Source organism: Kineococcus rhizosphaerae (assembly GCF_003002055.1).
Classification (GTDB): domain Bacteria; phylum Actinomycetota; class Actinomycetes; order Actinomycetales; family Kineococcaceae; genus Kineococcus; species Kineococcus rhizosphaerae.
This window is the reverse complement of the sequence record NZ_PVZF01000017.1, coordinates 1-54067: the sequence shown is the minus strand read 5'-3', so window position 1 is coordinate 54067 and position 54067 is coordinate 1. Positions and strand designations below refer to the sequence as shown.

General features: G+C 72.2%; 43 protein-coding genes, 1 rRNA gene and 2 pseudogenes. 25 read left to right on the top strand and 21 right to left on the bottom strand.

What is annotated here, in order from left to right:
* Positions 1-85 (top strand): 5S ribosomal RNA (gene rrf / locus CLV37_RS24490); the annotation flags it as partial.
* Between the two features lie 134 nt (positions 86-219).
* On the opposite strand, the gene CLV37_RS24485 is transcribed toward rrf, so the two are convergent.
* Positions 220-1269, bottom strand: a complete 1050-nt coding sequence (locus CLV37_RS24485; protein WP_146149569.1) for an LLM class flavin-dependent oxidoreductase — start codon at positions 1267-1269, stop codon at positions 220-222.
* Positions 1270-1405: 136 nt separating this feature from the next.
* On the opposite strand from CLV37_RS24485, the gene CLV37_RS24480 reads away from it, so the two are divergent.
* Both CLV37_RS24480 and CLV37_RS24475 read left to right on the top strand, forming a co-directional pair.
* Positions 1406-1684, top strand: a complete 279-nt coding sequence (locus CLV37_RS24480) for a hypothetical protein (protein ID WP_106215361.1) — start codon at positions 1406-1408, stop codon at positions 1682-1684.
* 143 nt (positions 1685-1827) lie between these two features.
* Positions 1828-2808, top strand: coding sequence for an ADP-ribosylglycohydrolase family protein (locus CLV37_RS24475; RefSeq protein WP_106215360.1), 981 nt, complete (start codon positions 1828-1830; stop codon positions 2806-2808).
* Positions 2809-2815: 7 nt separating this feature from the next.
* Here the strand turns inward: CLV37_RS24475 and CLV37_RS24470 are convergent, their stop codons facing one another.
* Together CLV37_RS24470 and CLV37_RS24465 are read right to left on the bottom strand one after the other, a co-directional pair.
* Positions 2816-4180: a 6-phospho-beta-glucosidase gene (locus tag CLV37_RS24470; protein ID WP_106215359.1), complete on the bottom strand. Its 1365-nt coding sequence runs from the start codon at positions 4178-4180 to the stop codon at positions 2816-2818.
* Positions 4177-4953 carry a DeoR/GlpR family DNA-binding transcription regulator gene (locus tag CLV37_RS24465; protein WP_106215358.1) on the bottom strand — a complete coding sequence of 259 codons (777 nt, stop codon included), beginning with the start codon at positions 4951-4953 and terminating at the stop codon, positions 4177-4179. Before CLV37_RS24465 ends, CLV37_RS24470 begins: the two co-directional genes overlap by 4 nt.
* A gap of 145 nt (positions 4954-5098) precedes the next feature.
* On the opposite strand from CLV37_RS24465, the gene CLV37_RS24460 reads away from it, so the two are divergent.
* The 5 genes from CLV37_RS24460 to CLV37_RS24440 are packed head-to-tail and all read left to right on the top strand — an operon-like array spanning position 5099 to position 10600.
* Complete coding sequence (locus tag CLV37_RS24460; RefSeq protein WP_170127481.1) at positions 5099-6070, top strand: carbohydrate kinase family protein; 972 nt, start codon at positions 5099-5101, stop codon at positions 6068-6070.
* Positions 6067-7425, top strand: coding sequence for an extracellular solute-binding protein (locus CLV37_RS24455; RefSeq protein ID WP_106215356.1), 1359 nt, complete (start codon positions 6067-6069; stop codon positions 7423-7425). The genes CLV37_RS24460 and CLV37_RS24455 overlap by 4 nt, the downstream gene beginning before the upstream one ends.
* A 4-nt stretch (positions 7426-7429) precedes the next feature.
* Positions 7430-8356: a carbohydrate ABC transporter permease gene (locus CLV37_RS24450; RefSeq protein ID WP_211298930.1), complete on the top strand. Its 927-nt coding sequence runs from the start codon at positions 7430-7432 to the stop codon at positions 8354-8356.
* Position 8357: 1 nt separating this feature from the next.
* On the top strand, positions 8358-9182 hold the full coding sequence (locus CLV37_RS24445; RefSeq protein ID WP_106215355.1) for a carbohydrate ABC transporter permease: 825 nt from the start codon (positions 8358-8360) through the stop codon (positions 9180-9182).
* The gene (locus tag CLV37_RS24440) at positions 9179-10600 is read left to right on the top strand and encodes a M81 family metallopeptidase (RefSeq protein ID WP_106215354.1); all 1422 of its coding nucleotides are present in this window, start codon (positions 9179-9181) and stop codon (positions 10598-10600) included. Before CLV37_RS24445 ends, CLV37_RS24440 begins: the two co-directional genes overlap by 4 nt.
* Positions 10601-10617: 17 nt before the next feature.
* Here the strand turns inward: CLV37_RS24440 and CLV37_RS24435 are convergent, their stop codons facing one another.
* The 4 genes from CLV37_RS24435 to CLV37_RS24420 all read right to left on the bottom strand — a co-directional run bounded on the left by CLV37_RS24435 (position 10618) and on the right by CLV37_RS24420 (position 15785).
* Positions 10618-12783, bottom strand: coding sequence for a glutamine synthetase III family protein (locus CLV37_RS24435; RefSeq protein WP_106215370.1), 2166 nt, complete (start codon positions 12781-12783; stop codon positions 10618-10620).
* Positions 12784-12940: 157 nt separating this feature from the next.
* Positions 12941-13966: an NAD(P)-dependent alcohol dehydrogenase gene (locus CLV37_RS24430; protein ID WP_106215369.1), complete on the bottom strand. Its 1026-nt coding sequence runs from the start codon at positions 13964-13966 to the stop codon at positions 12941-12943.
* Between the two features lie 5 nt (positions 13967-13971).
* Positions 13972-14760 (bottom strand): iron-sulfur cluster assembly protein, encoded by a 789-nt coding sequence (locus tag CLV37_RS24425; protein WP_106215353.1) that lies wholly within the window; start codon positions 14758-14760, stop codon positions 13972-13974.
* Complete coding sequence (locus CLV37_RS24420) at positions 14760-15785, bottom strand: amidohydrolase family protein (protein ID WP_106215368.1); 1026 nt, start codon at positions 15783-15785, stop codon at positions 14760-14762. The genes CLV37_RS24425 and CLV37_RS24420 overlap by 1 nt, the downstream gene beginning before the upstream one ends.
* A gap of 158 nt (positions 15786-15943) precedes the next feature.
* On the opposite strand from CLV37_RS24420, the gene CLV37_RS24415 reads away from it, so the two are divergent.
* Entirely contained in the window at positions 15944-17413 is a 1470-nt protein-coding gene (locus tag CLV37_RS24415) for an AAA-type ATPase lid domain-containing protein (RefSeq protein ID WP_211298928.1), read from the top strand.
* Here CLV37_RS24415 and CLV37_RS24410 read toward each other — a convergent pair.
* The gene (locus CLV37_RS24410; RefSeq protein ID WP_106215352.1) at positions 17410-18627 is read right to left on the bottom strand and encodes a type II toxin-antitoxin system HipA family toxin; all 1218 of its coding nucleotides are present in this window, start codon (positions 18625-18627) and stop codon (positions 17410-17412) included. The two genes, CLV37_RS24415 and CLV37_RS24410, sit on opposite strands and share 4 nt — an antisense overlap.
* Positions 18620-18868 carry a helix-turn-helix domain-containing protein gene (locus tag CLV37_RS24405; RefSeq protein ID WP_106215351.1) on the bottom strand — a complete coding sequence of 83 codons (249 nt, stop codon included), beginning with the start codon at positions 18866-18868 and terminating at the stop codon, positions 18620-18622. Before CLV37_RS24405 ends, CLV37_RS24410 begins: the two co-directional genes overlap by 8 nt.
* 144 nt (positions 18869-19012) lie before the next feature.
* Between CLV37_RS24405 and CLV37_RS24400 the strand changes: the two genes are divergently transcribed.
* From CLV37_RS24400 to CLV37_RS24375, 6 genes are all read left to right on the top strand, one after another.
* Positions 19013-19921 carry a DUF808 domain-containing protein gene (locus tag CLV37_RS24400; RefSeq protein ID WP_106215350.1) on the top strand — a complete coding sequence of 303 codons (909 nt, stop codon included), beginning with the start codon at positions 19013-19015 and terminating at the stop codon, positions 19919-19921.
* A 135-nt stretch (positions 19922-20056) separates the two neighbouring features.
* Positions 20057-20545: a hypothetical protein gene (locus CLV37_RS24395; protein ID WP_106215349.1), complete on the top strand. Its 489-nt coding sequence runs from the start codon at positions 20057-20059 to the stop codon at positions 20543-20545.
* Positions 20546-20575: 30 nt separating this feature from the next.
* Positions 20576-22435 (top strand): glycogen debranching N-terminal domain-containing protein, encoded by a 1860-nt coding sequence (locus CLV37_RS24390; protein ID WP_106215348.1) that lies wholly within the window; start codon positions 20576-20578, stop codon positions 22433-22435.
* A 456-nt stretch (positions 22436-22891) separates the two neighbouring features.
* The gene (locus tag CLV37_RS24385) at positions 22892-23716 is read left to right on the top strand and encodes an FAD binding domain-containing protein (protein ID WP_106215347.1); all 825 of its coding nucleotides are present in this window, start codon (positions 22892-22894) and stop codon (positions 23714-23716) included.
* Positions 23713-26454 (top strand): molybdopterin-dependent oxidoreductase, encoded by a 2742-nt coding sequence (locus CLV37_RS24380; RefSeq protein WP_106215346.1) that lies wholly within the window; start codon positions 23713-23715, stop codon positions 26452-26454. The genes CLV37_RS24385 and CLV37_RS24380 overlap by 4 nt, the downstream gene beginning before the upstream one ends.
* The gene (locus CLV37_RS24375) at positions 26451-27620 is read left to right on the top strand and encodes an XdhC family protein (RefSeq protein ID WP_245885810.1); all 1170 of its coding nucleotides are present in this window, start codon (positions 26451-26453) and stop codon (positions 27618-27620) included. The genes CLV37_RS24380 and CLV37_RS24375 overlap by 4 nt, the downstream gene beginning before the upstream one ends.
* Here the strand turns inward: CLV37_RS24375 and CLV37_RS24370 are convergent.
* A complete protein-coding gene (locus CLV37_RS24370) occupies positions 27556-28215 on the bottom strand; it encodes a nucleotidyltransferase family protein (protein WP_170127480.1) in 660 nt (219 codons plus the stop codon). The two genes, CLV37_RS24375 and CLV37_RS24370, sit on opposite strands and share 65 nt — an antisense overlap.
* 167 nt (positions 28216-28382) lie before the next feature.
* Between CLV37_RS24370 and CLV37_RS24365 the strand changes: the two genes are divergently transcribed.
* Complete coding sequence (locus tag CLV37_RS24365; protein WP_106215344.1) at positions 28383-29039, top strand: exonuclease domain-containing protein; 657 nt, start codon at positions 28383-28385, stop codon at positions 29037-29039.
* On the opposite strand, the gene CLV37_RS24360 is transcribed toward CLV37_RS24365, so the two are convergent.
* The 3 genes from CLV37_RS24360 to CLV37_RS24350 form a co-directional block, all read right to left on the bottom strand.
* The gene (locus CLV37_RS24360; protein ID WP_106215343.1) at positions 29014-29769 is read right to left on the bottom strand and encodes a nuclease-related domain-containing protein; all 756 of its coding nucleotides are present in this window, start codon (positions 29767-29769) and stop codon (positions 29014-29016) included. The two genes, CLV37_RS24365 and CLV37_RS24360, sit on opposite strands and share 26 nt — an antisense overlap.
* 86 nt (positions 29770-29855) lie before the next feature.
* Entirely contained in the window at positions 29856-31337 is a 1482-nt protein-coding gene (locus CLV37_RS24355) for an ATP-binding protein (protein ID WP_106215342.1), read from the bottom strand.
* A 39-nt stretch (positions 31338-31376) separates the two neighbouring features.
* On the bottom strand, positions 31377-32822 hold the full coding sequence (locus CLV37_RS24350; protein ID WP_106215341.1) for an ADP-ribosylglycohydrolase family protein: 1446 nt from the start codon (positions 32820-32822) through the stop codon (positions 31377-31379).
* A gap of 70 nt (positions 32823-32892) precedes the next feature.
* On the opposite strand from CLV37_RS24350, the gene CLV37_RS24345 reads away from it, so the two are divergent.
* From CLV37_RS24345 to CLV37_RS24325, 5 genes and pseudogenes are all read left to right on the top strand, one after another.
* Entirely contained in the window at positions 32893-33513 is a 621-nt protein-coding gene (locus CLV37_RS24345) for an NUDIX hydrolase (protein ID WP_211298927.1), read from the top strand.
* A gap of 366 nt (positions 33514-33879) precedes the next feature.
* Positions 33880-34260 carry a very short patch repair endonuclease gene (locus CLV37_RS24340; protein ID WP_425433633.1) on the top strand — a complete coding sequence of 127 codons (381 nt, stop codon included), beginning with the start codon at positions 33880-33882 and terminating at the stop codon, positions 34258-34260.
* Between the two features lie 485 nt (positions 34261-34745).
* On the top strand, positions 34746-35987 hold the full coding sequence (locus CLV37_RS24335; protein ID WP_170127479.1) for a DNA cytosine methyltransferase: 1242 nt from the start codon (positions 34746-34748) through the stop codon (positions 35985-35987).
* Between the two features lie 111 nt (positions 35988-36098).
* Positions 36099-37025 carry an ApaLI family restriction endonuclease gene (locus tag CLV37_RS24330; RefSeq protein WP_146149568.1) on the top strand — a complete coding sequence of 309 codons (927 nt, stop codon included), beginning with the start codon at positions 36099-36101 and terminating at the stop codon, positions 37023-37025.
* Positions 37026-37442: 417 nt separating this feature from the next.
* Positions 37443-38369: pseudogene (locus CLV37_RS24325) on the top strand (IS481 family transposase).
* A 42-nt stretch (positions 38370-38411) separates the two neighbouring features.
* On the opposite strand, the pseudogene CLV37_RS24320 reads toward CLV37_RS24325, so the two are convergent.
* Positions 38412-38597 (bottom strand): annotated as a pseudogene (locus tag CLV37_RS24320) (aldolase); the annotation flags it as partial.
* Between the two features lie 210 nt (positions 38598-38807).
* Between CLV37_RS24320 and CLV37_RS24315 the strand changes: the two are divergent.
* From CLV37_RS24315 to CLV37_RS24300, 4 genes are all read left to right on the top strand, one after another.
* Positions 38808-39950: a four-carbon acid sugar kinase family protein gene (locus CLV37_RS24315; protein ID WP_211298925.1), complete on the top strand. Its 1143-nt coding sequence runs from the start codon at positions 38808-38810 to the stop codon at positions 39948-39950.
* Complete coding sequence (gene pdxA, locus CLV37_RS24310; protein WP_106215336.1) at positions 39947-40945, top strand: 4-hydroxythreonine-4-phosphate dehydrogenase PdxA; 999 nt, start codon at positions 39947-39949, stop codon at positions 40943-40945. Before CLV37_RS24315 ends, pdxA begins: the two co-directional genes overlap by 4 nt.
* 11 nt (positions 40946-40956) lie before the next feature.
* Positions 40957-41721 (top strand): DeoR/GlpR family DNA-binding transcription regulator, encoded by a 765-nt coding sequence (locus tag CLV37_RS24305; RefSeq protein ID WP_106215335.1) that lies wholly within the window; start codon positions 40957-40959, stop codon positions 41719-41721.
* Between the two features lie 74 nt (positions 41722-41795).
* Positions 41796-42626 carry a hypothetical protein gene (locus CLV37_RS24300; RefSeq protein WP_106215334.1) on the top strand — a complete coding sequence of 277 codons (831 nt, stop codon included), beginning with the start codon at positions 41796-41798 and terminating at the stop codon, positions 42624-42626.
* On the opposite strand, the gene CLV37_RS24295 is transcribed toward CLV37_RS24300, so the two are convergent.
* The 7 genes from CLV37_RS24295 to CLV37_RS24270 form a co-directional block, all read right to left on the bottom strand.
* Positions 42583-43836, bottom strand: a complete 1254-nt coding sequence (locus CLV37_RS24295; RefSeq protein ID WP_170127478.1) for a TIGR02679 family protein — start codon at positions 43834-43836, stop codon at positions 42583-42585. The two genes, CLV37_RS24300 and CLV37_RS24295, sit on opposite strands and share 44 nt — an antisense overlap.
* Positions 43833-44279: an SbcC/MukB-like Walker B domain-containing protein gene (locus CLV37_RS28215; RefSeq protein WP_211298924.1), complete on the bottom strand. Its 447-nt coding sequence runs from the start codon at positions 44277-44279 to the stop codon at positions 43833-43835. The genes CLV37_RS24295 and CLV37_RS28215 overlap by 4 nt, the downstream gene beginning before the upstream one ends.
* A complete protein-coding gene (locus CLV37_RS24290) occupies positions 44221-47859 on the bottom strand; it encodes a TIGR02680 family protein (RefSeq protein WP_211298923.1) in 3639 nt (1212 codons plus the stop codon). The genes CLV37_RS28215 and CLV37_RS24290 overlap by 59 nt, the downstream gene beginning before the upstream one ends.
* A 53-nt stretch (positions 47860-47912) precedes the next feature.
* On the bottom strand, positions 47913-49106 hold the full coding sequence (locus CLV37_RS24285; RefSeq protein ID WP_211298922.1) for a TIGR02678 family protein: 1194 nt from the start codon (positions 49104-49106) through the stop codon (positions 47913-47915).
* Positions 49103-50650, bottom strand: a complete 1548-nt coding sequence (locus CLV37_RS24280) for a TIGR02677 family protein (RefSeq protein WP_106215332.1) — start codon at positions 50648-50650, stop codon at positions 49103-49105. The genes CLV37_RS24285 and CLV37_RS24280 overlap by 4 nt, the downstream gene beginning before the upstream one ends.
* A 96-nt stretch (positions 50651-50746) precedes the next feature.
* Positions 50747-52477, bottom strand: coding sequence for a sensor domain-containing protein (locus CLV37_RS24275; protein ID WP_245885803.1), 1731 nt, complete (start codon positions 52475-52477; stop codon positions 50747-50749).
* Entirely contained in the window at positions 52474-53322 is an 849-nt protein-coding gene (locus CLV37_RS24270; protein ID WP_245885788.1) for an alpha/beta fold hydrolase, read from the bottom strand. Before CLV37_RS24270 ends, CLV37_RS24275 begins: the two co-directional genes overlap by 4 nt.
* Positions 53323-54067 lie beyond the last annotated feature (745 nt).

Genomic DNA, 54067 nt, shown 5'->3' with positions numbered 1-54067 from the left:
TCTCATTCCGAACCCGGAAGCTAAGCCCACCAGCGCCGATGGTACTGCTCGGGAGACTGGGTGGGAGAGTAGGTCACCGCCGGCCACTCACTCTTTGGTGAGAGCGTGTGGGGCGCACCCTGTTCGGGGTGCGCCCCACACGTGTTTACGGCGTACAACGCCACACGGGAAGGGCCGGCCCCCGCACGGGGACCGGCCCTTTCGTCGTCCCGGCCGGGTTCAGCCGGCCGGGCTCCAGCCCAGGTGCGGGGCGACGTGTTCCGCGACGGCGCTCAGCACGCGGCGGTGCACGTCGAGGGATCCTTCGGCCGGCAGCACGATGACCAGTCCGTCGGTCTCCGGCAGGGCCTCGTCGGCCAGGAGGCGTTCGACAATCGCGTCGGGGTCCCCGCTGAACACGGGGCTGAAGCGGACCGGGAACGGTGAGTCCCCCGTGGGCCGCCCGTCGGCGGTCATGCCGGACGTGTACCCCTCGATGAACTCCTGGTGGGCCTCGGCGTCGCGGGAGTCCAGGAACGGCAGCACGATGCGCCCTGCCGAGACGCGCGAGCTTCGACGACCGGAGTGCCCGGCGTCCGCGAAGGCCTTGCGGTAGCTGCGGATCTGGCGCGCCTGCACGACGTCGAAGGTTTCGCCGGTCTCCTCGGTGTTCAAGGTGGAGACCTGCAGGTCGAAACCCTGCTGACCGGCGCGGACGGCCGTCCCCTCGCTCCCGGCGCCGTACCAGAGGCGGTCGGCGAGGCCGGGGGCGTGCGGCGTCATCGTCAGGTCCCCACCGGCGGGGATGCCCATGTACTGCGCGGCGGCCTGGGCGACGGGTTCCCCTGCGATGGCTCGACGCAGGATCGCGATGCGGTGCTGGGCCTCGCCGGCGAAGCCGCGGTCGGAGGCGCCGTGGATCGGGTCCAACGTGGCGGCCAGCGGGGGGATCCCGTTGCTGAGACCCAGCTCCAGGCGGCCGCCGCTGAGGAGGTCGACGGTGGCTGCGTCCTCGGCCAGCCGCAGGGGGTCCTCGTACCGCATGGGGATCACACCGGTCCCGAGGGCGATCCGCCGCGTGACCTGGGAGGCCGCGGCGAAGAACGTCATGGGGGAGGACAGGAAGGGTTCGTGGTGCCGCACGCGGACCCAGGCCGAGTCGTAGCCGAGGTCCTCGGCGTGCTGGACGAGCGTGAGCCCGTCCCGCAGCGCCCCACCCGGCCCGTCGGAACCACCCTCGGCCACGAAGGTCAGGAACCCGAGCTCGAGCCGTCGGTCAGCCCCGTGCATCACGCCTCCAAAGTGTTTGTACCTTAAACTATAACCGACGTGACCTCACCTTGCGACCGGTGCTGGTGGGACACCCTGGCGCCAGGCTGTGGACGACAGCCGACGACCTCCGCGCGCTGCGGCTAGCCTCTGGCCCGTGGCGTTCGCAGTGACGACGGAGGAGCTGGGTGAGTCGGCGCGCTCCCTGCGCACGGACGGGGAGCACCAGCAGCGGTCCGAGCGCGCGCTGCGGGACGGTGCGAACCAGGCTCCGTCCTGGGCGGTCGGTCGTGCGTGTCGAGCCGTTCAGGCCTTCTTCGACACGATCGGGGACGCCTCCCAGCGGTCCGGGACGGGGCTCACCGGGCTCGGCGACCGACTGGGAGTCGCGGCCGGTGAGTACGACGACGTCGAGTACCGCCTGACACCCGGGTAGGCGGTGACGGCCATCCGGGTGCATTCCGGATCGACTCCCTTGATGGGTCCGACGTGCCGGCCGACATCCTCTCCGTGAGTGAAGGAGGCCCGGTGGGCCACGGTTCCCCGTCGGTGGCGCGAGTTCCCGTCCGCGGATCGCGCGTGCGCGGTCTGATGCACGGTCTGGCGGTCGGCGAAGTCCTCGGTGCAGGCGTCCTGCCGGTGGGCACGCTCCCGCACGGGGTCGCCACCCAGCTCGCCTGCTTCACGGCTGCCGCCAGCATCCGCACGTCGTTGCGCCGTTCCGTCAACGGCACGGCCGACGCCCGGGCGGACCTCCTCGAGGCCTACCTGCGCTGGGCCCGGACCTGGACCGCCGGCGCCAGCCGGGCCGCGTCCACCGCCTGGCTCGACGAGGTCCCGTTGCTGGCCCACGCGTCCGGCGACGCAGCGGACACCGTCCGCGGACTCGCGGTCACCGGAGCCGGGACGCGGAGGGACCCGGTGACGACGTCGGCCGGTTGGCACGCCCTGGCCCGTGCGCTGCCCCTGGCTGCGCAGGTCGGTCGCGACACGACGGCGGCCGTCGAGTTCGCCGTCGACTCCGCTGCCCTGACCCACGGCCCCCGCACCTTCGCCCCGACCGCACTGGCGGTCCTGGTCGCCGGCGCCGCGCTCGCGACGGGGGACGTGGGGCGCGCCGTCGCCGACGGGATCACCGAGGCGATCCTGCGGGGCGTCGACTTCGCGGCGGTCTCCGTCGTCGACGACGCCGTCCGGGCTGCGCGGGAGACCCCCGCCTCGCCCGTCGTCCTGCGGGCCGGTGCGCCGGACGACAGCGCGGCGGCGACGCTGTGGGGTGCGACCTACTGCGCCCTCAGCCACCCGCAGGGGACCGCGGCCGCGTTGGCGCTGGCGTCCGCCGCCCCGCACCCCACCGCGGTCTCCTGCGTGACCGGTGCCCTGCTCGGGGCGGCGAACGGCGACGACTCCCTCCCCCAGGCGGTGTTGACCCGGATCGATCTCGCCTACGTCGTCGAGCGGTTGTCCCGCGACCTGGCCCGGGACAACCGCGCCAACCCCGACGGCAGTTGGGGAGCGTCGGACGACCCCACCTGGCGCGTCCGCTACGGGGTCGACTGACCCGTCGTCACCGCTGCGGGGTGAAGACCGCCGCCACCTCGGGGATCGCCGCCACGTAGCCGTCGAGCAGTGCGCGCGCCACGGCGACGGAGTCGACCAGCGGGTGCAGCGCGAACGCGCGCAACGCCTCCGTGCGGTCGCCGTGCACGGCGGCGGCGATCGTGTGGCGTTCGACGGCCTTCACCTGCTGCATGAGCCCGAGCTGGTGCAGGTCCGGCGCCGGCGTCGACAGCGGGTGCACGCCGTTGGCGTCCACCGTGGTCGGGACCTCCACGACGGCGTCGTCCGGCAGGCCCGCGATCGTCCCGCCGTTGCGGACGTTGAGGATCATCGTGGAGCGTTCGTTGCGGCTGATCGCGGCCATGACCCCGAGCGCCACCCCCGCGTACCCCTGGTGTGCGGGGTCGAGCTCGGGCTGGTCGTGGTGCGCGGGCGCGCCCTGCTCACCGCCCTTGGCCTCGGCCATGTAGCTGGCGCTGCGGGCGGTGACGGTCTCGCGCCACAACCGCGCACCTCCGGACCCGGCGACGGCGAGCTTCTCCCAGAACTCGCCCTGGGTGGCCAGCAGGAACTCCCCGCGGGTCTGCTTCGCGGCCTTGATCGAGGCCACGGCCTCGCGGTGGGAGTAGTAGTAGTAGAGGTACTCGTTGGGTACGGTCCCCAGGGTCCGCAGCCAGTCGCGGCCGAACACCAGACCCTCCTCCAGGACGTCGAGGGCCGCGTCGTCGGCGAGCAGGCGGGGCAGGACGTCGGTCCCGTCGAACAGCAGCCGGCGCATCCAGCCGAGGTGGTTCAGCCCGACGTAGTCCATCTGCACGCGCGTGTGGTCCAGACCCAGCAGCCCGGCGATCCGGCGCCCGAGCCCGGAGGGGGTGTCGCAGATCCCCAGGACCCGGTCCCCGAGGACAGACTGCATCGCCTCCGTGATGATGCCGGCCGGGTTCGTGAAGTTCAGGAAGTACGCGTCGGGGGCGAGGTCGCGCACCTGGCGGGCGACGTCCACCATGAACGGCACGGTCCGCAACGCGTAGGCCAGGCCGCCGGGACCGGTCGTCTCCTGGCCCAGGACGTCGAGGTCCAAGGCGACGCGCTCGTCGCAGCACCGCCCGCGCAGACCCCCGATCCGGACGGCGGCGAAGACGAAGTGGCTGCCCTGCAACGCCTCCGGCAGCACCGTGGTCGGGACGAGCCGTGGTGCGTCGGGGAACTCGGCGGCGAGCTCGCGCAGGATGCCCACCATGCCCTCGAGCTTGGTGGAGTCCGTGTCGTAGAGGGCGACCTCCTCCACGCGGGGACTGCCCGTGTCGCGCAGCAGCGCCTGGTAGACGTAGGGGGTGCGGAAACCTCCGCCGCCGAGGATGCACAGCTTCATGCCCTGATCACCTTCCCGCCGGCTTCGCGGCAGAGGTCCGTCGTGGATTCCGGGGCACCGGCCGTCGTGACGAGGACGTCCACGTCGGACAGCGAGCACAACCGGTGGGAACCCTGGCCGGGGAACTTCGCCTCGGTGGCCAGGACGACGACCCGTTCGGCCGCCTCGATCATCGCCTGCTTCAGGGGGGTCTCGACCGCCATGTTGTCGACGACGCGACCGCCCGGTCTGACGCCCGTGCAGGACAGGAGCACCAGGTCGGCGTGCACCTGCTTCAGCGCCTGCTCGACCAGCGACCCGACGAGCGTCTGGTAGTTGCGTCGCAGGACGCCGCCCAGCAGCACGAGCCGGACGGTGTCGTCGTCGCGCAGCTCGTCGAGCACCGCCAGGTTGGAGGTGACGACGGTGACGTCGCGACCGCGCAGCCCGCGGGCCACGAGCGGGGTGGTGGTCCCGATGTCGAGCACCACGACGTCCCCGTCGGCGACGAGGTCGACGGCTTTCGCCGCCACCCGTGCCTTGAGGTCGAGGTTCCGGTCGCGTTCGACGGCGAAGGGCGACTCCTTGCCGTCGCCCGAGGCCGACGGGACCGGGGACGGGGACATGGCCCCGCCGTAGGTGCGCAAGATCTCACCGCCGCGGTCCAGGAACTCCAGGTCCCGCCGGATGGTCGACTCGCTGACCTGCAGCTGCGTGGCGAGGGAGCGCACGCTGGCCGCTCCGTCGGACTGCACGGCGACGAGGATCCGCCGGCGCCGCTCGCTCGAGATCACCCGACGACCGTAGCAACGTCGCGCAGACCTGACCAGAGTCGAGCACGAAACACGATCGTCACCGCGCAGACCCTTGCACACCCGCGCAGTCCGGCGGCATGCTCGCCTGCACCGGACGACTCGCTGGAGAGGGGTGGGGCTGACCGTGTCGGCTGATCTCGACGTGCTGCTGGGCGGTCGGCTGTTCTGCGACCTGGTGTTCTCCGGGTCCTCGCTGCCGCGGCCCGGGGCGGAGGTCTTCGCGGACGGTTTCGTGCTCAGCCCCGGAGGGACCGCCAACCGCGCCGTCGCCGCCGCCCGCCTCGGCGGGCGCACGGGCCTGTTCGCCGTCCTGGGCCGTGACGTCTTCGGCGACGAGGTCGCCCGTCTGCTGGCCCGCGAACCGCACCTGGACCTGACGTGGCTGCAACGCAGCGACACCGTGCGCACCGCCGTCACGGTCGCCGTCACCGACGAGCACGACCGCAGCTTCATCACCTACGAGGAGGACGGCACGGAGGTGCCGAGGACCTGGCCCGGTGAGCTGCCGACGGCCGCGACCTGCCACGTGGGCCTGGCGGCCGACCTGCCCGGCTGGGTGGCGACCCTGCGCGCGGCGGGCACCACGGTGTTCGGTGGCGTCGGCTGGGACCCCAGCCACGAGTGGTCGCCCACCGTCCTGGACCGGCTGGCGCAGGTCGACGTGTTCGTCCCGAACGAGGTCGAGGCCACCAGCTACACGCGCACCGACGACGCGCTCGCGGCGGCGAAGCTGCTCGCCGAGCGGGTCGGCACCGTCGTCGTCACGCGCGGTCCGCTCGGCAGCCTCGCGATCGACGCCACCGGCACCCTCGTCACCGAACCTGCCCCGGCCGTCCCCGTCGTCGACCCGACGGGGGCCGGGGACGTGTTCGTGGCGGGGTTGATGACCGCCACCCGGCTGAGCTGGGACCTGCGGAACCGGCTGCGGTTCGCGGGCCTCGTCGCCAGCCTGTCCGTCCGGGGGCTGGGGGGCGCCGCGAGCGCGCCCGGCCCCGCGGACGTGCTGCGGTTCCTGGAGGACTCCGGGCCGCGCGAGGGGTACGACGACATCCACGACTGGGCGCTGGACGCGACCCGGGATCAGGAGGAGCAGTGAACGCACGGTTCCGCACGGCCCGACGCACGGTGCTGGCCGGGTTCGCCGCGGGTGGTCTCGCGGCGTGCACGCCGGGATCGTCGGGCAGCAGCAGCTCGCAGTCGACGAGTTCGCAACCCGTCTCGACCGACATCGCCTCCCTCGGGGACATCACCCTCACGGTGTGGGACCAGAACCTCGACGAGGGCATCGACGCGGCGCAGAAGAAGCTCAACGACCAGTTCACCGCGAAGTACCCGAACGTGAAGGTCAACCGCGTGGCCCGCTCCTTCGCGGACCTGAAGACGACGCTGAAGCTCGCGCTGTCCGGTGACGACGCCCCCGACGTCGTGCAGGCCAACCAGGGCTACCCCGACATGGGCGCGTTCGTGCAGGCGAAGCTGCTGCAGCCCGTCGACCCGTGGGACGACCTCTACGGGTGGACGAAGAACTTCCCCACCGACCTGCTCAGCCTGAACTCCTTCAGCCCCGACGGGAAGACCTGGCGCACGGGGAACCTGTACGGCATCTCGGCGACGGGGGAGATCGTCGGCCTGTTCTACAACAAGAAGCTGCTGGCACAGCTGGGGCTTACCGCACCGACGACCATGGAGGAGTTCGAGGCTTCGCTGCCGACCATCGCCGCGGCGGGGCAGCTCCCGATCCAGTACGGCGACGCCGACAAGAGCGCCGGCATCCACGTCTTCGGTGCCCTGCTGTCCGCCGTCGCCGGCGAGAAGGCCGCCAGCGACCTCGTCTCCAGCGCGGGCGGGAAGTGGACCGACCCCGACGTCGTGTCCGCGGCGACGACGCTGCGGGAGTGGGCGACGAAGGAGTACCTGCCCGACGGGCACAACGGCATCGGCAAGGACGAGGCCGTCGCCCGGTTCGGCCAGGGCCAGGGCGTCTACATGTTCAACGGGACGTGGTACCTGGCGACGCTGCAGGAGGCCCTGGGCACCGACGTGGGGTTCGCCGCGCTCGCGGGGGTCGACCGGAAACCGGAGACCCTGGGCGGTGTGGGCCTGGCGTGGGCGCTGACGTCCAGGACCGCGAACGCCAACGCCGCCGCGGCGTACGTCGACTTCGTGACCAACGCGGCCGCCAGCCAGGTCCTCGTCGACACCGGCAACCTGCCCGTGGTGTTCCCCGACGGGTACCAGGCGCCCACGGGGACCCTGGCCGGGGACGTCGCGACCAGCTGGGACGGCGTCAGCCAGAACGGTGGCCTCGTGCCGTACCTCGACTACGCCACCCCCACGTTCTACGACACCCTCTCCGGTGCCGTGCAGCAGCTCACCGGTGGGCAGGCCGACCCGCAGCAGTTCACGCAGACGCTGCAGAGCGACTACGAGTCGTTCCAGAAGGACCGCTGAGCTCGTGGCGGTCCTGACCCGGACGCGCCGCCAGGCCCGTACCCCTGCCGGTCGCGGCCCTCGTCCGCGGCGGCAGTGGAAGGCGTACCTGTACCTGGCACCCGCGCTGCTGGTGCTCGGCGTCTTCCTGCTCTACCCGCTGGGGCAGAGCGTGTGGATCTCGTTCTTCCACTGGGACGGGCTGACGCTCGCGACGTGGGCGGGGACGGAGAACTACGTCGACATCGTCACCGACCCGCGCACCCGTGCGGCCTTCGGGCACGCGGTCGTCCTCATCGCCTTCTTCTCGGTGCTGCCCGTGGTGTTCGGGCTGCTGCTGACGGCCGTCATGGGCCGGGCCGCCCGCATGCGCGGGCTGGGGTTCTTCCGCACGGTGATCTTCCTGCCCCAGGTCGTGGCGTCCGTCGTGGTCGCGACGTCGTGGCTGGCGATCTACGCCCCCGACGGGTTGCTGAACCAGCTGCTGCGCGCGGTCGGGCTGGGGGTCGCGACGCGGTCGTGGCTGGGGGACTTCGGGACGGCGCTGCCGGCCGTCGGTCTCGTCGGGAGCTGGGTGGGGACGGGGTTGTGCCTCGTGCTGTTCCTCACCGGCGCCGCCCAGATCGACCGGGAGCTGTACGAGGCCGCCCGGCTGGAGGGCGCCGGGCTGTTCCGGGAGTTCTTCGCCGTGACGCTGCCGGGGTTGCGGGGTCAGGTCGCCGTGGCCCTGACCCTGACGGTCGTCGCCGCGCTCAAGACGTTCGACCTGGTCTACGTGACCACGAAGGGCGGCCCCGGGGACGCGACGAGCGTGCCGGCGCTGCTGGCCTACGAGCGCGCGTTCCAGACGAACCAGGTCGGGTCGGCGTGCGCGATCGGGATCACGCTGGCCGTGCTGATCCTGCTGGTGTCGCTGCTGATCTCCCGGGTCCAGCCGCGCGAGGAGGACTGACGTGCGCATCGGTCGCGTCGAGACGACGCTGAACTACGTGCTGCTGGCGGTGTTCGCCGTCGGTGCGCTCGTCCCGCTCGTCGGGGTGCTCCTGTCGGCGGTCACGCCCGAGGGTGAGCTGCGGGTCGGGTTCGACCTGCCGTCGCGGATCTCGCCGGAGAACTTCGCGTCGGCGTGGCAGGAGGGCGGGTTCTCCCGCTACATGGTGAACAGCGTGCTCGTCGCCGTCGGCGTCGTGCTGCTGACGGGCCTGCTGTCCACGCTCGCGGGGTACGCGTTCGCGACCATGCGCTTCCCGGGCCGCACGGTCCTGTTCTACGTGACCCTGCTCGGGCTCATGCTGCCCGTGGAGTCGTTCGTCATCCCGCTCTACTACGACCTGCGCGGCTGGGGGCTCACCGACACCTACTGGGCGCTGCTGTTCCCGCAGACGGCGCAGTCGCTCGCGTTCGGCACCTTCTGGATGCGCAACTACTTCCTGTCCTACCCCGCCAGCGTGCTCGAGGCCGCGCGGATGGACGGCGCCACCGACCGCGCCGTGCTGTGGCGGGTGCTCGTACCGAGCGCGCGCCCCGCCCTGGCGACCATGGGGCTGCTCATCGCCATGTGGACGTGGAACGAGTTCCTGCTGCCGCTCGTCATGGTCACCGGCGAGACGTGGCGGACGGCACCTCTCGGGCTGGCGTTCTTCCAGGGTCAACACACGACGCAGACCCAGCTCCTCGCCGCGGCCGCGACGATCGTGGCGGTGCCCATCGTGCTGCTCTACCTGTTCGGGCAACGCAGGTTCATCGCCGGGATGCTGTCGGGGGCGGTCAAGGGGTGAGGATCGCGATCGGCGGGATCGCCCTGGAGGCCAGCACGTTCTGCCCGCACCGCACGACCCTGGCGGAGTTCCACGTCGTGCGCGGCGACGAGCTGCTCGCCCGCTACGACTGGCTGAGGGACGACTGGGCCGCCGACGTGGAGTGGATCCCGCTCGTGCACGCTTACGCGACGCCCGGCGGTCCCGCGCTCCCCGAGGCGTACGACGCGCTGGAGGCCGAACTCCTCGACGGTCTGGCGGGACCCTTCGACGGGGTGCTGCTCGACGTCCACGGCGCGATGTCCGTGGTGGGCCGCGAGGACGTCGAAGGCGCGCTGGCCCGCCGGGTCCGGGGCGTCGTCGGTGCGAGGACCCTCGTGTCGGCCTCCACGGACCTGCACGGCAACGTCTCGCGGGACCTCGCCGAGGCCGTCGACCTCGTCACCTGCTACCGGACGGCCCCCCACGAGGACGAGGCGGAGACGCGGCGGCGGGCGGCCCGCAACCTCGTCGCGCGGTTGCGGCACGGTGGACGTCCGCTGAAGGCGTGGGTGCAGGTCCCCGTCCTGCTGCCGGGGGAACGCACCAGCACCCGCGTCGACCCGGCGCGGCGGATCTACGCGCAGGTCCCCGGGGCCGAGGCGCTCGACGGGGTCCTCGACGCGGCCGTCTGGGTCGGGTACGCCTGGGCCGACGAACCCCGGTGCCGGGCAGCCGTCGTCGTCACGGGCGACGACGCGGACGTCATCGTCCGCGAGGCCGGGCGGCTGGCCCGCAGCTACTGGGACGCGCGGGAGGAGTTCGCGCTCGCCGCGCCCGCGGGGACGCTGACGGAGGTGCTGCACGAGGCCCTCGACAGTCCCGCCCGCCCGTTCTACGTCAGCGACTCCGGGGACAACCCGACCGCCGGCGGCGCGGGGGACTCGTCCTTCGCGCTGCGGACCCTGCTGGCCGACGAGCGGCTGCGCGCGAGCGGGGCGTCCGTGGTGCTGGCCGCGATCGCGGACCCCGTCGCGGCGCGGGTCTGCGGCGCCGCGGGCGTGGGCGCGCAGGTGTCGCTGGACCTCGGCGGTCACGTCGACGCGTGCGCGGACCCGCTGGCGGTCACCGGGACGGTGACGGCGCTCGACGCGGGGAACGCGGTGGTGCGGATCGCGAACGTCAGCGTGGTCGTCACCGACCGCCGGACGCCCTTCCACCACGAGGCCGACTTCACCGCCCTCGGGCTCGACGTCCGGGACGGCACGGACGTGGTGGTGGTGAAGATCGGGTACCTCGAACCGGAGCTGTTCGCGATGGCCGCCGACTGGCGGCTCGCGCTGACCCCCGGAGGGGTCGACCAGGACCTGCTGCGCCTGGGGCACCGGAACCTGGGAGGTCCCGTGTTCCCGTTCGCGCAGCCGGCCCCGCCCGACCTCACCCCGGAGGTCGTCGCGTGAGGGTCGGTACGTGAGCCTCAGCGGATGAAGAGCATCTCCTGGTAGGTCGCCAGCGGCCACAGGTCGTCGGCCACGACGGTCTCGAGCTCGTCGGCCGCGGTGCGCACCGCGGCCATGGCCGGCAGCAGCACGTCCCGGGCGTACGCCGGGCCGTGACCGGACGGTGCGAACGTCGCCGCCTTGAGGGTCGCCACGGCGTCGCGCAGCGCGGCGATCGGGGCGGAGACCTGCTCCAGCAGCGTCGTGTCCGCCTCGACGCCCGCGGCCTTCAGCGCGGCCACGTTCTGCGCGAGCTGGGTCTGGTAGCGGATCGCGGCGGGCAGGATGCTCGTAGCTGCCATCTCGATGGCCAGCTTCGCCTCGACGGCGATGCTCAGCTCGTACTGCTCGACGGCGATCTCGTAGCGGGAGTGCAGCTCCCGCTCGGAGAAGACGCCGTACGTGCTGAACAGCTCGACCGCTTCCGGGCTGGTGAGCTCGGCCAGCGCGTCGACCGTCGTGCGCAGGTTCCTCAGCCCGCGCGCCTCGGCCTCGACCTGCCACTCCTCGGAGTAGCCGTCACCGTTGAACACGGCGGCGCCGTGGTCGGTGATGATCTGCTCGAGGACCTTCTGGACGGCGTGGTGGAACTCGGCGCCGTCGGCGAGCCGGGTCTCGAGCTGGGTCGCGATGAAGTCCAGGGCCTCGGTGACGATCGTGTTGATCGTGTAGACGGGCGCCGCGATCGACTGCATCGACCCCGGTGCGCGGAACTCGAAGCGGTTGCCCGTGAAGGCGAAGGGGCTCGTGCGGTTGCGGTCGCCCGGGTCGGTCGGCAGCACCGGCAGGGTGTCGACGCCGATCGTCATGGTGCCGCCCTCCTTCGAGGAGGTCGCACCGCCCTTGGCGATCTGGTCGAACACGTCGGTGAGCTGGTCACCGAGGAACATCGAGATGATCGCCGGCGGCGCCTCGTTCGCTCCGAGCCGGTGGTCGTTGGAGGCCGAGGCCACCGAGGCGCGCAGCAGCCCGCCGTACCGGTGGACCGCGCGGATGATGGCCGCGCAGAACACGAGGAACTGGGCGTTCTCGTGCGGGGTCTTCCCGGGCAGCAGCAGGTTGCCGACCGTCGAGGAGCCGAACGAGAAGTTCACGTGCTTGCCCGAGCCGTTGACCCCGGCGAACGGCTTCTCGTGGAACAGCAGCTCCATGCCGTGCTCGCGGGCGACGCGCTTCATGGTGACCATGAGCAGCTGCTGGTGGTCGGCGGCGAGGTTCGAGCGCTCGAACATCGGCGCGATCTCGAACTGACCGGGGGCGACCTCGTTGTGCCGGGTTTTGGCGGGGATGCCGACCTTGAACAGCTCGCGCTCGGCGTGGAGCATGAACGCCAGGACGCGGTCGGGGATCGCGCCGAAGTAGTGGTCGTCGAACTCCTGGCCCTTGGGCGGCTTGGCCCCGAACAGCGTGCGGCCGGCGTTGAGCAGGTCCGGGCGCGAGAGGAAGAAGTGCCGGTCGATGAGGAAGTACTCCTGCTCGGGCCCGGCGTAGGACACGATGGTGCCCGGGTCCTCGTGGCCGAACAGCTTCAGCACGCGCGCGGCCTGGGTGGCCATGGCCTGCTGGGACCGCAGCAGCGGGGTCTTGTGGTCGAGCGCCTCGCCCGTCATCGAGACGAACACCGTCGGGATGCACAGCGTCTTGCCGTTGGGGTTGTCGAGCACGTAGGCGGGGCTGGTGACGTCCCAGCCGGTGTAGCCGCGAGCCTCGAACGTGGAGCGCAGACCGCCGTTGGGGAAGCTGGAGGCGTCGGGTTCGCCCTGGACGAGGGTCTTGCCGGCGAACTCGGCGATGGAACCGCCGTCCTCGTCGGGTTCGAAGAAGCTGTCGTGCTTCTCGGCGCTGGAGTGCGTGAGGGGGTAGAAGACGTGCGCGTAGTGGGTCGCGCCCATCTCCAGCGCCCAGTCCTTCATGACGGACGCAACGGCGTCGGCCACGGTGGGGTCCAGCGGCTGCTGCTTCTCGATGGTGGCGACGACCGACGTGTAGACGGCCTTGGGCAGCCGCTTCTTCATGACGGCCTTGCTGAAGACGTTCCGGCCGAAGACCTCACCGGGGGCCTCGGCCGGGGTGAAGGTGGGGTGCGGGGCCTCGAAGGCGATGACCGCGTCGATCGCCTGCAGGCGTGCTGCGCTGCCGCTCATGTCGTCCTCCGGGGGCTCGTCACCGGCGCGGACCACGTGGCCGCACGTCGAGGTGACCGTAGGGGAGGCGACCACGCCGGACGTTACGCCTTTGTTTCCAGCGTGTTTCGCGCCCCCGGGTGGTCCCGGGGGCGCCTCGCACGTCGCGCTCAGGTGTTCACGGGACGAGGATGGCCCGTCCCCGCACCCGCCCGCCGTCGAGGTCGTCGATCGCCGTCTGGACGTCGTCGAGCGCGTACTTCGCCGTGTGCAGCGTCACCAGCCCGCGCGCCGCGAGGGCCATGAGCTCGGTGAGGTCGTTGTAGGAGCCGACGAGGTTGCCGATGAAGTTGATCTCGGCCGAGATGATGTCGATCGTGGGGACGTCGATGTTCTCGCCGTACCCGACGACGTGGTAGTCGCCCGCCTGGCGCAGCATCCTCACGCCCTGGGACGTGGACCCGCCCTCGCCGACGAAGTCGACGACGACCTCCGCCCCGAGCCCGCCGGTGAGCTCGAGCACCTGCTCGACCTGGGACCCGTCGGCGACGACCGCGTGGTGCGCGCCGATCTCCAGGGCGAGCTTCACGGCGTCGGGGTTGCGGTCGACGACGACGATCTCGGCGGCCGTCATCGCCGCGAGGACCTGGATCCCGATGTGCCCGAGACCACCGGCGCCGATGACGACGACGCGGTCCACGGGGCGCAGCCGCCGGGCCGCCTTGGCGCACGCGTGGTACGCCGTGAGGCCCGCGTCGGCCAGGGCCGCGACGTCGGCCGGTTCCAGCGCGTCGTCGATCTTCACGACGCTGCGCGCCGACGTCTTGAGGAACTCCGCGTACCCGCCGTCGCTGTCGATGCCGGGGAACACCTTGTCCACGCAGTGCACGTCGTCTCCCGAGCGGCACGCCCGGCACAGGCCGCACGTGATGTTCGGGTGCAGGATCACCTTGTCGCCCTCGGCGACGTTCGTGACGGCCGACCCGACCGCCGTGACCCAGCCGGCGTTCTCGTGGCCGATCGTGTACGGCAGGGTGACGCCGGACTTCTCGGCCCACTGGCCCTCGAGGATGTGCAGGTCGGTGCGGCACACCCCGGCGCCGCCGATCCTCACGACGACGTCGAACGGGCCCGTCACCTCGGGGACGGGGACCTCGGTGAGTTCGAGGTTCCGGTGGTACCCGACGACGCGGACGGCGCGCATGGTGCTCACGAGTTCTCCCTGGTCACGAAGAGGGGCAGCAGCGGGTGGTCTCCGCGGAGGTCGCTCGCCTCGGCACCCTCGGGGCGGAACGTCTGGTCCTGCTCCGACCCGGGGTAGCGGGTCGCGAGCAGGCCGCGGCAGAAGTGGGCGTTCCCGTCGATCGAGATGCGGGTCGAGCGGGCCCGGCGCAGGCGCAGCGGCACCTCCTCGCGCGGGTAGGGGTTCCCGTGGTCGTCGACGAGGACCACGGCGCCCGGGTCGGTGGAGATCCCCAGCGCGACGCGGCGGCGCAGCAGGGCCGTCGTCGTGCGCTCGTCGCGCAGGTCGGCCAGCGTCACGTCGCCGATCTCCGACTCGCGCAGGGTGTCGTCGGCGCGCAGCAGCGTCGTCAGTGCCCGCTCCATCGCCGCCGTGTGGGCCTTGCGGCGGAACGTGAGCCGGAGCTCGTCGAGGTCCTGCTCGGCCTCGTGCCGGAACGTCCCGCGGTACCCGGCGTCGGCCGCGAGCCCGGCGTTGATGAGGTCGGAGTCGTGGTGGTCGTCGAGCTCGACGACGACCCGCTCGGTCCAGAACAGGTCCGTCAGGGCGTCCTTGCTGTCCGAGGCCATGAGGTAGGCGAAGTTCGGCGAGCAGAACGAGGTGGGCAGGCGCAGGTGCACCGTCACGGTGGCCCCCTCGACGTCCAGCGAGCGGACGAACCCCAGGTCGGTGATGGGTTCGTCGAGCTCGGGGTCGAGGACCACGGACAGCGCGTCCAGGCACTCCCGGTGGCGGTCGACTACGGTGATCGTCATCAGGCCACCGACACCGCTTCGCGCTCGGCCTCCGCGGGCGGGTTCGCCACCTGCAGCTCCTCGGGGACCGGGATGTCGTAGACCGCGGCGGCGTTCAGGCCGAGGATCTTCTTCTTCTGGTCCACGGTGAGCGGCGCGTACTCGCTCATGTCCTCGGGGATCTGGAAGTCCACGAACGTCTCGACGAGCCACTTGGGCGTCCACAGCGCGTAGTCGCTGGAGAAGAAGATCCGGTTCTCGTCGAGCCAGTACAGGAGTTCGCCGATGATCTGGGCGAAGTAGCGCGGGCGTGTGTGCATGAACGGGATCGCGACGGCCAGGCCCGCGTAGACGTTGGGTTCCTGGGTGGCGATCCAGCAGAAGTCCTCCAGGCGCGGCAGGCCGCAGTGCTCGACGACGAAGTTCAGGTCGGTGAAGTCGGTCGCGACGTGGTCCACGTCGGCGACGTCGAACGCGTCGCGGTCCAGGGGGCGGATCGTCGGGCCCTTGTGGACGTGGATGTTCTTGATGCCGACCTCTCGGGCGACCTCGAGGTACCGGTACGTCCACGGGTCGGAGAGCTTGTACCCGCGGGAGTCGCCGTGCCAGTCGGCGGTGTAGAGCTTGACGCCCTTCAGGCCCATCTCCTCGGCGTCCTGCCGCAGCCGGTCCAGGCCGCGTTCGCCGTCGCGGGGGTCGAAGTAGTGGTTGTACGTCAGCTTGTCCGGGTTCGCCCGGGTCAGCGCCAGCGCCTCCTGGGTCTGCCCGAAACCGGTCTTGTAGAACTCCCCGAGCCGGGCCGGCTGGAAGATCGCGTGGTCGGCGTACCCGAGCTCGAAGACGTCGCGCATCAGGCGCTCACCGCCCTGGTACAGGTACTCCTCGTAGGACCACAGCTCCGAGGCCGGGCTCAGGTTGCGGTGGTAGTCGTAGAAGCAGTCGATGAACTGCTTGCCGTGGATGGTGCGCTGGTTCTCCACGCGGGCGTCCCACAGGGCGATGTGGGCGTCGACGATGAAGTACTTCTCGCCGTCCTTGGTGTACATGGTGCTGCTCTCCATCTCCGGTGACGGGGCTTGCCTGGCTCGACGGTAGGTGGCCCCCGGAGTCCCGGGAACGGCCGAGGTGTCTCACTTTGAGACGGCGGGGTCTGGGCGGGGCCGGGCTCGGCCTCTACCGTGGAGTCACCACGGAGGGAGTGGACGTGAGCGACGAGGCTGCGCGGAGGCAGGACCCGCACCCGCTGCGCGCGGGTGTGCAGGTCGGGGACCGCCTCCTCGCCTCCTGGCGGCGCAGCACCGAGTACGGCGTGCTCACCGAAGCCGTCGAGCCGGTCTTCTCCGGCACGTGGGAGCAGGAGTCGCTGTTCTTCGAGTGCGGCCGCGAGGTGCTCACCGACCTGCACCGCACGCTCGTCGACGAACCCGTGAGCCTCATGCTCACCGACGCCGAGGGCCTCGTGCTCAACCGGCTGTCCGGGGATACGTCGCTGCTGCGCAGCCTCGACGCCGTGCACCTCGCCCCCGGCTTCGCGTTCTCCGAGCGCGAGGCCGGCACCAGCGGTCTCGGACTGGCGCTGGCCGACCGCCTGCCGTCGGTCGTGCGCGCCGACGAGCACTACTCCACGAGCCTGGCCGGGTACACATGCGCGGCCGTCCCCGTGCTCGACCCGATCAGCGGCCGGCTCGAGGGCAGCGTCAACATCACGACGTGGGCCGAGCAGCCCGGCAAGCTCCTGCTGGCCCTCGCCCAGTCCGCGGCGGGCGCCACGTCGGCGCTCATGCTGGCGCGCGCCCGGGGCCGCTCACCGCGGCCGGCGCCGCGCGGTGAGGTCTTCCACGTGCAGAGGGGGACCCTCGAACCGGGCAGCGGCACCGTGCGGGGCCTGTCGGCCCCGTGGCGGGAGGCGCTGCAGCGCAGCGAGGACGCCGTCCGGGACGGTCGCGTGGTGCTGGCCGTGGGGGAGCGGGGGGCGGGGCGCTCGACCCTGCTGGCCCAGGCCGTGCGCCGCGCCCGGCCCCGGGACCGGATCCTGTCCGCGAGCCCGCCCGCCCCGCAGGACCTCGACGCGTGGCTCGCGCTGTGGTCCCCGGAGCTGGCCAAGGCCGACACGGCGGTCGTCGTGTGCGAGGTGGACACGCTGCCGGCGCGGGCGGCGGCCGAGCTGGCGTCCCTCGTCGTCGTGGCGCGCGGCGCGCGGCCGGGACTGCCCGTCGTGCTCACCGCCGAGGACCTCGCCGAGGTACCGGGACCGCTCGCCGCGCTCGTCGACACCGTCGTCCCGGTGCCGCCGCTGCGCGAGCGCCCCGCCGACGTCCTGCCGCTGGCCCAGCACGTGGTCCGCCAGACCCGCGGCCGCGACCTGGACATCACCCCCGCCGCGGCCCGGGCGCTCGAGACGTGCCCGTGGCCGGGCAACGTCGACCAGCTGCACCGCGTGCTGCGCCGCGCGGCCCTGCAGGCGGACACCATCGACCTGCGGCACCTGCCGTCGGAGGTGTTCAGCGGGTCCGGGCACCGGTTGTCGCGGATCGAGTCCGTCGAGCGCGACGAGATCGTGCGCGTGCTGACGACGCCGGGGACGAGCGTGAAGCAGGCCGCGGTCGAGCTCGGGATGAGCCGGGCGACGATCTACCGCAAGGTCGCGCAGTACGACCTGCGGATCCCGCGCTAGCCCGCGAGCAGCCGGTCCACCCCGGCGGCGAGGGTCTCCACGAGACGCGGGTCGGCTCGTTCGTGCGGTCGCTCGGAGTCGAGGAAGGCCCGCAGCCGGGTGAGCACGTCGTGGACCCGCGGCCCGGGGGACCGCAGGCCCCAGGACGTGATCTCGGCGACGAGGTCGTCGGCCGACACCCGGGCCAGCTCGTACCGACCGTTCACCGCGAGCGCCAGTCGTCCGTCGGTGTGCTGCAGGACGAGCGGCACGACGTCGTAGGCCGGTGCCAGCCGTGCGCTGCCGTCGCGGGGGTGCAGGACACCCAGGTTCTTGGCGTGCAGGTCGAGGTTCCCGACGCCGACCGTGAGGACCAGCAGGTCGGCCAGTCGTCGCAGCGACTCGGCGTCCCCCTGACGGCGGAACACGTCGGCCGTGCGACGCAGGCTGACGCGGCCGCCGATCTCCTGGTACTTCTCGTCCCCGGACGCGCCGAGGACCTGGTTCACGTCCTCCTGGTGGATCCGCTGCGGGACCGGGGTTCCGGGCTCGCGGTCGAAGCGTTCGACGAACAGGGCCGGGACCCCGTCGTGCTCCTCGATCCACGACGCGTACGGCGCCAGCCCCAGGGCTCGCGCTGCCCGCAGGCCGAACTCCTCGTCGAAGATCAGCGTGGGGTACCCCTCGGGGACCGGCTTGACGATGTGCGTGGAGGGGAAGCCGTCGTGCACGCGGTGCCACCGGTCGTCCAGCCGCGCCAGCACGATCTTGTCCTGCACCCCGGCCAGGGACGTCCGGCCGGACAGCGGGGAGTTGCCGAGCGGAGCCGAGCGCGCGGCGCGGAGCAGTTCCGCCACACCCGGCTCGGTCAGGGGTTCGGCACGGGGCACCCGCGGTTCGCCCGGGGCTCCTTCGTCCCAGATCTGCAGCGCGCCGGCGACGTCGCGGCCGTAGTGCCGGAGCAGGCCGAGGACGTCGCTCTCGGCGACCCCCGCCGTGCTGGCGAGCCGGGACCGCAGCCTGCCTTCGGGCAGCAGTTCGGCGAAGAAGTTGCGCCGGCGGGCGGCCCGGGATCGTGCGGGGACGGGATCGAGCGGAACGGCCTCGGAGAGGACGGTGCTGCCCAGGTCGAAGGTGTCGAACACCGACGGGTCGACCCGCAGGTCGAAGGTGCGGGAGTCGCCGACCAGGTGGCCCACGAGGGTCCCGTACAGCTCGACCCGGAGGTCACCCACCCTGGACGCTCCCGTCGGGGACGTCTATCTCGAGGGAGAGGGTGACCCCGGTCGCCCGCAGGACCTGGAAGAGCCGTTCGGTGAACAGGCCGGGTTTGCCCTGCTCCAGTTCCCAGATCCACTTCTGGCCCACGCCGATCTCGGCTGCGAGCTCGCGCTGGGACTTGCCGCTGAGCATCCGTCCCTGCGCGAGCAACCGCCCGAGAGCCTCCGGGCTGCGGACTTCACCTCGTCGTCGCACGGTACCTCCTGACGTCGATCCTGACGTCAAGAGTGGATGACATCGAAATCGACGTCAAGAGCGCCGTGGTCCTCTGCGGGTGGAGGACCCGGGTCCGTGGGAGCCTGGGAGGGAACTGAACGCCCGACCTGGGAGGTACCCGCCGTGGCCGGTGGACTCGTGGCCCTGCTGGACGACGTGGCCCTCATCGCCCGTGCGGCGGCCGCCTCGGTGGACGACGTCGGCGCCGCCGCGGCGAAGGCCAGCGTGAAGGCCGCGGGGGTCGTCGTCGACGACACCGCCGTGACGCCGCAGTACGTGCGCGGCCTCACCCCCGACCGGGAACTGCCGATCGTGCGGCGGATCGCCGTCGGGTCGCTGCGCAACAAGCTGCTGATCATCCTCCCGGTGATCCTCGTCCTCAGCCAGTTCGCCGACTTCCTGCTGACCCCGCTGCTCATGCTCGGCGGTGCGTACCTGTCCTTCGAGGGCGCCGAGAAGGTCTGGGGCCGGATCAGGGGTCACGGCCACGCCGAGGATGAGGGTCCCAAGGACGAGAAGACCGTCGTCTCCGGAGCGATCCGCACCGACCTCATCCTGTCCGCCGAGATCATGGTCATCTCCCTCAACGAGGTCGCCGCCGAGCCGTTCTGGACGCGGCTGGTCGTCCTCGTCGTCGTGGGCGTCCTCATCACCGTCCTCGTCTACGGCGTCGTCGGGCTCATCGTGAAGATGGACGACGTCGGCCTGAAGCTCGCCGAACGCGGGTCGGCCGCGCGGGTGCGCTTCGGGCGCGGGCTGGTCGCCTTCATGCCGAAGCTGCTGACGTTCCTGACCGTCGTGGGGACGGCCGCGATGCTGTGGGTCGGCGGGCACATCCTGCTCGTCGGGACCGACGAGCTCGGGTTCCACCCGCCGTACGCGTTCGTGCACCACCTGGAGGAGGCCGTGCACGGCGTGCCCGGGCTCGGGTGGCTCGTGAACACGCTGTGCAGCGCGGTGGTCGGCCTCGTGGTCGGTGCGCTCATCGTGCTGGTGGTGAACCTCACCGTCCACCGGCGCGCGCGGCACTGAGCCGATCGGCTGGTCCGGTGCCGATCGGCGGTCGGCCCCTCCCGCCGCCGGGGAGACTGCGGCGGTGGTGATCGACGGCTGGGGCGACCGCGTCGAGCAGACGTGCGGTTGGTGCCGCCGGCCCTTGCCGCCCCAGTGCTGGCTCGGCCGCTTCTGCAGCCGCGCGCACGCCGCCGCTGCCAGTACCTCCGGTGTCGTGCGCAGCCCGGCCGCCGCCCCCGCACCACCGAGCCGCTGCGCTTCACCGCGGTCTGCTGGTGGTGCGGCGGGACCTACCCGACCACCACCCGATGGTCCCGGTACTGCAACGACACCCACAGCGGCGCCGCGGCGAAGGCCCGCCGCAAGCGCCGCGTGCGCGCGGGCCAGGCGCGCCTGCGGGCCGGGGCACCGCCCTGTCCGCGACCGGACAAGTACGCCTACCCCTCGATCGACGTCGCCGTCGCGGTCGCCCGGGGCATGCGCGAGAACGGTCTCCTCGACGACCACCCGTTGCGGGCCTACTGGTGCGTGTGCGGCCAGACCCACGTCGGGCGGCTCGACGAGGACCTCGAGCGGCGGCTGTCGGCGCCCCTGGACCCCGTGCTGCGCCGCGAGCGGGGTCTGGACCCACCGTCCGATTGATCTCCGTGCGGCAGTGGTTGACTCCACCGCATGGCCGACGACGTCCGCACCCCTTGGCTGTCCGACCTCGTCTGCGCCGTGAGCGCGCCGACCCAGGTGTGGTGCGGCCCCGACGGGGAGGTCGACGGCACCCGCGGGGTCGAGGGGTTCTGGCACGGCGACGTGCGGGTCGTCCGCTCGGCCGTCCTCACGGTGGACGCAGAACGCGTCACGCCCGTGCTCGTCGCCCCCGACGGCGCGGCCGGGATCCTCACCGTCGGGGTGGCGCGCAACCTCGCCGACGCGCACCCCGACCCCACCGTCCGCGTGCAGCGGCGGCGCACGGTGACGCCGGGGGTGGGCCGCGAGGACCTGCTCGTCACGGCGACGGTCCCGACGGCGTGCACCCTGCGCGTGGAGATCACGAGCGACCTCGCGCCGATGGACGCGGTGCGCGGCGGTCGGCCCACCGAACCCCTCGCGCCCGCCGAGGACGGGTCCTGGGCCGCGGACGGGGTGAGCGCCGCCGTGGTCGCCGACGGGGTGTCCGTGACGGGGGCGGCGGTCGTGCTGACGTGGCGCGTCGAGGTGTCCCCGCGGAACCCGTGGCGCGGTGCGTGGGAGGTCCGCGCCGAGGACGCCCACGCCGTGGTCGCGGCCCCGCCGTCCCGCGCCGACCGGTCCTCCCGCGTGCCCGCCGGAACCTTCGACGTGCGGCTGACGCGGTGGGTCGCGCGGGCGCTCGCCGACCTCGACGGGTTGCGGATGACGCACCCGGCCCGCCCGGACGACGTGTTCGTGGCCGCCGGCGCGCCCTGGTACCTGACGCTCTTCGGGCGGGACGCGCTGTGGACGGCGCGGATGCTGCTGCCCCTGGGGTGGGAGCTCGCGGCGTCCACGCTGCGGGTGCTCGCCGCGTTCCAGGGGGTGCGGCACGACCCGGCGACGGGCGAGGAACCGGGCAAGGTCCTGCACGAGGTGCGCCGCGCCGCCGCGCAGCACGGCGGGTCGATGGCGTTGCCGCCCGTGTACTTCGGGACGGTCGACGCCACGTCGCTGTGGGTCTGCCTGCTGCACGAGGCCTGGCGGGCCGGGATGCCCGACGAGCAGGTCGAGGAGTTGCTGCCGAACCTCGAGGCGGCCCTGGCGTGGCAGGAGTCGTTCGGGGACGGGTTCCTGCACTACGTCGACGCCTCGGGGACGGGACTGGCGAACCAGGGGTGGAAGGACAGCCACGACTCCGTGCAGTGGAACGCCGGGGGTTTCGCGCAGGCGCCGATCGCGTTGTGCGAGGTGCAGGGGTACGCCCACCAGGCGGCCGTGGGTGGGGCCGAGGTCCTCGAGCGCTTCGGCCGCCCGGGTGCCGTCCACCGCGCGTGGGCGCAGCGGTTGCGCACGCGGTTCCGCGCGCGGTTCTGGGTCACCCGGGCCGACGGTGCGCGGTTCCCGGCCATCGCCCTCGACGGGGCGGGGCGTGCGGTGGACTCCCTGACGTCGAACATCGGGCACCTGCTGGGCACGGGGCTGCTCGACGCGCAGGAGTCCGCGCTGGTCGCCGACCACCTGGCGTCCCCGGTGCTGTCGGAGGGTTTCGGGTTGCGGACGCTGGCGTCCGACGCGGCGTCGTTCTCCCCCCTCAGCTACCACAACGGGTCGGTCTGGGCGCACGACACCGCGATCGCGATCACGGGTCTGGTGCGCGAGGGTTTCCCCGCGCAGGCGCGGGTGCTGGCCGACGGGCTGCTCGCGGCGGCCGAGGCGTTCGGCTACCGGGTGCCCGAGCTGCACGCCGGGGACGCCCGGGCGGACGTCCCGGTGCCCGTGCCCTACCCCGCGTCGTGCCGACCGCAGGCGTGGTCCGCGGCGGCGGCGGTCGCGGTGCTGGACGCGTCCGCGCGCGCCGGCTGGTAGCCCCCGGCCCCCGGCGGTCGTGTCACACGCGCGAAACATCGAGCGGTTACCGTCGTGGCCTGCCTGTCGCGCGACGTGGATCGGAGGAGTGCTCGTGCTGACGCTGACGCACGGACCCACCGACGACGTGACCGCCCGGCCCGCTCGCAGCTCGGCGTGGTCGCCGGGCCAGATCGCCCACGGGTGTTGACGGGCGGACCCGTCCTGCCGCAGGTGCACGTCTGCTCCGCCCCGGCACGTCGATCGCGCCGGGGCGCTGCGGGCCACCCGTCCGGCCCCACGCGCTGAGGGGTGCCGTCGCGGGTGGACGCGCGGCGGAGCCGAGCCGCTCCGGTGACGAGTTCCCCGACGCCGTTCTGGGACGGGCGACCCGCAGCACCGCAAACGAAGAACGTCGGAAACCCGTGGGGAGTGGAGTTCTGTGGACGTCGCCGGGAACACCGAACGGACGCGGTCGTGGACCTGAACACCGTCGAGACCTACGCGGCCGTCACCAACCGCGCCGAGCTGCAGCGGATGCACACCGGGGACGCGGCGACCGCCGTCGTGGCCGGCGGGACGTGGATCTTCTCCGTCCCGCAACCTCACCTGCGCACCCTCGTCGACGTGACCTCGATGGGCTGGGAGCCGTACTCGATCACCGGGGACGGGCTGCGCCTCGCCGCCACCTGCCCCGTCGGCGTCCTGGAGACCATCCGGTTCCCCGCGGCGTGGCGGTCGCGTCCGCTGCTGCGCCAGTGCGTCCGCGCGCTGCTGGCCTCGTACAAGGTCCGCGCCGTCGCCACCGTCGGCGGCAACATCTGCGCGGCGCTGCCCGCGGGGGCGATGACGTCCCTGACGGTGGCCCTCGACGGGGTCGGCGAGGTGTGGGCGCCGGACGGCGGGGTCCGCCACCTGCCGGTCGCCGACCTGGTCACCGGAGACAACCGCACCGACCTGCGCCCCGGGGAGGTGCTGCGGGCCGTCGACCTGCCCGCGCACGCCCTGAGCGCCACCACCGCGTTCCGGCGGGTGTCGCTGGCCCGGCTCGGCCGGTCGGCCACGCTGGTCGTGGGCCGGCGCGACCCCGACGGACGGGTCGTCGTGACCGTCACCGCGTCCACCCCGCGGCCGGTGGTCCTGCGCTACGACGCGCCGCCGACCGCGAGCGCCGTCGCCGCCGAGGTCGAGCACGTCGTCGAGGCCGGGGTGGGCTGGTTCGACGACGTGCACGGCGCACCGGACTGGCGGCGCGGGACGACGCTGCGGTTCGTGCGAGAGGTCGTGGAGGAACTGACGTGAAGATCACCGTGAACGGCCGCGAACGCACCGTGGAACCCCGCGCCGGGCAGTGCCTGCGGACCCTGCTGCGGGAGAACACCCACGTCGAGGTGAAGAAGGGCTGCGACTCCGGCGACTGCGGGGCGTGCACCGTCCTGGTCGACGGCAGCCCCCTGCACTCCTGCCTCTACCCGGCGCAGCGGGCCGCGGGACGCGAGATCACGACGGTGTCCGGGCTGGGGACGCCGGAGGACCTGTCCGAGGTGCAGCGGCGCTTCGTCGACGCGGCGGGTTTCCAGTGCGGGTTCTGCACCGCCGGCATGGTCGTGACCGCCTCGACCTTCACCGACGAGCAGCGGGCCGACCTCGACGAGCACCTCAAGGGGAACCTGTGCCGCTGCACCGGGTACCGCTCGATCCGCGAGGCGATCACCTCCGAGGCGCTGGAACCGGCGGTGTTCAGCGGGACGGTGGGACAGTCCGTCGCGGCGCCCGCCGCCGCCCGGATCGTCACCGGCCGCGAGCGCTACACCCTCGACCACGAGGACGGGGAGGTGCCGGCGGGACTGCTGCACCTCGCGGTGCTGCGCAGCCCCCACGCCCACGCCCGCGTCACCGGCGTCGACACCGCCGCCGCGCGGGCCGTCCCGGGGGTCCACCTGGTGCTCACCCACGAGGACGTCCCGCAGACCCTGTACTCCACCGGCCGCCACGAGAACCGTCTCGACGACCCCGACGACACCCTGGTCCTGGACCCGGTCGTGCGCTACCACGGCCAGCGGGTCGCCGTCGCGGTCGCCGAGACCCTGGCGGCCGCGGAGGAGGCGTTGCGCCGGGTCGTGGTCGACTACGAGGTGCTGCCCGCGGTGTTCGACCCCGAGCAGGCGCTGGCCCCGGGGGCCCCGGCGATCCACGGGGACAAGGACGCGGCCCGCTCCCGCATCGCCGACCCGCAGCGCAACCTCGTGGCCGAGCTGCACGGCGGGGTCGGTGACGTCGAGCGGGCGCTGGCGGAGGCCGAGGTCACCGTCAGCGGCACCTGGCGCACGCAGCGCGTCTCGCACGCCGCGCTGGAGACGCACGCCGCGGTCTCCTGGCTCGACGAGCAGGGCCGGCTCACGGTGCGGACCAGCACCCAGGTGCCCTTCCTGGTGCGCGACGAACTGGCCCGCCTGCTGGGCCTGGCCCGCGACGAGGTCCGCGTCCTGTCCCCCCGCGTGGGCGGTGGTTTCGGCGGCAAGCAGGAACTGCTCGTGGAGGACCTCGTCGGGCTGGCGACGCTGCGGACCGGACGACCCGTGCAGTACGAGACGACCCGGCAGGACACGCTGAAGCACCTGCCCACCCGGCACCCCTTCCGGGTCACCGTCCGCCTCGGCGCGGACCGCGACGGGACGCTGACCGCCCTGGCGGTGGAGGTGCTGTCCAACGCGGGCGCCTACGGGAACCACTCGCCGGGGGTGATGTTCCACTCCTGCCACGAGTCGATCGCCACGTACCGCTGCGAGAACAAGCGGGTCGACGCCCGGGCGGTCTACACCAACACGGTGCCCTCGGGCGCCTTCCGCGGGTACGGCCTGGGGCAGGTCGTCTTCGCCCTCGAGTCCGCGATGGACGAGCTGGCGGGGAAGCTGGGCCTGGACCCCTACGAGCTGCGCCGGCGCAACGTCGTCGTCCCGGGGGACCCCTTCGTGGCGACGTCCTACCCGCAGGAGCACCGCGAGGGCGACGACGGCCTGCGCTACGGCAGCTACGGCCTGGACCAGTGCCTGGACCTGGCCGAGGAGGCGGTGGCCCGCGACGGCCTGCCCACCCCGCCGGGCGAGAACTGGCGGACCGGTACGGGCATGGCGCTCGCGATGATCGCCACCACCCCGCCGCGGGGCCACTTCGCCGACACCGTCGTGCGCCTGCTGGCCGACGGCACCTGGGAGCTGAACGTGGGGACCGCCGAGTTCGGCAACGGCACGAGCACCGTGCACCACCAGATCGCGGTGTCCGCCCTGGGCACCACCAGCGACCGTCTCCGCCTGCGGCAGAGCGACACCGACGTCGTCGCGCACGACACCGGCGCCTTCGGGTCGGCGGGGTCGGTCGTCGCAGGCAAGGCGCTGCTCCTCGCCTGCGAGGAGGTCGCCGCGCAGGTGCGCGCCGTCGGCGCCGAACTCCTGGGGTGCGGTCCGGACCAGGTGGTCCTGGAACCGACGGCGGTCTCGGCCGCGAGCCGGTCGGTCGACCTGGCCGAGGTGCACGCCGCGTTCCACCGGCGCCACGGGCACGGTCCGCAGGCCGAGGGGGCCGACGGCGCGACGCTGCGGTCGGTCGCCTTCAACGTCCAGGCGTTCCGCGTCGCGGTCGACGTGGACTCCGGGCAGGTGCGGATCCTGCGCTCGGTGCAGGCCGTGGACGCCGGGACCGTCCTGAACCCGGCGCAGCTGCGCGGGCAGGTCGAGGGGGGAGTGGCCCAGGGCATCGGGGCGACGCTGTTCGAGGAGGTCCGGGTCGGGCCCGACGGGCAGAGCCCGACGCAGTCGCTGCGCGAGTACTACCTGCCCCGCCTCGACGACGTTCCCGAGACCGAAGTCCTGTTCGCCGACACCTACGACAGCATCGGCCCGCTGGGGGCCAAGTCGATGAGCGAGGCGCCCTTCAACCCCGTCGCCCCGGCCCTGGCGAACGCCGTGCACGACGCGGTGGGACGCCGGTTCCGCGAGCTGCCCCTGTCGGCCGACCGGGTCTGGCGGGCGGTGAACCGGTGACGGACGTGCGGGCGGCGGTGGCCGACCTCCTGGCGGCCGGACGGTCGGTGGCGGTCGCCACGGTCGTCCGCACGTGGTCCTCGGCCCCGCGGCGGCCGGGGGCGGCCATGCTGGTCGACGACCGGGGGCAGGTGGTCGGCAGCCTGTCCGGCGGGTGCGTCGAGGGGACGGTGTACGAGCTGGCGCTCGACGTCCTGCGGGAGGGCGGTGCCCGGCTGGAGCACTTCGGCGTCAGCGACGCGGACGCCTTCGCCGTGGGCCTGACCTGCGGCGGGGAGATGGACGTCCTGATCCGGCGCTTCACCCCGGCCGACCTCGGCCCGGTCGCCGCCGTGGACCGGGCCGTCCTGGACCGGACCCCGGTCGCCACGGCCACGGTCGTGACGGGGTGGGCGGACGCCGGCGTCGTGACCGTCACCGAGGGGGCGGTCACCGGGTCCACGGGGTCGCCGGGTCTGGACCGGGCCGTCGTGGCCGCGGCGCGCGCATCCCTGCGGGCCGGGACGACCGGTCTCGTGCGCCTTTCCACCGGGGACCAGGACGCCGACGTGGAGGTGTTCGTCGAGTGCGTCCTGCCGCCGCCGCGCATGATCGTGTTCGGCGCGGTCGACTTCTCCGCGGCGCTGGCGCGGCTGGCGGTGGCCTCGGGTTTCCACGTCACGGTGTGCGACGCCCGGGCGGTGTTCACGACCCCGGAGCGGTTCCCGGAGGCGCACGAGGTGGTCGTGGACTGGCCGCACCGCTACCTCGCCCGGACCGACGTCGACGAGCGGACGGTGCTGTGCGTCCTGACCCACGACGCGAAGTTCGACGTGCCGCTGCTGGAGGTCGCCCTGCGCGGCCCGGCGGCCTACGTGGGCGCGATGGGGTCCCGGCGCACGCACGAGGACCGGCTGCGCGCGCTGCGCGAGGCCGGGGTCACGGACGGCGAGCTGTCACGCCTGCGGTCCCCGATCGGGCTGGACCTGGGGGCCCGCACCCCCGAGGAGACGGCCGTGTCGATCCTGGCCGAGGTCGTCGCGGTGCGCCGGGGAGGGAGCGGACGTCCCCTGCGCGCGACGACGGGGAGCATCCACCGTCCGGACCCGGCGACGTTCCCGGCTACGACGCTCCCGGCGTCCCCGTCCCCGTCCCCGTCCCCTCGCCTGTGCCCGGTGCCGGGCTGACCGTCGTCGGGGGCAGGTGAGCGCCCGCGGGCAGGTCGTGCACCCGGTCGACGTCGCGGGTGGCCCCGGCCACCTCGACCCGCACCGTGCCGGCGCAGGCCAGCAGTTCCTTGAGCCCGTGGCCGTCCTGGCTGAGCCGCGCGGCAGCTTCGAAGTGGTCCCGGCCGATGAGCACCGGGTGCCCCGGGCAGCCGCCGTCGACGGCCCGGACCACGGCGTCGCGGCGGGCGTGGGCCAGGACGTCCGCGACGCCGCGTCCGGTGACGTGCGGCAGGTCGACCAGGGTGATCAGCAGGGCGTCGACGTCGTCGAGCGCTGAGTCGGACAGGACGTGGGCCAGGACGTGGGCCAGACCGGCTCCGGGGCCCGACGACCAGTCCGGGACGTGCACGACGTGGGCGCCGGCGGGGACGTGGGCCGCGACCTCGTCCGCCCGCGCGCCCGTGGTGACCAGGACCGGCGAGCACCCGGCGCCGGTCAGCAGGTCGACGGCCCGCCGGACGAAGGTCGTGCCGTCGGCGTGGTGGACGAGGGCCTTGGGCGCGCCCAGCCGTCGCCCCGCGCCCGCGGCCAGGACGACTCCCGCGACCCGCACGCCCCGATTCGACCACACCACCGGAGCCCGCGGTGCCGGACCGGTGACGTCCAGTGGCCCCTCGTGCTCGCTGGGTCGTTCGAAAGTGGTTCGAACGCAACGGGTGTCGGTCGTCGTGTCGGACCCGTCTGCCAGGCTCTCCCCGTTCCACCAGCGAGGAGAGCCCGATGACCGTGACCGACGCCCGCACCGACCGCACCGCGCCCCTGCCGCGCGCGGTCGCCCGCCGGTACCGGCACCGGTACGCCGTCCTGGACGTCGAGACGACGGGCCTCAAGCCCGAGCAGGGGGACCGCGTCCTGCAGATCGCGATCTCGCTGGTGAACGCGCGCGGGGTCGTCGAACGGTCCTGGTCGACCTACGTGGACCCGCTGCGCGACCCCGGGGTCGTGCACGTGCACGGGATCACCGCCGACCGGCTGGCGGGGGCGCCGACCTTCGCGCAGATCGCGCCGACCGTCGCCAAGCTCCTGGCCGGACGGGTGTTCGTCGCCCACAACGCCCGGTTCGACTGGACGTTCATCGCCTCCGAGATGCGCGCCGCCGGCGTCGCGCTGCCGGTGCGCGAGCGGCTGTGCACCTGGAAGCTCGCCCGGCGCCTCGACCTGCCCGTCGAGAACCTGAAGCTGTCCACGCTCGCGGCGCACTGGGGGATCGAGCAGATCCGCGCCCACGACGCCGTCGACGACACGCGGGTCCTCGTGGAGGTCCTGCGGGAGGAGCTCTGCGCGGCCCAGCGCGGGCAGGTCGAGCTGCCGGTGGTGCGGGTCGCGCCGCGCGGGTTCCTCGGCCGGCTGCTCAGCCGGTTCCGCCGAGCCGGCTGAGCCCGGCCACCAGGAGGCCGGAGGCGACGAACAGGAACACCAGCGCGAGCAGCAGTTCCAGCAGTTGCCGGCGCACGCTCGTCCGGCGACGAGGGACGGGCGCCCCGATCGTCGCGAGTCCCGGGCTGTCCAGCTGCGTCCGCAGGAACTCGGTGATCTTCGTGACCTCGCGCGGTGACAGCCGCGGAGGCAGCGAGCGCAGATGGGCGACGAGGTGGTCGCGTCCGACGACCACGACCCCGCCGGTGGTCCCCGTCGGCGGCAGCGACTGACCGGCCAGGCACACCACGCCCCGCGCGGCGGACCGGTGCCGCGGAGGGAGCAGCGCCGCGACGGCGGCCGTGGCGCTCGCCGCCCCCTCCAGCGCCTGGTCGCGCCGGGACCCGTTCTGCCGCAGGTGACCGTCCCGGACGCCCACCGCACCCGACCAGTTCTTCGCGTCGACGACGACGACCCCGCCCGGCCCGACCACCACGTGGTCGAGGTTCGCCTTCGGCCGGCCCGGCCAGTGGACGTCGTGCAACGTCCGCCACCCGTGCGGTTCCAGCTCCGACAGCGCCTGCGCGACGAGCCGTTCACCCTCCGCCCCGGCGGACCAGGCGTGCTCGCGGCGTTCGGCGGCGGCGAGCTGCTCACGCAGTTCCGCGGCGCTCAATTCGTGGCGCAGACGGTCCACGCGGGCCGCGGCGCGGCGGGCCTGCTCCTGCGCGCCACCTCCCGCGATCCCCATGGTCGTCGTGTCGGGACCGGGTACCGGGAGGTTGAGACGTGATCACCCGTCCGGGGGTGTCGGCGCGGGTGTACGAGGTGGGCGCCTCAGGTGGTCCTGCGGTACCGGCGGCGCCGGTCCCGGGGCGGTGCGGTCGCCTCGACCTCACCGGCGGCGATGAGTTCGTTGAGGTACCGGTTGGTCATGGCCCTACCGACCCCCAGCGCTTCGGCCAGTTCTCCGGCGTGGTGTTCACGACCGTCGCTCAGCAGTTCCCGCAGCACGTCTACGCGTCGTGCCTGGCCGCGGTGCACGGGAGGGGATGTCGTCGCGGCCGCCGGCTCCCGGCGCAGCGTGGTGCGGAAACGGGTCAGGGAGACGGTGAACTCCGGTGCGCGCAGACCGTCACGAGCCATGACCGCCCGCATGACGCCGATGCCGCTGCCTCGGTTCTCACACACGACCCGGTCCGTGCCGGGCAGGACGACGTCCGCCAGGAGCAGCGCCAGTCGGCTGTTGCGGCTCGAGGAGACCTCGCCCAGTTCGTCGCTCGTCACCGGACCGAAGAGCCCACCGGGGCTGACGACGTCGAGGCGGTCCGGGTACATCTCGACCTGCACCTGCGTCCCGAGGCTGTGCGGGCCGTAGTCGCGGTGCATCAGCGCGTTGACCACGGCCTCCCGGACGGCGTCCGGAGGGTAGGCGAACCGGTCGGCGCGACCCACGCCGTCGATCCGCGCGGCGACGGGTGAGTTGCGCAGGACGGCCGCGACGGTGTCCTCGACCATCGTGGGCAGGGGACCGGTGAGGGTCTGACTGTCGAGAAACCGTGGGCCGTCCGCCGGGCCGGCGCCCTTCACCGCGCCCGGGACGTTGACGAACGACACGTGTGCCTGCGGGTGGAACTGCTGCGGGTAGCTGCCCAGGGTGAGGAGCCCGGCCAGGCTGGGCACCAGACGGTCCCCGGCCGGAACCAGGACGTTGAGCTGCCGCAGCACCCGCTCGTCGGACGCCTCGCGGAAGATCCGAGGTTGTCGCCGACGGACCCGGCGCAGGAGAGCCGCGACGGCGTCCTCGTCGAGGTCCGAGACGTCCGCCTCGGTCGGTGCGGCGTCGTACCGGGGCTGACCTCTGTTGTCCCGCAGTGCCTGCGCCTCGTAGTCGGTGAGGACGCGGTCACCCTCGTGGGACCGGGTGTACGAGCCGGCCCGTTCGCCGCGGCTGACGACGAAGCAGGGTTTCGCGTCGGCGGGGAGTTCGTGGACCCGGGCCACGACGACCTGGCCACCGTCGACGTCCTCGACAGCGATGTCGAGACGCAGCGGTGGGGACAGTTCGGTCGTCGCGGCTTCGTCGAGCAGGCGCGCCGTCCTGGGGGCGTCGAACCCGGTGACCACGGTGAAACCGCGGGCCTCGTCGACGCCCAGGACGGCCCGACCGCCTTGGCCGTTGGCGAAGGCGCTCAGGGTGGGGAGCAGGCTCTTCGGAAGACCTCCCGCTGCGGACTTGGCCTCTAGCGTCGCCGTCTCCCCGCGGTGTCGGAGGAGCGTCAGCAGTTCTTCGGCGGTGACGGCAGCCTGCTCATGCACCTCTACATGCTACACACGCGCTTGTAGGATGAACATGTATCATGTGCGCTTCTGTCGGTCGTCCCGTCGGCGGCGGCTGAGCGAGGCGAGCGCCGAGGTCGAGCGGGTCCACTGCTCCGCCCGCCGGTCCAGCGCCGCCGTGAAGCTGGAGTTCCAGTCGCTGAGGTGCGGCCAGACCGCCGCCACCTGCCTCGTCGCCTCCCGCGCGGAAACCCCGCGTCCCCTCATCACCCACGCTCGCAGCACCAGTCCGGTCCGCGACGCCCCCGCGTGGCAGTGCACGAGGACCCGTCTCCCGTCGGCGCGCAGGGCCGCGATGTCGTCCAGGACGTCGTCGAGGACGGTGTCCAGCTCGGTGTTGCTGTCGTCGTCGGTGAGGTAGGCGAACCGCTGCACGTCGTGGCCGAAGCGTCCTCCGGTGCGGCACAGCGAGACGACGGCGAAGTCCGGGTCGCTGCGGCGGGCACCGTCGAGGTCGGCGGCCCACACCCCGTCGGTGACCTCGACCGGGGTCAGACCCCGCGTGGGCGGCGGTTCGTGCAGGGCCGCGGTCGACCCGTCCAGGCGCAGCGCCAGCCACTGCAGGTCGCGCAGTTCCCACGTCCCTGCGAACCCGGTGACCCGTCCGTGCACCACGGAACTCCAGCGGATCGGGAGGCCCGTCATGCCCGCGCGCGCCCCGGCGAGGGCACCGGTGACGCAGGCGACGGTGTCGGTGTCCCCGCCGAGGTCGATCACGAGCCGCAGCGCCTCCTCGAACGTCGTGGAGTTCCGCAGCGCCCACAACGCCGAGCCCAGCGTCGGCCACACCGCGCCGTTGGACTCGGTGGCGTCGGTGGGCGTCCAGTCCGGGTCGCAGACCTGCGCCCACTTGGTGCGGTGCGGCTCGGGCACCGCGTCGAGGACGAGCCCGTCCTCGAGGTCGCCGCCGTCGAGCAGCACGCGCAACACCTCGTGGAACAGCGCGCAGCCCTCCCCGGCGGCTGGGTCGCCGTGGGTGAGGGCGCTGATCCGGCGGGCGGCCTCCATCGTCCGCTCGCGGCCGTCGCGGGCGAAGAAGACCGCGGCGGGGGTGGTGCGCATGAGTGAACCGTTGCCGGCCGCGCGGTGCCCGGCGCGGACGTGCTCGGCGGCCGCGGTTTTCCACGGCAGCCCGGACCCCAGCACCGCCGACGTCTGGATGCCGATGTCCGGCGGCCCGGCCTGCGCCCACCGCTGGAACCGCGTGAAGACGTCGGCCTCGTCGAGGCCGGGGCGCTCGACGAGCGACTGCGCGAGCAGCAGCGCCATCTGCGTGTCGTCGGTGAACTCGCCGGGTTCCCAGCCCAGCGACCCGCCGCCGCACATCTCGGTGGCCACCCCGCGGGCGGGGGAGGGGAAGCGGGCGGAGAAGGCGTGCGGGGGGCCGAACTCGAACGGCGCGCCGAGCGCGTCGCCGACGGCCGAGCCCACGATCGCGCCCATCGCCCGGTGCTGTCGGTCCACGGTGGCCTCCTCGGTTAGCGCACAATTGCGACAACTCGACGTTAGCGCACATCTGCGACAATATCGAGCCGTGTCCGACCTCCAGTCCTACGTGCGGCCCTCTGTCGCCGTCGACACCGTCGTCCTCACCGTCGCCCCCGACGCCGGGTTGTCCGTGCTGCTGGTGCGCGGACCCGGCGGCGGGTGGGCCCTTCCCGGGACGTTCCTGCACGAGGGCGAGACGCTCGCGCAGGCCGTCTTGCGGTCGCTGCGGGACAAGGCGCACGTCGACGGACTGCGGCCGCGCCAGCTCCACGTCTTCGACGCCCTCGACCGCGACGACCGCGGCTGGGTGCTGTCCGTCGCGCACCTCGACGTCGTGCCCTGGGAACGGCTCACCCCCGTCCCCGACGACGTCCGGCTCGTCCCGCCCGACCGGACCGGTCCGCTGCCCTTCGACCACGCTGAGATCGTCGACCTCGGGGTGCAGCACACCCGCCGCGAGTACGCCGCCGCTCCCGACCCGGCGGGGCTGCTGCCCCAGCCGTTCACCCTGCGGCAGCTGCAGACGCTGCACGAAGCCGTCGCCGGAGGAGCCCTGCCGCGCGACACGTTCCGGCGGCGCGTCGAACCGGCGTTGCGGGACACCGGGGAACTCAGCAGCGGGCAGGTCGGGAAGCCGGCGCGGTTGTTCGTCCGGCGAGGACGGTGAGGGGGCCATCACCGGGGAGCGTCTGATTGATTGCCAGAAGGTAGCGCAGGAAGGCGCCAGAAAGAAATGTACGAAGCTACCGGGGTGGTGTCCAGTGTGCAGGGTCTCCGATCCATGATCTGCGGCCCCGCGTCGTCGACGACGGATTGACCTTTTCCGATGCGATGATCATGACGACAGAGGCAGGACGCCTAGCCTCGCCGGCACGGTAGCGCGGTCGTGCGGCGGCGCCGCTGGGGATCTACCCCAATCTCCCATGGAGGGTCCACCTCCCCCTAGCACCTCGTATGCGCATAGGGTGCAGTAGTGAGCGCGTGGCAGGAACCCGGCCCCGCCCCACAGGCCTCGAACCCCACCGTTGCCCGCATCATGCGCCGCACCGGCCGCCGCGACACACGCCCCGAACTCGCGCTGCGCCGCGAACTGCACCGCCGCGGTCTGCGCTACCTCGTGGATTCGACGCCGCCGGGTACCAACCGCCGTCGCCGCGCCGACCTCGTGTTCCGCGGCGCGAAGGTCGCCGTTTTCGTCGATGGCTGTTTTTGGCACTCCTGCCCCATCCACCTCCATCCACCGAAGGCGAACGAGGACTGGTGGCGGGTGAAGCTGGCGAGCATCACCGCCCGTGATCGCGACACCGACGCATTGCTCTCGGGCGCTGGGTGGCATGTGGTGCGAGTGTGGGAACATGAAGGCCCCGTTGCTGCTGCGGACCGGGTACATGGCATCGTGCATGCCCGGTCGTAGCGGCAAGCTCGAGCTCGAGTCAGGGAGAATTGTCCGGTGCTCGACTGCCTTCAAGATCACAATTTGCTTGCAGGTGAGAATGCCCCTATGAGCGAGGACGGCCGTCACAGCAATGGCCGTGTAGACGAGTAGGGCCAAGAACGGCGCAAAGACCGGGAAAGCGATAATCAAGACGAGTTACGAGCCAGCTCTGACGCCTGCATATCGAAATTGCTGCTAAATATTCGACTAAGATTATTACCTGCAGCCATGCATTGCCTGAGGACAGAAAGCTGATGGTAATGCTGCTCCAGGTCGTTACAGGCTCAACCGGCCAACGACGCAGGGTTTATTCTTAGATGCCGCACAAATAAATTGGGCGCCTGGTGCGCCTTAAAAGGGTAAGCCTTGACCAATGGGCCACTGGGACATGAGTCCGCATGATCGTAGATCCGATGACGTGGCGCTCGCTGCTACCGTCGGACCGCCAAGCTAGTATCGCCAGCATGCTGAGTCCAGTCATGTCATCAACCCCCAGCCTCCCCCAGGTAAAAGTGGTCGATCTCTTCTGTGGTGCGGGGGGCCTTACGATTGGGTTTGAGGACGCCGGCCTCGACGTTGCGGTTGCTTCAGATTTCTGGCATTCTGCTGCTGAAACGCACCGAATCAACTTTCCGAGTATTCCATTTATCGAAGCGGATATTCGAGATGTAACTCCCGCGGATATCAAGAGTCACTGCGGCGGCTTGGCCCCTGATGTTGTTGCTGGAGGCCCCCCATGTCAGGGGTTTTCGTCCGCAGGCGCGCGAAGTGAGATCGATATTCGGAACACCCTTGTGCGGCACTACGCAAAACTTGCCGTCGAACTAGAGCCAAGCGTCATTGTCTTCGAGAATGTAGAGGGATTCTTGACGGCTGGCGGCGGTGCATTTGTAGTCGATCTTATTGATCCTCTTGTTGAGGCGGGGTATTCCATACGACTTGAAAAGCTAAACGTGGCACATTTTGGCGTTCCTCAATTGCGCAAGCGCGTGATTGCGATTGCCTCTAGAGGACGAACTCCCGCACAGCTTGAACCGTCGCATAGCGCGAGTGGCGCTCCAGGTGTATGGCGGAGAGGGATCGGTTTGCCGTACACGCGCACTGTAGGTGACGCACTTGCACGTACAGCCTCGGATCTAGCGGATGAGCTAAATGTGCCGCGAAAGTCTTCGGAACTTGAGCGCAAGCGTATTGAGGCCCTAAAGCCTGGTCAAACTATGCGCGATCTTGATTCCTCACTCCACCATGCGAGCTACGCCAGGCGCGCAAATCGACGTGTTGGAGACGGGATGCCCACCGAAAAGCGCGGTGGCGCGCCAGCAGGACTTCGCAGGCTAGTTTCGGGTGAGCCGTCGAAAGCAATCACGAGTGCTGCTGTTCGTGAGTTCGTTCATCCAACAGAAAACAGAATGATTACTCTTCGCGAAGCCGCGATTCTGCAGACTTTCCCTGCCGATTTCCATTTTTCTGGCAACCGTTCTGAAATTGCCACAATGATCGGTAATGCAATTCCTGCAGCGTTCGCGGCGGCCCTTGGGAGTGCTGTCTTGGAGACCCTAAAGCGACCTCCAGGTGACGTCCGGGGAGAACTTATCGATTTTATCGTGACTCATGCAGAAGCTATGAGCCCAGCGCTAGCCAAAACTGTTAGACTGGTTAACCAGCGGTACAGTTCAACGTCCGGCCAGCCCTCGCTTTTTAGTTGATTGGAGTCCCAGTTGCCGCTCACAACAGCACAGTCATCCAGATTTCAATCCATCCTGAACCCTGGAAGCTCCGCGCAGGCGGTGAGGCTCACGCCAGATCATGTTCGCGCTTTGATATACATTGCCGCTCATGACACGGGCGTGGAAGGTCTTCCACAACCGATCTCAACCGTCCCCGATCTATTCGATGACAACTTTGGTCTAACCTTCAAATTTCCAGGGGTTGACGCACGAGAATTATTTGAAATTGCACTCACACTTAATGCCGAGCTTGAGACTTACGTCGCTTGCCTCGCTACGATTCACAAATTTCGCCTTAAGTATCGTCAAGTGCTACAAACCCAGCCGTTTGCGACTATGGACCAGGTTGGTCCACGTGCATTGCTGCAGTACAAACAGCTAGAAAACAGGTCGCTCGCTGCGTTACTGGTTTGGCGCAAATGGCTTTTTGATATCGACAATCGCGCTGCGCAAGATACTGGATATCTTTTCGAGCCCGTCATCTCCGCAGCGCTAGGTGGCGCTTCCTTCGGTGCGCGAAATAGTCCGATCCGTCGACTGAACGACACATCTAAAGGACGTCAGATTGACTGCGTTATTGACAACAGGGCCTACGAAATAAAAATCCGCGTTACCATTGCCGCCAGCGGCCAAGGCCGCTGGCGTGAAGAATTGACTTTTCCCGCAGAAGCGAAAGCCGCGGGTTTCGTGCCCGTTCTGGTAGTGCTGGACCCTACGGATAATCCAAAGCTTGCTGAACTCGTGGAGGCATACCTTGCGGCGGGTGGGGAACGCTACCTAGGAGAGGATGCCTGGAACCACCTGCGCGCGACTGCAAGTGCAGAGATGGCGATATTTCTAGGAAAATACATTCATGCCCCGCTGGATGCCGTAGTGGAGTCACTTTCTGATAGCGAACCGCTACCAGACCTGCAACTTACCGATCTCATGACCAGTGTTCGATTTAAGGTGGGCGACGGCTCATGGTCCGTGCCACGAAACGCTCAGCGCGGAGTTCAAGAGGCTGACGAAGACTAGAGGGGTCAGGAGGTTGTCCTGCAGAAAAACCGCAGGTGAATACCGAGGCTCTCGCTCATTGGCGATCTCTGTGCTCTGCGGCGGACATTGCGAACCAATTGCATCGGCGCCGGGCGAGAGTTGGGCAATCCGTTGAAATGTCGAGGTCCCTCGCCATGGATCCGCCAATGATCTCACCCTGCTGTGCGTCAAGGCCCTCACGGTGTTACACATATTATAGTCTCTCCGTCGCGATCCAAGACGTATTAAGAATGGTGCCGTTCCCTAGGTGTACTGACCACGCAGGTTGGTGACACGCCATGGACTTGAGGGTCCGTGACGTGAGGAAGACCTCCGAGTGAGGTGTGGAGCCGTCTGACGGCACCCGCACCAAGCACCCGGAGGTTTTCGTGCCCCAGCGTAACGCCGCCCTGACCCCTGCGGCGACTGAAACTGGCCCGGGTCATCGTCGAGGACGGCTGGCCCATCCGCCGCGCCGCCGAACGCTTTTAAGTGACTTTGCCACCGCCAAACGCTGGGCCGAGCGCTACCGCCAGCACGGACCGGCCGCATGGACGACCACTCCTCCCGGCCCCACCGCAGCCCGCGCCGAACAGCCGCAAAGGTCGTCGAACAGGTCACAGCTCTACGCGCCGAGCGCGACTGGGAACCAGCCAGGATCGGACCCCGACTGGGCCTACCGGTCCCCACCGTCGCCAGAATCCTGCGTCGAAAAGGCATACCGCGCTTGTGCGATGTCGACCTGGCCTACGGCAACGACTGCGCCGCCAGGTCCGCCGCTACGAGCACCCTGCACCAGGAGACCTGGTGAACATCGACGTCAAGAAGCTGGGCCGCATCCCGACGGCGGCTGGCACGTTCACGGCCAGCAGGCCCGTCCGAACATGAAGCGCGGCAGTGGCTACGGCTACTTGCACACCGTCCTGGACGACCAATCCCGCCTGGCCTACACCGAGATCCTTTCCGATGAGCAAGGCCGGAGCACCGCGGACTTCTAGGCCCGGGCAGCGGCCTGGTTCGCCGGCTGCGGTGTTCGCATCGTCCGCTGTTTGAGCGACAACGGCTTCAACCACCGCTCCCGCGTCTTTGCTGCTGCGCTGGCTACAAGCGGCACCGTCCACAAGCGGACTGGGTCCTACCGGCCGCAGACCAACGGCAAGGTCGAACGCTTCCACCGCACACTGGCCACCAACTGGCCTACGCCCGGCCCTACGCCTCAGAGGCGAACGCCGCCAGGCCCTGCCCGCCTAGCTGCACGTCTACGACCATCATCGTCCCCACACCTCACTCGGAGGGCTACCGCCCGCCTCGCGCGTCACCAACCTGCGTGGTCAGTACACCTAGGCTCAGCAGGATGCCGACGGTCTCGACCGGCCCCAACCGCGACCCGGCGTCCACGGCGATGAGCCCGCGCAGCAGCCCGTCGAACCCGAGCAGCCCGTGCTGCTGGTCGAGGCAGACGTAGTCGTAGCCGACGCGTGCGAGGCGCTCGGTGCTGGCGGGGGAGTCGAGCACCACCCAGTAGCCCACGAGGGGTTCGCGGGCGCGGAGCTTGCGGGCGAACTCGGGGATGGCCGGGAATGCGGCCACGGGGTCTCCTGACGCGGCGGTGGGTCGGGCGGGCAGCTGATCACACCGCACCACGCGACGCGGTCGTCGGGCAAGCAAGAGGCGTGATCAGTCTGCGCATCGTTGCGCAGTTCGCGCACGATGACTAGCGTGGTCAGCCGACCGCTGCCCACCCACGTGGAAGAGGCGCAGCAGCATCGACGAGGAGGCACGGTGACCGAACTCCTCGTCCTGGCCGACGACCTCTCCGGCGCCGCTGAGTCCGCTGCCGCCCTCCGCGTGCGCGGTTCGCGCAGGCACGGCCCCGTCCACGTCGCCCTCTGGCCCGCTCCCGCCCCGCCCGGGGACGCCGTCGTCGACCTGCACTCCCGCCACCTGCCCGCCGCCGACGTCGGGCACCGCCTCACCGAGGTCCTCCACCGACACCAGGGCCGGACCGTCGTCACCAAGGTCGACAGCCTGCTGCGCGGCAACCTCGTCCCCGGCGTCCGCGCAGCACGGAAGACGGTCCTGCTCGCCCCCGCCCTCCCCGTCGCCGGCCGCACCGTCCGCGAGGGCCGCCTCCTTGTCGAGGGCCGCCCCCTGGCGACGACGGCCGCGTGGGTGATCGAGGACCGCCCCGCCCCGGACACCGTCGCCGACGCCCTCCCCGGCGTCCCGACCACCGTGCTGCCCCTCGCCCTGGTCCGGTCCGTGGAGCTCCGCGCCCACCTCGCGCGCGTCGACGACGGCACCGTCGTCATCTGCGACGCCGAGACCGACGACGACCTCGACCGCCTCGTCACCGCCGCCCCCGGCTGCGCCCTCGCTGGCTCGGCGGCCCTCGTCGCCGCGGTCGCCCGCGCCCTGCCCGCCGGGACCCCCGGGCCACCCGAACCCCCGCGGGACACGCGGAACGTCGTCGTGGTCGTCGGCACCGCCGAACCCGTCGCCCAGCAGCAACTCCGGGAACTCGAACGCGCCGGTGCCTCCGTCGTCGACCTGCCCTGCGCCGACGTCCTCGACGGAACCGCCGCTGCCCACCTGACGAAGGCCACCCGGAACCCCCTGACCGTCGTCCGCCTCACCGGCCGGGCCGAGGGGCGCTCGCTGTCCCGCGCCCTGGGCCGGGTCGTCGCCGACGCCGTCGGCCCCGCCGACCTCGTCCTCACCGGCGGGGAGACCGCCCGCCAGGTCCTCGACGCGCTCGGCGTGCCGTCCCTGCGCATCGTCGGGCAGATCGAGCACGGCGCCGTCCGCTCCGAGACCCCCGACGGCCGCCACGTCGTCACCCGGCCGGGCAGCTTCGGCGGCCCGGACAGCCTGCTCACCATCGTCCGTGCGCTGAACCCCGACCTCCTGAGAGGCACACCATGAGCAGCACCCCCGCCATCGCCGTCACAATGGGCGACGGCGCCGGCGTCGGCCCCGAGATCGTCGTCGCCGCCCTCCTCGACGAGGGGATCACCCGGAACTCACGCCCCGTCGTCGTCGGCGACGCGCGCCGACTGCACCAGGCCGCGAAGGTTCTGAATGTCGAGGCCGACATCGTCGCGATCGGGAGCGTCGCCGAGTTCCAGCCCGACCGGATCAACGTCGTCGACCTCGGTCTGCTCCCTGGGGACCTGCCTTGGGGGGAGTTGTCCGCCGTTGCGGGCGACGCGGCCTACCACTACGTCCGGGTCGCCAGCGAGATGGCGCTGCGTGGGGAGGTCCAGGCCATCTGCACCGCTCCCCTCAACAAGGAGGCCCTGCACCTCGGCGGGCACGTCTACCCCGGCCACACCGAACTGCTCGCCGACCTCACCGGAACCCCCGAAGTGTCGATGATGTTGTCGACGCCCACCCTCAAGGTCATCCACGTCACCACCCACATCGGCCTCCTCGACGCCATCGCGAAGATCGAACCCGGTCTCGTCGAGCGCACCGTCCGCCGCGGGCACGCCGCCCTCGTCGCCGCGGGCAACCCGGACCCGAGGATCGGGGTGTGTGCGATCAACCCGCACGCGGGGGAGGGCGGGTTGTTCGGGTACGGCGAGGAGGCCGAGAAGATCAGCCCCGCGATCGACGCCGTCCAGGCCGACGGGATCGACGCCCGTGGACCGCTCGCCGCCGACACGCTGTTCTTCCTCGCCGCCCGCGGCGACTACGACCTCGTCGTCGCGATGTACCACGACCAGGGCCACGGCCCGGTGAAGGTCCTCGGCATCGAGGCGGGCGTGAACATCACCGTCGGCCTGCCGGTGATCCGCACGTCCGTCGACCACGGCACGGCCTTCGACATCGCCGGCACCGGCACCGTCGACACCCGCAGCATGGTCGAGGCGATGCGGCAGGCCATCGAGGTCGCCCCCCGCCCCGACGCGGGCTGACGAGAACTCCCGTGTCCTCCGAGACCCGCCGCGCGACCATCGTCGACCTCGCCCGCGCCGACGGCCTCGCGAACGTCGACGCCCTCGCCACCCGGTTCGGCGTGTCCGCCTCCACGATCCGCCGCGACCTCGCGGCCCTCACCACCGAGGGCCGCATCGCCCGCACCTACGGCGGGGCCATCGCCCTCGGCGAGCACGGCGAACCCACGCTGCGGCAACGCACCGGTGAGGCCCACGCTGCCAAGGCCTCCATCGCCCGCTGGGCCGCCGCGCAGGTCGCCGACGGCGACACCGTCCTGCTCGACGTGGGCTCCACCGTCGGCGCGCTCGCCACCGCCCTGCGCGGCGCGCGCGGGCTGACGGTCGTCACCGCGAGCCTCACCGTGATCGAAGAACTCACCGACGCCGACGGCGTCACCGTGGAGTGCCTCGGCGGCCGGTTGCGCCCGGTGAGCCAGGGTTTCCTCGGCCCGCTCACCGAGGCCGCGCTCGAACGGGTCAGCGCCGACGCCGTGTTCCTCGGCACCGACGGGATCTCCCCCGACGGGGAGGTCTGCGAGGCGGACCTGCAGCAGGTGCGGCTCAAGGAACTCATGGCCCGGCGCGCTGACCGTGTCCACGTCCTCGCCCACGGCGCGAAGGTCGGCGCGCGCCCGTTCCACGCCTGGGTGCGGCTGCCGCTGCCGTGGACGCTGGTCACCGACGCCACGGCCCCCGCCGAGCACGTCGAGGCGCTGCGGGAACGGGGGATCGAGGTCGTCGTCGTGAGCCGGTGACGACGGTGCACCTCCGGTGCGTCCGACCCCTCTGCCACAGTCGTCACAGGCAGTGACACGGGAGAGGAGCCGTCGTGGTCGAGGTGCTCGTCGAGCTGGCCGTCCGCTTCGTCGCCTGGTACCTGCGCACGGTCCGCCGATGCTGGCGCACGGCCTCGCGCTGGATGCGTCCACGCCGTCCCGGCGACCCGCACGTGGAACGCTTGCAGGCGTGGCGGTCCTGGCTCGGGTACGCCAGCGTGGTCGTTGCGGTCGCCGTCTCCCGGGACGTGTCCTCCGGCCTGGCGGGGGACCTGGTGACGGGTGCGGTCGTCGGGTTCGCGCTCAAGGCGCTGGTCGCCGTCCCGGTCTTCCTCGTCGGCACCGCCGTCGTCGCCCTCCGCAGCCACCGCAGTCAGCGCCGGGACCGGCTGACTCCGGTCGTCCGGCCGTTCCTTCTGCTCGTCGCGGTCGTCGCGGTCCCCACGCTCGTCCTGTGGGGGACGGAGGAGGTCGACGACCTGCCCCCCGGGTCGCCCCTGGTCGAGGCCACCGGTCCGGTCCTCCTCGGCGGCGGCATCGCCCTGTACCTGGTGTGGCCGTTCCTGCTCGCCGCTGCCGCGGCGGTCCTCGTACACGGGGTGCGGCACCTGTTCTGCGCGGGCGACGTCCACCCGCTGCTGCCGTCGATCCTGGCCTTCGTCGTCGCGCTCGCCAGCGGCGCGGAGAACGTCAGCGAGGCCGTGGAACCATCGGTCGGGGTCGAGCACACCCTGGCCCTGCTGGGGGTCGGTGGCGCGGTGACGGTGCTGGCCCTGACGGTCTACGAGCACGTCCGGTTGCGTCGGCTGGGGTGGCGCTGGTCCGACCTGCGGATCCCGCTCACCGACCTGCCGGCGCACCACCCGTTGCGTCGTCGCACGTGAGCCGCGAACCCGCCAGGTCGTCCAGCAGCAGGTCCAGGACCGCCTCCTCGTCCACGCCCAACCCCACCCGCTCCACCTCGGCGCCCAACGCGACGTCCCACGGCGTCGCCACCGCCGTGCCCCGCAACGGCCGCCCCGCGCGCCGCACGGCGGCGCGGTAGTCGTCCACCCCCAGCCGCCACGGCTGCGCCCCCAGGCCCAGCACGGACCCGGCGATCGACAGACCGCCCCAGTCCAGGTCGCCGTGGTAGCGCACGCGGACCCCCTGCGCCAGGAGGCCGCGCAGCAGCACCGTCCCCGCGGCGCTGGGTCGCCCCGACAGGCACACCAGCGGCGGCGTCGTCGTTCCGAACGCGTCCAGCGCGGCCCGCAGCACGACGGGGTTCTCGCAGACGTGCACCACCGGTCCGGCGGGCGGGACCCCCGCCACGACGTGCCGCAACGTGAGGACCGCCGGCAGCCCCGCCTCCCGCCACGCGGCCAGTGCCCGCCCGGTCGGCGAACCGTCCCCGGCGAAACCGGCCACGAGAACCGTCGAGGACACGTCGTCGAGCGCGATCCCGGACCCCGCCCACACCGCCCGACGTTCCTCGGCGCCGTTCGGGGGACCACCGGGGAAGGCGAGCGCGGAGAGCACCAGCCCGGCCAGCGGTCCCCCGTCGAGGGCGTGCGGGTCGCCCGCGGTGCGTTGTGCGAACGTCCCCAACGCCTCTCCCGCGGAGGGGAGTCCCGCCAGTACCCGCCGCAGGGACGCGATCAGCTCCGTCGGTGCGGCAGAACCGTTCAGGGTTCGCCGCAGCGACGCCGAACCCCGGGTCGGCGCCCACCACGGCGCCCACCAGGGACCCGCGAGCGCCTGCTCGTCCAGCGGAGCCAGCAACGACGCCCACGCGGACTCCGCGGCCGCCGCCTGCTCCGCGCGGACGGTCACCGGCCCGTCGAGGTGGACGACCGCGTCGGCGAGCCCACCGGGCCACGCTCCGGCGCGCAGCACCTCGTCGACCTCCTCCAGACGCACCGACAGCGCACCGGAGGAACGGGGCCGTCGCCCCAGCAGCCCGTCCAGCACCGCGCGTTCGGCGGTGGACGGTTCGCGCAGGGTCACGCTGCCCGTCACGGGTCTGCCCGCCGCGAGGCGCTCGCGCACCCGACGCCGCAACCACGCCGAGTCCGTGGACCCGAGCAGCGCACGCAGCCGGGCGTCGCTCACGGGAACAGGCCGTCCTGGTCCGGCGGCGGGACCGCCCGCGGCGCGGGGACGACGGACTGGCTGGCGGGCCGCTCCACGGGGTGCCGGGTGCGGCCGTCCCAGCGGAACGAGGTCACGAGCACCGCGTCGACCCCTGCGACGCGGGACAGGTGCGAGATGCCGATGCCGGGGACCTGCGGGTAGCAGGCCCACTCCCGTTCGCTGGTCATGACGACGTCGAGGTCGAACTGCGCCAGCAACCCGAGGTAGTCGGCCCGCGCGGTGTCGTCGACCCCGGCGAACGCCTCGTCGAGGGTGATGATGCGGGGCGCGTCGGGGTTCCCCGCCGACCGGTAGTGCGCCGAGGCCGCCGCGAACAGCGGGACGCTGGCGGCCAGGACCTGTTCACCGCCGGACGCCGGCCCGTCCGAGGGGCGCCAGCGCCCGTCCTGCAGCCGCTGCACGGTGAACCGGTGCCAGCTGCGGTAGTCGAGCGCCGCCGTGAGGTGCTCCAGCCACGTCCCGGCGGAACCGTCCTGCCGCACGGCCTGGATCTGCTGCTGCAGGAACTCTCCGACGGCGGAGCGGTCCTGCTGCGACCACGCGTCCGCGCTCTGCCGCAGCAGGCGACGCCGGGCCTCCTCCAACCCGGCCGGTCCGTCGGGCACGGGTTGCCACTGCATCCGCAGCCGGCATCCCCGTGCTGAGGGGACGCCGGTCGAGTTCGGCGTTCACGTCGGCCACCTGGCGTTCGGCGCCGGTGATGAGTTCCTGCAGCTCGCTGGCGACCTCGGCGACGAGGTGGTTCTCCAGCACCTCGCGTTCGCGGGCGTCCAGGAGCCGACGGCGTTCCCCAGCGTCGGCGTCGAGGTCGGCGCGCAGGTCGTGCACGGTCGTGGCCCGCCCGGCGTAGCGGACGTCGACGACGATGACGTCGGCGACCAGCGACCAGCTCGCGGTGTTCCCACGCCGGACGAGGGTGTCGGTGAGGTTCTTGACCTCGGTGGTCACCGCGTCCTGGAACCGTTGCCACTCCTTGTCGCCCACGTCCTCGGTGATCGCCTTGTCGGCGTCGCGGGCGAACGCCACGGCGGGGGTGGGTGCCCACGGCGTGGACGGATCGGGCACGTCGAGCCCGGCACCGGTGACCGCGACGATCCCGCTGGCGGCGAACTCGCGCAGGTCGGCGACGGCGGCGTCCCGTTCGGCCTCGACCGATCCCAGGTCCGCGCGCAGCTGCGTCCGGCGGCCCACGACCTCGCCCAGCGCCCGGTCCGCGGCGCTGCGGGCGTCCTCGGCGGCGCCGATGGCGTCGACGGTGCGACCGAGCTCGGCCGTCACCTCCGCCAGGCGGTGCTGGACGTCGTCGACCTCGGCGCCGATGCTGCGCTGCAACGTCTCCAGCCTCGTCCGCGTCACCGTCCACGCCAGTTCCCGCTCCCGGCGCAGGCGCTCGGCGTCGGCGGCGTCGGTGGTGGCGTCGTCGAGGTCGTCCTCGGCGCGCTGCAGGTCCCGCACGGCCCGGGTGACGACCTCCCACCGCAGGCGCAGGTGCTCGACCCCCGTCTCCAGACCGCCGACGGCCGCGGCCACGGCCTCCACCGCGGCCCCGTCCGGTTCCAGGTGCAGCTGGGCGGCCTCGTCCCGCACCCTCGTGTCCGCGTCCTCGACCGCCGCGCCGGCGGTGACGAGCGCCGCGGCGGTCTCCTCGACCGCGGCGGCGGCACGCAGGGCGTCCGCGGCGAGGGAGGCGCGGCGGGCGTGGGCGGTGCGCACGGCGGAGTCGTCGGGCAGCCGGCGCCGCTCGGCGTCCAGAGCCTCGGCCCGTTCGTCGAGGACCGCCAGCTGCTCCTGCTGCCCGCGTTCTGCGCGCACCACCTCGTCCAGCTCGACGTCGAGGGCTGCGAGCCGGGCCCGTCGGGCGGCGTCCCGGGCGCTGCGGCTGATGAACTGCGCCGCCGGTTTCGTCCAGCGCCCGGCGAGGACGCCGAGCGCGAACGTGCCGTCGAGGCGGACGGTGCTGGCGTGCCCGCTCCCGTCGCGGGCGATGCCCGCGAGGGCGGCGCGGACGGCGTCGTCGCTCAGCGCGTCGGCCGCCGGGTCGGTGCGGTCCACGGCCGGGACGAGGACGTCCGCGAGGGACGGCCCGGGGAAGGGGTCTCCCCGGCCGACGACGGCGTCGCCCGGGGGCGCGGCCGGCGCGGCGTCGGGGAACAGCCACGCGTCCAGCAGCCCGGACGCCTCCAACGCCGCCTCCAGTCCGGCGCGTTCCTGCGCGGGGACGTCGGGGGCGAAGTCGACGACCCGCCACAGCGGCGCGCCGGCCCGTCCGGCCCGGTCCGCGGTGCGGGTCGCAGCCGTGGACGGTGCGGCGTCCTCACCGGCCAGCAACCGTCCCCGTTCGGCCCGCAGGTCCTGCGCCCGGGTCGCGAGGTCGCGCCGGCGGGCGGCGGCCTCGGAGCGGGCGGCGGCCAGTTCGTGCGCGATCCGGGTGACGGCTGCGTCCGCGGCGGTCTGCAACGGCGAGGGGCCCTCGACGGTCGGTGCCCAGGACCGCAGGTCTTCCAGGACCCCCTGCACGTCGTCCAGGCGGAGCTCGCCGGTGTGGTCGAGGACGTCCGCCGCCGCGACGAGGTGCGCCCCGATCGCCCCGGTCAGGGCGTGCGCGGCGTCCGCCGACCGCTCGGCGACCCGGTCGGCGTCCTCCCGGGCCCGGTCGCTGTCGGCCTGCCGGGCGCGCCGGCGGGTGCGCGCGTCGGCCAGCGCCTGCAGCAGGTCGCGGACGTGCACGGCTTCCCGGCGCCTGCGCGCGGCCGCGTCCCGCACGGACGTCACGAAGGAGGTGGCCTCGGTGGTGCCCGGGTCCGGCGGTGCGGGCAGGGCGGTGCCGGCCGATCCCGCGACCTCGGTCAGGCGCTGCAGGGTGGCGTCGAAACCGTCCCGCGCGGCCCGCAGGGCGTCGTCGCGGTCGGTGCGAACCGCCCGGGCCCGGTCCGCGCGCTCGCGGGCCCGGCGGTGGTTGTCCGTGGCGTCGCGAGCGGCGGCTCCGGTCAGGTCCGCCGACGTGCGTGCTTCGTCGAGAGAACTCAGCCGGGGATCGCCGGCCAGGGTGGTCCGCTCCGCCGACAGCTGCGCCTGCCGCTGGCGCGCGTCGGTGAGGGCGGTCACGGCGGCGGCCAGGCGCTGCTCGGCGCTGTCGTGGTCGCGGTCGGCCCGGGCCAGGTCCCGCCCGACGGCCTCGTACCGGGACTGCGCGCGCCGGACGTCACCGGTGCGCCGCTTGACCGCGGCGCGGGCGTACCGGCGGTAGTGCGTCAGGAACGCCGCAGCGGCCTCCTGGGCCTCCTCAACGGCCGCGAGCTCCCGGCGGTCGTCCTCCAGGCTGCGGAACGCCTCCGCGACGTCGACGAGGACCTGCTGGTCCAGCGGGGGCAGGGCTTCGGTGAGCGCCGCGGACAACGCCGCCTCGTCGGGACGTTTCGTCAGCTGCGGGCGGCGCAGCTGCACGAGCAGGTCGACGAGGGCTCCGTAGCGGTCCTCGCCGAAGCGGAAGAACGTCTCGTCGACGTGCCGCCGGTAGGCCCGCCGGCTGTCGTGGACACTGCCCGTCGCGCCCAGGACGTCGATCAGGCGTTCGCGCGTCAGGGCGGTGCCCGTGCGGTCCACCAGGGACAACCCCTCACCCAGTCGGGCGGTCGTGGAGAAGAACCAGCGCCGCGCGATCCCGCGGCCGCTCACGGCCTTCATCCCGCACCCCAGGGTCCGGAACTCCTCGAGCCCCTCGGGGGTCCGGCGTCCCAGTTCCAGCCAGGTGTACCCCGTCCGCTCGCTGGTCGCGTGGGCGCCGTCGAGCAGCAGGTTCCACTCCATGCGCTTCTTGGGGTCGCCGTCGGGTTCGACCCGGTGCGCCGACAGGTCCCCGTCGAGCAGAAACGGCAGGGTGAGGGCCAGCACCTTGGACTTCCCGGCGCCGTTGTTGCCGCGCAGCAGCAACCGCCCGTCGTGGAACCAGAACTCCTCCACGTCGTAGTGGTAGAAGTCCACCAGGCCCACCCGCAGGGGCTGCCAACGAGTCCGGCCCGGATGCGGCAGGGAGTTCACGAACCCTCCAGGGGAGTCGGCGTCCGCAGGGCGTAGCGGTGCAGGGGAGGCAGTGCGGTGACCGACCCGCGGTCGACCAGGACGAGCCGCAGCGCCGTGAGCCGGTCCAGCGCGGTCGCGACCAGGGTGATCTCCTGTCCGGGTTCGTCGGACCCCTTGCGCCAGTCGGTGCGGTGCCGGCCGGCGAGGCGGTGGACCTCCCGGCGGAGGTCGTCCACGGACACCGCCGCCGGGGCGTGGGCGGTGAGGAACTCCGCGACGAGCAGGGCGACGTGGCCGTCGGTGCCGTCCTCGGGCATCCGCAGGTCGGTCAGCTCGTCGGCCGGGTCGACCATGGCGACACCCTCGGCGCGCACCTCCGCGACGAGCCCGGTCAGTTCCTCCACCCGGTCGGTCAGGGCCCGCCGCTGGCTCGTGAAGTACGCCAGCTCGTCGGCGTCGAGGTCGGTGAGCAGGAGGACGGGATCGTCGAGCAGGCGCCGGGTGAGGCGGTGCCGCACGGCGCGGGCGCGAGCGTCCTCGCTCAGCGGGGGCGGGACGGCGGTGAGCGCGTCGATGCGCGCCGCCGCCGTCGCGGCGGTCACGGTCGAGGGTCCGCGCGGCGTAGTGAGCAGGCTCGCCAGCACGTGCCGGTCCACGTCGTACAGGACGTCGCCCACCGACCGCAGGTAGGCGTCCTCGTCCCCGCTGACCCGTGAGAGCGCTCCGAGGTCCAGCAACGTCCGGACGACGGCCACCAGGTCACGGCGTTCCTCGACGTGGTCGAGCCGGAACTCGATCCCGGCCGCGACGAGCGCGGGGTCGCTGAACTGCAGCAGGACCTCGTCCGCGAGCGCCCCGAGCGTGGTCTGCGCCTCCGAACGCGACAGCACCGCCAGCGCCAGGCAGAGCAGGACGTACCGGCGACGGGAGTAGGGGCGTCGCTGCGCGTCCAGCAGCGGACGGGTCGCGTCGTCGCCGTCGACGGCCACCTTCTCCAGGCGGGCCAGTTCGGGTTCGACGCGCAGGCGCCACCCCGTGTTGAGGTCGAACCACCGGCGCAACCAGTCGGCGTGCCGGCGCACCAGGACGAAGGTGTCGGCGTCCCGGCCGGTGGGCCGCAGCAGGGGGCGCAGCAGCAGGGCCCGTGCCGCGCGTCGACGTTCGTGCTGCCGGTCCGCGGCGAGACGGCCGGACAGGTCGGTACTCACGGCGCGCGAACCCCGGGGTCGGTGCCGATGATCTCGACCAGAGCGTCCGGCAGGTGCAGCACCCCGTCCTCGGTCCGCAGCGGCACGACGTCGGCACCGGGCAGCGGGGTCAGCCGGACGCGCAGCGAGCCGTCCGCCGACGTCGCCTCGCAGGGGGCCTGCAGTGCGTCGGGTCGCCGTGCGGCGATCGCGTGCCCGAGGAGACCGAGGAACACGCTGAACGCCGTCGACGACAACTGCGGCAGGTCCCGCACCCGGCGGGGACCCCCGCCGACCAGTTCCGTCTGTGCCACCTGCAGTCGTTCCTGCTCGCGCGCAGCGAGTTCAGCGAGGTGCCGGCGCTGCGCGGACCGGTCCTGGACACGGGCCGGCCGCCCCCGCCGCTCGTGGTGCCCGGTCCGCCGGAACTGCGGGCTGATGCGCAGCGGTTCGGCCTCGGCCCACGGCACGATCCGGGGTGCGCCCGCGGCCTGGGCGGTGAGGCTGTCCCCGTCGATGCTGAGGTGCCGGGACGCGCTGAGCCCGAAGGCGGTGTGCCACAGCCGGTGACGTGTCGCGTCCTCAGGTGCCTCAGCGAACCAGACGGCGAGCCGGCGGAAGTCGGCCGACCGGTCCGAGCGGCCTGAGCGTCGCTCGTTGAGGACGTTGACCGCACGCAGCAACTGGGGGATGGCGGAGCGTCCGCGCCGGCGCAGCACGTCCTTCTGGCTCGGGTTCTCCCGGCTGCCGACGAACCACGTGTGCATACCGCGCCAGCGTTGTTCCCACCCGTGCCGGACCTGTTCTCGTTCCCGCTCGCGGGTCTCGTCGTCGTCGCCGGGCGCCAGGTCCGCCGCCTCCCGCTCGGCCACCGCCTGGACGGCGGCGTGCACACCGAGATCCTCGGCGCGCAGCACGAGACCGCTGATCTCGGCACCGGTGGTGGTCAGGTCGGACAGGAACCGTTCCAGGTAGTCGATGAGCCGGTCCTTGTAGGCGACGAAGGCGTCCGCGTCGGCGTCCTGCAGGTCGATGGAGCGCTGCATCGACGACATGAACGCCGCGGCGTTGTCAGCGAGCGTCTCCAGCCGCTGCGTGAGGGCGGTCAGCAGGTGCTGCGTCCGCGCCGCGTCGGGTGGGCCCGTGGCGGCGAGCAGGACCACCAGGGAGCGCAGGTGCTCGGCGACGTCCTCCAGCGCCACCGCCTGCAGGGCGCCCCGGCGCCCGACCGTCTCCTCGTACAGCCGGACGGCGCGTTCGGCCGCCTGACCCTCGGGGGTGAGTTGGTAGAGCAGGCGTGACCGGTGGAAGTCCTCCACCGTCGTGACCCGCCCGGTGTCGGGATCCGCACGCAGGTTCCCCCAGCCGACGAGCGACGTCAGCGCGTTCTCGACGACGTCCACCGCGACCGGGGACCCGACCACGGCGAGGTCCTCGACGACGTCCTCGGGGCGCAGGGGCAACACGTAGCGGTCGCGGGCGTCGGCGAACATGCGCAGGACTGCACGGTACGTGGCGGCGTTCTCCGCGCCCAGGTGTGCGAAGGGTCTGGCCGACTCGCCCATGGGTCCTCCCGTCCAGGTCCCCCGAGGTTACGCACCGGGCCCCTGCGTGACGAGGACCCACGCGCCGACGACTGCGGGCACGGCGCGTGACCGGGATCAGCCGCGGCGCTCGCGAGCCCACTCCTGCAACGCGTCCGCGTCCACCGGCCGCGAGAAGAAGTACCCCTGCACGGTGTCGCACCCCATCGCGACGAGCGCCCTGCGCTGCTCCTCCGTCTCGACACCCTCGGCGACGGCGCGCACCCCCACGGCGTGCGCCAGCTGCACGCACGCGCGCACGATCCCGTCGTCCCCGTCGGACTGCCCGAGCCCCATGACGAAGGACCGGTCGATCTTCAGCTCGCCGACGGGGAAGCGCTGCAGGTACGTCAGGCTGGCGTAACCGGTCCCGAAGTCGTCGACGGAGACCCCTACCCCCAGGTCCTTCAACGCCGCCAGGGCGGCCGTCGCGGCGTCGGGGTCGGCGATGAGCGCCGTCTCGGTGACCTCGAGCACGAGCAGGTGGGGTGGCAGCCGGTGGCGGGCCAGCACGGCGGAGACCGCGGCCACGAGCCCGGGGTCGGTCAGCTGCCGCGCCGACAGGTTCACCGACACGTCGACCGTCGCCGCACGGGGGTCGCGCGCCCAGCGGGCCGCCTGCCGCACGGCCGCTTCGAGCACCCACGCGCCGAGCGCGCGCACCAGCCCCGACTGCTCGGCGACGTCGATGAACTCGGCCGGGGGCAGCAGTCCGCGGGTCGGGTGCTGCCAGCGCACGAGGGCCTCGGCCCCCGTGACGCGGCCGTCGGACAGGCGCACCTGCGGCTGGAAGACGAGCCGCAGCTGGCCTTCGGCGATGCCGCGGCGCAGCTCCCCCAGCAGCCGCAGCCGGTCGGCGGCGGTGCTGGTGGTCTGGGGGTCGTGGACCTCGACCCGCCCGCGGCCGCGTGCTTTCGCGCGTTGGCTGGCGACCCCGGCGTCGTGCAGGGCCCGCACCGCTGTCCCCGGGCCGGGGTCGGCGAGGGCCGCACCGATGCTGGCCGAGACGACGACCTCCAGACCGGACAGGACGACCGGGGCGGTGACCTCGGCCAGCAGGCGTTCGGCGAACCCCCGGACCTCGTTGCCGTCGGAGCAGGGCGCGACGACGACGAACTCGTCCGCTGAGGCGCGGGCCAGCAGCCCTCCGTCGCGGACCCCGGCCGCGAGCCGGCGGGCGACCGTGCGCAGGAGCTCGTCGCCGGCGCTCACCCCCAGGCTCTCGTTGACGACGGCGAAGTGGTCCAGGTCCACGACGAGCACCCCCAACGCCGCGTCGCTCGCCGACTCCAGGTGCTGGACCAGCCCAGCGCGGTTCGCGAGACCCGTCAGCGGGTCCTGCAGTTCCCGGCGACGCCCCTCGGCCTCCGCCGTGGCGCGCCGCGCCTCCGACTCCTCCGCACGCCGCAGGGCAGCCGTCAATTCCCGCTCGTGAGCCCGCCGTGCGGGTGCGGCGAAGACGATCAGGCGCACTTCAGCGTCGATGTCGTCCTGCGCGGGCACTCGCGTGGCGGTGACCAGCGCCGGGCGGCGCGACCGGTCGGCCCCGACGACCTCGACGACGACCTCGCTCACCGAGCCGGTGGTCCCGAGCTGCGGCGCGCTGTGCGTCGACCACAGGATCCGGTCCCCGACCGGCAGCAACCGGCCGAACGCCGTGCCCACCAGGTCCTCCCGGCGGTGGCCCGTCCAGGTGAGGAAGGTGTCGTTGACGCGGGTGATCAGGCCGTCGTCGCTCGTCGTCAAGTACCCGCACGGAGCTCGCTGGAACAGCGGCTCGAAGGTGTCGATCTGGACGGGTACGGTCACCGGGCACTCTCGAGGTAGGCGCGGATCGCGGCGGCCGTCTCGGCCGGCTCGCTCAGGTGCGGGCAGTGCCCGGAGGCCTTCAGCTCCACCAGGGTGCCGTGCGGCAGCCGCGTGGCCACCTCCCGCACTGCGGTCTCCGGCGCGAGGACGTCGTCACGGCACTGCAGCACCAGGGTCGGCTGGGTGAGTGTCGTCAGCAGGTCGCGGGAGTCGGTGAGGAAGGTCGCGCGGGCGAAGTCGCGGGCACTGTCCGGGTGCAGCGCCTGGAACGCCGCCGCGCACTGCTCCCCGAGCTCGGGACGCTCGGGATTCCCCATGACCATCGGACCGACGCCTGCCGCCCACGACAGGTAGTTGCGCGACAGCGACGCGAGCAGCTCGTCGATGTCCTCGGCGGAGAAGCCCCCGTCGTACCCGGCGGCCGGGTCGTCGAGGTAGCGCGCGGAAGGGGCGATCATCACGACGCGGGCGAGGCGGTCGGGTGCGCGCAGCGCCGCCCGGGCCGCGATCATCGAGCTCACGCTGTGGCCCACGACGACGACGTCCCGCAGGTCGAGCTCCTCGCACACCTCGACGAGGTCGGCCGCGTACCCGTCGAGCGCGGAGTACTTCGCGCGGTCGTACGCTGCCACGTCGAAACCTCCCGCTCCGGCCTGGTCCAGGACGACGACCCGGTGCGTGTCCGTGAAGTACGGGAGCAGCGGGTTCCACGCGTGCTGGTCGGAGCCGAAGCCATGCACCAGCAGAAGGATCGGGCCCTTGTCCTGCCCGTGGACCTGGACGTGGTGACGCGCCACCGCGGTGGCGGCCAGCGAGCTGTCGCCGGTGACGCTGGGTACGAGCACGACCTTACCTTTCGTGAGGGAGCCGGCATGGGCTCTCCGGCTCCGGGGGAGGTCGGCAGCGGGCGGAGCCTCCTTGAGGCAGGAGGGGAGAGGACCACCCGCGCGGCGCACTCGCACTGGGGGTCCGGCTGCGGCCGCCCGGGCAGGCCAGCAGACCTGCCCCCCTCGGCTGGCGCGCTGCTGCGCGTCTGGTGGGGTCATGGACCCGTCGGGATCGTCGAAGACGTTGCACTGCAACGTAGGTCAGCCCCAATGGGCCGCGGATTTGCCTCTTCCGCCGGACGGCACGTACTGTTCTTCATGTCGCCCCGGCGGGGCGGAAAACCTGAGGGAAGTTGGTCTTGGGTGGTCCGCGTCGGAAGGGTGGAGCTGGGTGCCTGATCGTGGGGCTGGGTTGAAGTGTGGCCTGGTTCTCGGTTAAGGTGGGAAAGTTGCCCCTCTTCGGGTGGCCCTCTTTGATGGGGGTCGGTCTCGGGTGGGTGCGTCCGGTTCTTGAGAACTCAACAGTGCGCTAGACAAATGTTGATGCCATAGCATTAACCCCCAATGACTCACCGGGCCTTGAGTGTCTGGTGGTCGGGGATTCCTTTGGGATTGACCTTCACCTCTTTCACGCCAGTGGGGGGTGGAGTTTCGAGTCCAAGGGTCCAACTATGAAGTGAATTGATCTAGGTTGCTTGGCTGCTTCGGTGGTCGGCGATCGAGGTTTTTCGACGGAGAGTTTGATCCTGGCTCAGGACGAACG

Coding starts and splice junctions, on each gene's coding strand:
- CLV37_RS24485 (WP_146149569.1), bottom strand. CDS start 1,269: ATGCACGGGGCTGACCGACGGCTCGAGCTCGGGTTCCTGACCTTCGTG.
- CLV37_RS24470 (WP_106215359.1), bottom strand. CDS start 4,180: ATGAAGCTGTGCATCCTCGGCGGCGGAGGTTTCCGCACCCCCTACGTC.
- CLV37_RS24435 (WP_106215370.1), bottom strand. CDS start 12,783: ATGAGCGGCAGCGCAGCACGCCTGCAGGCGATCGACGCGGTCATCGCC.
- CLV37_RS24430 (WP_106215369.1), bottom strand. CDS start 13,966: ATGCGCGCCGTCCGCGTCGTCGGGTACCACCGGAACCTCGAACTCACC.
- CLV37_RS24425 (WP_106215353.1), bottom strand. CDS start 14,760: ATGACGATCACCGTAGTCGACCGCCACCGGGAGTGCCTGGACGCGCTG.
- CLV37_RS24420 (WP_106215368.1), bottom strand. CDS start 15,785: ATGTACACCAAGGACGGCGAGAAGTACTTCATCGTCGACGCCCACATC.
- CLV37_RS24390 (WP_106215348.1), top strand. CDS start 20,576: ATGGCCGACGACGTCCGCACCCCTTGGCTGTCCGACCTCGTCTGCGCC.
- CLV37_RS24365 (WP_106215344.1), top strand. CDS start 28,383: ATGACCGTGACCGACGCCCGCACCGACCGCACCGCGCCCCTGCCGCGC.
- CLV37_RS24360 (WP_106215343.1), bottom strand. CDS start 29,769: ATGGGGATCGCGGGAGGTGGCGCGCAGGAGCAGGCCCGCCGCGCCGCG.
- CLV37_RS24335 (WP_170127479.1), top strand. CDS start 34,746: ATGCTGAGTCCAGTCATGTCATCAACCCCCAGCCTCCCCCAGGTAAAA.
- pdxA (WP_106215336.1), top strand. CDS start 39,947: ATGAGCAGCACCCCCGCCATCGCCGTCACAATGGGCGACGGCGCCGGC.
- CLV37_RS24280 (WP_106215332.1), bottom strand. CDS start 50,650: ATGGGCGAGTCGGCCAGACCCTTCGCACACCTGGGCGCGGAGAACGCC.